The organism is Amycolatopsis sp. NPDC051128 (genome assembly GCF_040682715.1).
GTDB lineage: Bacteria > Actinomycetota > Actinomycetes > Mycobacteriales > Pseudonocardiaceae > Amycolatopsis.
The window spans coordinates 1-57228 of record NZ_JBFBBN010000056.1; the positions used below are offsets into that span (position 1 = coordinate 1).

The window sequence follows — 57228 nt, forward strand, 5'->3', positions numbered from 1 at the left end:
CCGATGCCCGGCTCGATCCACTCCCGGCCGGCCCTCTCGGGATGGCGTTCGACGAGCAGCGTCCGCACCTCGGCGAGGATTTCCTCCTGTCCCATATGGCACATTGAGGGACATAGAGTCCCTCAATGGGCCATTCACGGCCTTGGGCGAGCACCTGAAACCGGGCTAATCGGGCCAATCGGGCAGCTTGCCCCGCCGGCCCGGAATCAGCCGGCCCGGCGCACGGCGAAAGCCGCCGCGAGGCCCGTCGCCGTCATCGCGATGCCCGAGGCCAGCAGCACCCACGCGCCCGCCCCCGGGACGATCCGCGCCGCCGGCTGGATGCGCGTCACTCCCGGGAGCGTCACCACCAGGTGCCGCAGGACCACGCCCGTCACCACCAGGCCCGGGAGGCACGCCATCGCCAAGGGCTCGTCCTGATGGCGGGCGAACGTCAGGTAAGCCAGCGTGCCCGCGATCAGCACGGCCGCCGCGCACACCAGCCGGAGGCTCAGGTCCAGCTCGGGATCGGGCGTGCCCAGCGGCAGGACGCCGGGGTAGTCCGCTGTGCGCAGCGTCAGCCCGGCGATCACCCCCAGCCCGGCGGCCGCCACCGCCACGGCGCGCGGCCCCCGCCAGGCTTGCTGCTTCACGCAACGCAGCATAAGCGCGGGAAACGGCTTTCCGATCACGTTTTGTCCGCTAGGCCGTTCGGTGGATCCCGAACGGCGGAGTCAGCCGGCGAACCACCGCTGCGGCGCCGGGCGCAGGTTCTGGTAGATGTGCTTCACCTCGGTGTACTCGGCCAGCCCCGTCGGGCCCAGCTCGCGGCCGAACCCGGACTGCTTGTAGCCGCCCCACTCGGCCTGCGGCAGGTACGGGTGGAAGTCGTTGATCCACACCGTGCCGTGGCGCAGCCGCCCGGCCACGCGCTGCGCCCGCGAAGCGTCGTTCGTGAACACCGCGCCGGCCAGCCCGTAGTGCGTGTCGTTGGCGATGCGGACCGCGTCGTCCTCGTCGGTGAACGTCTCGACCGTCAGCACCGGCCCGAACGACTCGTCGGCGACCGCCGACGATCCCTGTTTCACCTGGTCGAGGATGGTCGGCAGGTAGTAGAAGCCGTCCCGCAGCGCGGGGTCGTCCGGCCGCTTGCCGCCCGTGCGCAGCACCGCGCCCTCGGCCAGCGCGGCGGCCACGTAGTCCTCGACCTTCGCCCGGTGCGCCGCCGAGATCAGCGGCCCGGTCTCGGCACGCTCGTCGAACGGCCCGCCGAGGCGGATCCGCTCGGCCCGGCGCACCAGCTCGTCGACGAACTCGCCGTGCCACTCCCGCTGCACGATCAGCCGCGCGCCCGCCGAGCACACCTGGCCGGAGTGCAGGAACACCGCGGTCAGCGCGTAGTCGACGGCGGTGTCGAAGTCGGCGTCGGCGAACACCACGTTCGGGTTCTTCCCGCCCAGCTCGAGGGCCACCTTCTTGACCGTGGCGGCCGCCGCTGCGGCGATGGTCCGGCCGGTGGCGAGCCCGCCGGTGAACGACACGAGATCGACGTCCGGGTGCGAAGCCAGCGGCGCGCCCACCTCGCCGCCCGCGCCGAGCACCAGGTTCCCCACGCCAGGGGGCAGGCCCGCCTCGGTGAGCAGCTTCAGGAACAGGATCGAGGTGTGCGGGGTCAGCTCGCTGGGCTTGAGCACGAACGTGTTGCCCGCGGCCAGCGCCGGGGCGATCTTCCACACAGTCTGCAGCAGCGGGTAGTTCCACGGCGTGATCAGCCCGCAGACGCCGACCGGCTCGTGCACGATCCGGCTGATCGCGTCCGGGGTGCCGGTGTCGACGACGCGCCCGGCGTCCTGCGCCGCGAGCTTGCCGAAGTAGCGCAGGCAGGCGGCGATGTCGGCCATGTCGTAGCGGCTCTCGACCAGGCGTTTGCCGGTGTCGAGCGACTCGGCGCGGGCGAACGCCTCCGCGTCGCGGTCCAGCAGGTCCGCGGTGCGCAGCAGCAGGTCGCCGCGCAGGTGCGCGGGCGTGCCGGGCCACGGCCCGGTGTCGAACGCCCGGCGCGCCGCCGCGATGGCCGCTTCGGTGTCCTTGGCGCTGCCCTCGGCGACCGTCGCGACCAGGGAGCCGTCCGCCGGGCAGCGGATCTCCCGGCGTCCGCCGCCGATCGCGTCCACCCATTCACCGCCGATGAAGAAGTCCGCCATGCGCCCATTCTCACGGCTACGCCGCGTGACCGCCACAGCGGCGCGGCGAGACGAGGTTCACCCCGGGCGCTGACGCGTGGTCGCGCTCCGCCTGTGATGCCGGACGCGGCGGGCGGAAGGCGGGTGGCCGGTCTCCGTAGACTGGCCGGACAGTGTCTTCCGGGGCCCAGCCCCGGACCCGGCCGGGGGCAAGCCCCCTGGGCCCCCAAAGGCCGGAAGCGAACGAGTGAGGTGGAGACGAGTGACGATGCTGGAGTCCGTCAGCGGACCGGCGGACCTGAAGCGCATGAGTGTCGAGGACCTCGGCGAACTGGCCGCCGAGATCCGGGACTTCCTCGTCGACAAGGTCCGGCGGGCGGGCGGGCACCTGGGGCCGAACCTCGGCGTCGTCGAGCTGACCCTGGCGTTGCACCGCGTGTTCGACTCGCCGCGCGACGCGATCGTCTGGGACGTCGGCCACCAGGCCTACGTGCACAAGATCGTCACCGGCCGCGCCGACGGCTTCGACCTGCTGCGCCAGACCGGCGGCGTCACCGGCTACCCGTCGCGTGCGGAGAGTGAGCACGACTGGGTGGAGAGCAGCCACGCCTCGTCCGGGCTGTCCTATGTGGACGGCCTGGCGAAGGCGTTCGCGCTGGGCGGCGGCGGGCGGCACGCGATCGCCGTCGTCGGCGACGGCGCCCTCACCGGCGGCATGTGCTGGGAGGCGCTCAACAACATCGCCGCGCACCGGGACCGCCCGGTCGTCATCGTGATCAACGACAACGGCCGGTCGTACTCGCCGACCATCGGCGGCCTGGCCGACCACCTCGCCGCGCTGCGCCTGCAGCCGGGCTACGAGCGGCTGCTCGACGGCGGCCGCGAGATCCTCAAGCACACCCCGGTCGTCGGCAGGCCGATCTACGCCGCGCTGCACGCCGCGAAGGCCGGGCTGAAGGACGCCCTGAGCCCGCAGGCGATGTTCTCCGACCTCGGCCTGAAGTACCTCGGCCCGGTCGACGGCCACGACCTCGTCGCGCTGGAGAAGGCGTTCCACAGCGCGCGCAGCTTCGGCGGCGCGGTGATCGTGCACGTGGTGACCGAGAAGGGTCACGGCTACGCGCCCGCGGTGAACAACGAGCACGACCAGATGCACCAGACCGACCCGATCGACCCGGAGACCGGCCTGCCGCCGGTGAAGGGCCCGAGCTGGACCGGCGTGTTCGGCGACGAGCTGGCGAAGATCGGCGCCGAGCGCGAGGACGTCGTCGCGATCACCGCGGCGATGCTGCGCTCGACCGGGCTGGACAAGTTCGCCGAGGCGTTCCCGGACCGCTGGTACGACGTCGGCATCGCCGAGCAGCACGCGGTCACCTCCGCCGCCGGGCTGGCGATGGGCGGGCTGCACCCGGTGGTGGCGATCTACTCGACGTTCCTCAACCGCGCGTTCGACCAGGTGCTGATGGACGTCGCGCTGCACCGCCAGCCGGTGACGCTGGTGCTCGACCGGGCCGGCATCACCGGGCCGGACGGGCCGAGCCACCACGGCATGTGGGACCTGTCGCTGCTCGGCATGGTGCCGGGGATGCGCGTCGCCGCCCCGCGCGACCCGGCCACGCTGCGCGAAGAGCTGCGCGAGGCCGTCGCGGTGTCCGAAGGGCCGACCGCGCTGCGGTTCTCGAAGGGCAAGGTCGGCACCGACGTCACCGCGGTCGAGCGGATCGGCACGGTGGACGTGCTGCGGCGCCCGAAGGAGGGGGCCGACGTCCTGCTGGTGACGGTGGGCGCGTTCGCGACCCTCGGGCTGGCGGCGGCCGACCGGCTCGCCGACCAGGGCATCGGCGTCACCGTGGTCGACCCGCGCTGGGTGCTGCCGGTGCCGGCCGAGCTGGTCGCGCTGGCGTCCCGGCACAAGCTGGTGGTGACGGTCGAGGACAGCGGCCGCCACGGCGGCTTCGGTTCGGCACTGGCGGCGACGTTCCGCGACGCCGAGTGCGACGTCCCGCTGCGGGACCTGGCGGTGCCGCAGTCGTTCCACGACCACGGCACCCGCGACGAGGTCCTGGGCCGGATCGGGCTGACGGCGCAGGACGTGGCCCGCCGCGTGACGGAGTGGGCCTCGGGCCGCCTCGGCTCGGCCTCCGAGCGGACCTCGGAAAAGGACGCGAACCGCCGCTGAGAGCACCCCGCCTCAAACGCCCCAATGTGGCGTTCGGTGCGTCCAGCGCACCCACTGTGGCGTTCGGTGCGCTGGACGCAACCAACGCCACATTGGGGCGTTTGAGGTCCTCTCAGGCGAACCTCGTCATCACGTGCTTGACGCGGGTGTACTCGGCGAAGGCGTACGCGGAGAGGTCCTTGCCGTGCCCGGAGTGGCCGAAGCCGCCGTGCGGCATCTCGGCGACCAGCGGCCCGTGTGTGTTGACCCACACGCAGCCGAAGTCCAGCTCGGCCGAGACCCGTGCGGCCACGGCCAGGTCCCGCGTCCAGACCGAGGACGCCAGTCCGTACGGGACGCCGTTGGCCAGCGCCACACCCGAAGATTCGTCCGAAAAGGACTGGACGGTGAGTACGGGCGCGAAGATCTCCTCCTGGACGATCTCGTCGTCCTGCCGCAGCCCCGAAACCACCGTGGGGGACAGGAAGAACCCCCGCGAGCCGAACCGCGTGCCGCCCGTCTCGATACGGGCATGCGACGGCAGCCGCGAGATGAGGCCCTCGACGCGCGAGAACTGGGCCGCGCTGTTCAACGGCCCGTAATCGACGCCCGGTGTCCGCGCCGCGGCGGCCTTCGCCAGCGAAGCGACGAAGTCGTCGTGGATCGACGCGTGGACCAGGACCCGGCTGCCCGCCGTGCAGTCCTGCCCGGCGTTGTAGAACGCCGCGCCCACGATGCCGTCCACCGTCGAAGCGACGTCGGCGTCGGGAAACACCAGCAGCGGCGCGTTGCCGCCCAGCTCGAGGTGGGTGCGCTTGAGGTCGGCGGCCGCCACGGTGGCGACGTCGATGCCCGCCCGCGTCGAGCCGGTGATCGAGACCAGCGCGGTGACCGGATGGCGAACCAGCGCCCGGCCGGTGTCGCGGTCGCCGCACAGGACGGTGAACGCGCCCGGAGGCAGGAACTCCGCCGCGACCCTGGCCAGCAGCACGGCCGTCGACGGGGTCGTCTCGGCGGGTTTGAGCACCACCGTGTTGCCCGCGGCGAGCGCCGGCGCGATCTTCCAGACGGCCATCATCAGCGGATAGTTCCACGGCGCGATCTGCGCGCAGACGCCGACCGGCTCGCGGCGGATCACCGACGTGTGGCCGGGCGCGTACTCCCCGGCCGCGGTGCCCTCCAGCTGCCGCGCGGTCCCGGCGAAGAACCGCAGCGCGCTCACGCACTCCGGGATCTCCTCTTCGAGCACGACGGACCGGATCTTGCCGGTCTCCCGCACTTCGAGGTCGGCGAACTCCGCTGCCCGGGCCTCCAGCGCGTCGGCGATCTTCAGCAGCGCCAGCTGCCGCTGTGCCGGCGTGCTGCGCCGCCACACCCCGAACGCCCGTGCGGCGGCCGCCATCGCGTCGTCCACATCGGACTGTCCGGCGACGACGCTGGTGCCGAACACCTCGCCGGTCGCCGGGTCGGTCAGGTCGAGCGTGCGGGCGTGCGTCATGCCTTCTCCAGGTGGGTCGGCGCGAACATCTTGAGCAGCGCGGGCAGGACGACGACGGACGGGCCGGGCGTGCGCAGCGCCTCGGCCAGGTCCGCGCCCACCGTGTCCAAAGAGGACAGGCGAGCCGGAACGCCGAACGACCGCGCCAGCGCGACGAAGTCGGGCCGGGCTAGCTCGGTGGCCGTCGCGGTGCCGAACGCGCCGGTGAGGTACTCGCGCAGGATGCCGTAACCGCCGTCGTCGACGATCAGCCACGTGACGTCGAGGCCGTGCTGCACCGCGGTGGCCAGCTCGGCGATGCCGTACATCGCGCCGCCGTCGCCGGACACGGCGAGCGCCGGGCCACCGGCGACCGCGCCGCCGAGCGCGCCCGGCAGGCCGTAGCCCAGCCCGCCCGCGCCCTGCGCCGTGTGGATCGGCGCGCCCTCGGGGTTCCACGCCGACCAGGCCCAGTACGCGGCGATCGTCATGTCCCAGAACGTCTGCGTACCCTCGGGCAGCGCCGCGCGGATGTCGTCGATCAGCTTCCGTTCGGTAGCCAGGTCCTGGCTGGCCAAACGCGACTCGACGCGTGCGAGCAGTCCCGACACCGCCTTTTCGGCCCGGCCGTCGGACGCCCGCATCGGCACCCACTCCAGCAGCGCCTGCAAGGTCAGCTTCACGTCGGCGTGGATGCCGAGGCCCGGGTAGTTCGACTCCAGCTTGCCCAGGTCGGCTTCCACCTGGATCAGCCGGCCGCGCGGGGCGAACTCGCGGTAGTTGCCGGTCAGCTCGCCGAGCCCGGACCCGAGCACGAGCAGCACGTCGGCGTCCGCGAGGAACTCCGTGGTGTGCCAGTCCTCCAGCCACGACCGCCCGGACAGCTCGTGGTCCCAGCCGAAGACGCCCTTGCCGCCGAAGGTCGAGATCACCGGCGCCCGCAACGCCTCCGCGAGCGCCGTCAGCTCGGCGTGCGCGCCGGACCGCAGCGCCCCGCCGCCCGCCAGGATCACCGGATTCGAAGCTGCGGCCAGCAGCTCGGCGGCCGCGGTGACCAGCTCCGGCAGGGGCTCCAAAACCGGGGGAGTGGCCGCCGCCGACGTGATCGGCGGGACCCCGGCCGGGCCGAGCAGCACATCCTGCGGGATCTCGACCCACACCGGGCCGTAGGGCGCGGTCGCGGCCGACGTCCACGCCTCCCGCAGCGCCGACGGAATCTGGCTCGCGCGCCGCACGACGTGCACCGACTTCACGACGCCCGAGAAGCTGGCCTGCTGGTCGGGCAGCTCGTGCAGGTAGCCGTGCCGCCCACCGCCCAGTCCGGCGACCGGGACCTGGCTGGAAATCCCGAGCACCGGCACCGAAGCCTCGCGGGACTCCTGCAGCGAAGCCAACGTGAGCAACGCGCCCGGGCCGGTGGAGACCACGAGCGGCGTCACCGGCACCGGACCGTCCGGGTTCGCCGCGAGCCGCGCGCGGGCGTGCCCGTCGGCGGCGAAGGCGAGATTGTTCTCGACGCGCCCGCTGATCACGCGGATGTCTTCGGCGCGCCGCAGGGCTTCGAAGAGGCCCAGCGCGTGCTGGCCCGGCAGGCCGAACACGGTGTCGGCGCCGAGCGCCCGGAGGGTTTCGACGACGACGTCGCCACCGATGCGCGTCATTCGCCCTTCCCCAAGGCCAGCAGGCTCACCAGGTCGTAGGCGACGTGGGAGGCCGCGATGGCGGTGATCTCGGCGTGGTCGTAGGCCGGGGCGAGCTCGACGACGTCCGCGCCGACCAGGTTGAGGTCGCGTAGGCCGCGCAGGATTTCCAGCAGCTCCCGGCTGGTCATCCCGCCCGCTTCGGGCGTGCCGGTACCGGGCGCGTGCGCCGGGTCGAGCACGTCGATGTCGACGGAGACGTACAGCGGCCGGTCGCCGATGCGCTGCCGCAGCGCGTCGACGGTCTCGGCGACGCCGCGGCGCAGGACGTCGCCGGAGGTGACGATGCCGAAGCCGAGCCGCCGGTCTTCTTCGAGGTCCCGCTTGCCGTACAACGGCCCGCGCGTGCCGACGTGCGACAGCGCGCTCGTGTCGAGGATGCCTTCCTCGGACGCCCGCCGGAACGGGGTGCCATGGGTGTACGGCTCGCCGAAGTAGGTGTCCCAGGTGTCGAGGTGCGCGTCGAAGTGCAGCAGGGCGACGGGTCCGTGCTTCTTCGCCGCGGCGCGCAGCAGCGGCAGCGCGATGGTGTGGTCGCCGCCGACCGTCACCAGCCGGGTGCCATCGGCGGTCAGCGCCTCGGCTTCCTGCTGCAGTGTCTCGATCGCTTCGCCGATGTTGAACGGGTTGACCGCGATGTCGCCGGCGTCGACGACCTGCTTCTCGGCGAACGGCGAGACGTCCAGCTCCGGGTGGTACGGCCGCAGCAGCCGGCTGGCCTCGCGGACCGCCGCCGGGCCGAACCGCGCGCCGGGCCGGTAGGACACCCCGGAGTCGAAGGGCACCCCGACGACGGCGACGTCGGCGCGCTCGACCTGGTCGATCCGCGGCAGCCGCGCGAAGGTCGCGAAGCCGGCGAACCGGGGAATGCGCGACGAGTCGAGGGGTCCAATCGTGTCACTCACTGGCGTCACTCCAGTCTCGAAAAGCGTCACTTTCCCTATGAAAGTGACGGTTGGGGGGTGCGGCGGGTGTCGGCGCCGTCGAGGCGGCGGGTCCAGACGGAGAGGATCGAGGCGTCCGTGCGTGGCGTGGCGAAGCTGACCGCCAGGTACACCACCAGGCTCGCGCCGAGGCCCCAGTAAATCGGGGTGTTGGCGTCGACGCCGTCGATGATCATGAAGGCGATGACCGAGAGCGTGCCGGCCACCATCGACGCGTACGCGCCCTGCCGCGTGCCGCGCTTCCAGAACAGCGCGCCGACGATCGCCACCAGCAGCCCGCCGACCAGGATGTCGTAGGCGATGGTGAGCGCGTCGACGACGTCGTCGACGAGCATCGCGATGCCGATCGCCAGCAGCCCCAGCACGAGCGTCGCGAGTCGGTTGCGGCTCACCTCGCCGCCCTTCTTCAGGCCCACCTTGGTCAGCAGGTCCGACGTCGTGGTGGTGGAACACGCGATCAGCGCGCCGCTCGCGGTCGACATCATCGCCGAGAGTGCGGCGGCCAGGACCAGGCCGCGGACGCCGGTCGGCAGCAGGCGCTCGACGATCGTCGCGAAGGCGTCCTGCGCGCTGGCGATGTCGGGGTACAGGGCGTGCGCCGCGGTGCCGATCAGGGCGCCGGCCAGGCCGTAGACCAGGCAGTAGACGCCGGAGGTGATGCCGCCGGACGTCGCGATCGCGGGCGTGCGGGCGGTGAACACGCGCTGCCAGATGTCCTGGCCGATCAGCAGGCCGAAGGTGTAGATCACGAAGTAGGTGATGATCGTGTCGGTGCCGATCGAAGTGAAGCTGAAGAAGCTCGCGTCGAGTTTCTCGCTCATGCCGCTGAAGCCGCCGGCGGAGCTGATCGCGACCGGCAGCAGGATCGCCAGGATGCCGATGGTCTTGATGACGAACTGGGCGATGTCGGTGAGCGTGATCGACCACATGCCGCCGAGCACCGAGTAGAGCACCACGATCGAGCCGCCGATCGCGATCCCGGCCCAGTTCGGCAGGTCGAACAGCACCTTGAAGATCGTCGCGAACGCCAGCGTCGAGGTGACCGTGAGCATGAGGGTGTAGCCCCACATGACGACGCCGGACACCGCGCTGGTGCGGCCGCCGTAGCGCAGGTCGAGCATCTCGCCGACGGTGTAGACCTTCAGCCGCACCAGCCGCCGCGCGAACAGGGCGTGCAGCACGAGGATGCCGACGCCGATGCTGACGACCAGCCACATGCCGGAGATGCCGTAGGTGTACCCGAGCTTCACACCGCCGACCGTCGACGCGCCGCCGAGGACGACGGCCGACATCGTGCCGGAGTACATGAACCAGCCCAGCCGCCGCCCGGCGACGAGGTAGTCGGACTTCGTCTTCGCGAGCCGGAGGCCGTACCAGCCGACCCCGAGCATCCCCGCGATGTACAGCGCGATCACCGCGTAGTCGCCGGTCACGGTGTCCTCCTCACGTCGTTTCGGGTCACCGTAGGGTCGCCGGCCTCTTCCTCGGCATGGGATCATTCATCCCCATGTCGACATCGGTAGGGATGAAATGACCCCGAGCACGGATTCACTGTCCACCGAGGTGAATGTCCCGTTACGGGACGTGGTCGGCAACCCGGAGCTCGCGCTCGACGTCGTCCCCGAAACGCTGCGGCCGGGTGCGCTGGACGCCCCGGTCCGCTGGGCCCACGTGAGCGAGCTGGAGGATCCCGCGCCCTACCTGCTGGGCGGCGAGCTGATCCTCACCGCGGGCGTCAACCTGCCGGAGCGGATCGACCGGTACGTGCGCGGCCTGCGCGACGCCGGCGTGACGGCGCTGGGGTTCGGCCTCACCCCGAAGGTGCACGAGACCTTGCCGGAGCCCCTGCGCCGGGCTTGCGCGCGGCGCGGGCTGCCGCTGCTGGTGGTGCCTTCGCGCACGCCGTTCCTGGCGGTCAACCAGGCGGTGTCGGTCGCGCTGACCGAGGCCGGGCAGCGTGAACAGCGGCGGGTCACGGCGGCGCGCGAGACGCTGACGCGCGCCGCGGGCGGTGGGCTCGGCGAGCTGACGTCGTCGCTGGCGGCGGTGCTGCGGTCCTGGGTCGCCGTGGTCGGTGCCGGGGACGTGCCGGCCTCGGCGCACGACGCGCCTTCGCCGCTGCCGCCGGAGGTTCGGGAGCTGATGGCGACCGTGCGGGCGGGCAGCGGGATCAGGAGCGCGACCACCGAGCTCGTCGGCGGGTTCGTCGCCGTCCAGCCGGTGTCCCCCCAGGCCACGGCGTCGCACCTGGTGGTCGTCGGCCGGCCCCGGCGGCTCGACGGCGCCGAGCGGGCGATCCTCGCCGTCGGCGCTGCCCTGCTCGGCCTGGTCGGCCGCGCGGGCTCGGACGCGGCCGAGCTGGGCGCGGCGGCCACCGGCCTGCTGCTCGGCCGGGTGTCCCCGGGGGAGGCGGCTCGGTCGTTGCTGGGGTCGGAGGTCGTCCGGCTGGTCGCCGGGGCGGCGTACCGGCGCGGTCCGGACGAGGCGAGCCGGCGCCCGGACTGGCTGCGGGCGCGGCTGGACACGCCGCTCGTCGAGGTCGGCCCCGGGCCGCGGTTCACGGCCGTCGCCGGGACCGGCCCGGCGCCGGAGGTGCTGGCGGACCTGCGCGAGCACGGCTGGCTGGCGGCCGTCGGGTCCCCGGCGCCTGCTGCCCGGTTGTCGGAGGCGGAGGTCGAGCTGCTGCTTGCGCGGGCTGCCGCGCTCGGCCGTCCGGTGGTGGCGGGGAGCGGGCCGCTCGACTTCGACGCGCTGCTGTCCCCGGCCGCTTCCCGGGGCTTCGCGGCGAAAGCCCTCGAACCGCTGGCCGAGCTGGACCGGGCGCAGGACCGGGAGCTGGTCCGGACGTTGCGCACGTGGCTGGCCCACCACGGCGGCTGGGAGCCGACGGCGGCGGAGCTCGGCGTGCACCGCAACAGCGTCCGGCACCGGATCGCCCAGGTGGAGCGGGCTCTGGACGTGGACCTGGCCGACCCGGAGACCCGGATGCGGCTGTGGTTCGCCCTCCGCTGGGCCACATCCGACGCACACAGTCCTTAAAGGGCACTCTCAGGAAATTATGCGATTGTGGTTCAGTGCGAGTTTTGGTAGTCGAGGACGAAGAACCCCTGGCCGACGCGATCGCCCGTGGGCTGCGCCGAGAAGGCATGGCGGTGGACGTCGCGCTGACCGGGGACGACGGGCACGAAAAGGCCGCCGTCACCCGGTACGACGTCGTGCTCCTGGACCGGGACCTGCCCGGGATGTCCGGGGACGAGCTGTGCCAGGAGATCGTCGCGTCCGGGGAGCTGACCCGGGTGCTGATGTTGACCGCGAGCAGCTCGGTGTCCGACCGGGTGGACGGGCTGTCGCTGGGCGCCGACGACTACCTCGCCAAGCCGTTCGCCTTCCCCGAGCTGGTCGCGCGGGTGCGGGCGCTGGGCCGCCGGGCCACGCCGGCCGCGCCGCCGCTGCTCACCGCCGGTGACGTCGAGCTGGACCCGGCGAAGCGGACCGTCCGCCGCGCGAGCGGGCCGGTCGAGCTGACCCGCAAGGAGTTCGGCGTCCTGGAGGTCCTGCTCTCGGCCGCCGGTTCGGTGGTCAGCAGCGAGGAGCTCCTCGAGCGGGTGTGGGACGAGAACGCCGACCCGTTCACCACGACCGTCCGGGTCACCGTGATGACGCTGCGCAAGAAGCTCGGCGAGCCGGGGATCATCGAGACGGTCGTCGGCTCCGGGTACCGGGTGCCGGAGCCCGGCGCGCCACGCGCGTGAACCTGCCGGGCACCCGCAGCCTCCGCGCCCGGATCACCCTGCTGGCGACCGTGCTGGTCGCCGCCGTCAGCCTGTTGCTGCTCTGGCTGGCCTGGACGCTGGTCCGGGACTCGCTCGACGCCGTCCCGCGGATGCCGCCGGGCAGCACGGTGGTCGTCGACGGCGTCGAGGTCGACGCCTCGACGCTCGCCGAGCACCTGCGCGTGCACGCCCGCGACCGGATGCTGCTGTTCGGTTCGCTGGCGTTCCTGCTGGTGGTGGCGGCCGCGGCGATCCTCGCCTGGACGTTCACCTCGCGGGTGCTGCTGCCGCTGCGCGAGATCACCGGGACCGCGCGGCGGCTGTCGGTCGAGTCGATGGGGGAGCGGATCGGCGAGATCCGCTCCCGCGACGAGCTGGCCGAGCTGGCCGGCACCTTCGACGACATGCTCGACCGGCTTCAAGCCGCCTTCGACGCGCAACGCCACTTCGTCGCGAACGCGAGCCACGAGCTGCGGACGCCGTTGTCGGTGATCCGCACGGAACTCGACGTCACCCTCGCCGACGACGACGCCGACGCGGCCGAGCTGCGCCGGATGGGCGGGGTGGTCCGGGACGCCACCGAGCGCGCCGGGCAGCTGGTCAACTCGCTGCTGCTGCTGGCCCGCACCGACGGCGCCGGGCTCGGGGTGCGCGAGCCGGTCGACCTGGCGGTGGTCGTCGACCGGGCCTGGCGCGCGGCGCGCCTGGAAGCCGAGCAGCGCGGGATCCGCGCTTCGTTCACGACGGCCCCGGCGCCCGCGTTCGGCGACCCCGCGCTGCTGGAGCGGATCGCGGGCAACCTGCTGGAGAACGCGGTCCGCCACAACGTCGAGGGCGGCTGGCTGGAGGTCCTCACCCAGCCGGGGCCGCAGTGGTCGATGCTGCGGGTCCGGTCGTCCGGTGGCCTCGTGGACCCGGCCGCGGTGCCGGAACTGTTCGAGCCGTTCCGCCGGGCCGGGGTGGCCCGCACGGCCCGCTCGGGCGCGGGCCTGGGCCTGTCGATCGTCCGGGCGGCGGTCCAGGCGCACGGCGGAACCGTGACGGCGGAGCCGATCGTCGGCGGCGGCCTCGGCGTGACGGTCCACCTCCCGGTCCGCTGACCGTGCGTCAACAGGCATCACCCGTGATCAGCGGCGGATCTCGCGTGATTGGAGACGGATCTCGCGTGATTGGAGACGGATCTCGCGAGTTCCGCCCTTAATCACGCGAGATCCGTGCTCAGTCACGGGGTGGGGTGAGGGCGAGGCCCGCTCGGAGGACGCCGGCCGCGTGGACCATGGCCCGCTGGGCGTCCGGGTCGATGCCGACCCGGTTCGCGAAGCCGTGGAGCTGGCCCTCGTGGCGCCGGTGCACCACCGGGACTCCCGCCGAAGCCAGCTTTCGCGCGTAGGCCTCGCCTTCGTCGCGGAGCAGGTCGAAGCCGCACGTCGCCACGTACGTCGGCGGGAGGCCCGCCAGGTGGTCGTCGTACAGCACCGACGCGCGCGGGTCCGTGTACTGCGCCGGGTCGCGCAGGTACTGGTCGCGGTACCAGGCCCATTCGTCGCGGTCCAGCCGGAAGCCGGAGCCGAACTGCCGGTGCGACGCCGACTCGCCGAGCGCGTCGGTCGCCGGGGTCAGCAGGAGGCTGAACGCCGGCGGGGGCAGCTCGCCGCGGGCGGCCGCGTGCGCGACCACGGCCGCGAGGTTGGCGCCGCTGCTGTCCCCGCCGACCGCGAGCCGCGCCGGATCCGCGCCGAACCCCGGAGCGTTCTCCCGAACGTGGGAGAACGCCGCGATCGCGTCCGAAGCCGCCGCCGGGAACGGGTGTTCCGGCGCGAGCCGGTAGCCGATCGACACGACCCGCACCCCGGCCTCCTCGGCGAGCAGCCGGCACGCGCCTTCGTGCGTGTCGAGGCTGCCGAGCACGAACCCGCCGCCGTGAAAGTACACCAGCGCCGGACCGGGCTCCGGGAGGCCGGCCGGCTCGTACAGCCGCAGTGGCAGCGGCCCGCCGGGCCCCGGCCAGGTGCGGTCGCTCGTCCGGACCCCCTTGCAGATCCCGGCGCCGGCGAGCGCGCCGGCGAGGTTCAGCTCTCGGCGCGCCCGCGCGAGGCTGCCGTTGCGGTGCGGTGCGTCGAACGGCGCGAAGCGCGCCACCCGGATCAGCATCCGCGCGGTGGGCACCGGTTGCCGGCCCTCCACCACCACCGGACGGCCCCCCAGCACGCGCAGCACCGGCGAGGGCAGGCGCAGCAGCCACCGCAACGCGGTCATGATCGACCGCACGAGCAGGCGGCGGGACAGTCGGTTCAGCACAGGTCCACGAAAATCGGGTTCGCGTACAACCACAAGTCCTCGAAGGGGTTCGCCTGCCCGACGACGTCCGGCGCGGGCTCGGCATCGCCGTTCGAGCCGCGGACCCGCGCGTAGAAGGGCTCCCGGACGTTCCGGAAGGCGTGCCGGAACACTACCTGCCGTCCCGGCGCCCAGCGGGGCTCGAACGACTCCACGACCCGGGTACCCGGCGCGGTCATCGCGTCGCGGTCGGCGGCCGGGCCGGTCACCGGGCCCGCGATGACGTCCAGGCGCGCCAGCCGCGGCACCGAGCCGCCGCCGTTCGGCCGCGACGCCAGCCGGGCACGCACCACGACCGTGACGTCCGACCCGCGCCGCACCCGCAGGCGCCCGCCCAGCGTCGCCGAGGAGCCGCCGCCATGCGCCTCGACCTCGAGCTCCTGGGCCAGGCCGCCGTGCGACAGCCAGATCCGGCCGGCTCGCAGGCCTTCCAAGACGCCTTCGAGGCTGCGCCGCGTCACGCCGACGTACGTCCGGCTGAACTCGCCGGGGTGGAAGTCGGCGTACGGCGCGGACAGCTGCGGCGTGCCGGAGTCGAGGGGGTCGGGGAACCTGCCGTGCGTGTCGTACCAGTCGCCCGGCACGTCCGGGCGGACCAGCGTGTCGCCGCGGTTGTAGTGCGAGTCGGAGTTCGTGGTGATCCACCACGGCTTCCCCTCGGCGAGCAGCGAGTCCCACAGCCCGCCGACCTTCGCCGTCGCCCAGTCCCAGCCGCCGTGCGTCCGGTAGGCCTCGGCCGGGAAGCCCGGCCACGAGTTCGGGCCGGGGCTGTTCGCGTAGCCCCCGCGCGCGCCGCCGTTGCCGAGCGGCTTCGGGAAGCCGTCCGCCTGCGCGCCGGGTGCGCCCTCCATGCCGATGACGACGCCCGGTGCGGCGTCGCGGTAGGCCCGCAGCTCGTGCGGGGCCACGCGGCCGTTGCGCAGCGGGTGGTTGATCAGCACGACCGGCGCGTGGATCCGCTTCGCCTGCTCCTCCGCGGCCAGCCAGCGCAACGCCCGGAGCGCGAGCGCCTCGTTCGCCGGGCTCGACGCCTCCGAGTTCGTCAGCCGCCAGTCGAAGGCCCGCTCGAACTCGCGCAGCTTGGCCGCCTGCTCCGAACCGGCCTGGAAGAAGACGGTCGCGTGCTCGGCACCCGGGACGTTCCACTCCATCCCGTGCCACAGCAGCAGGTCCGGGTACTTCCGCCGGGCGGCGAGGAAGTCGGCCTCGGTCGGCTCGACCGACACCTTCTCGTGCTCGGCGTGGCCGTGGTCGGTGAAGACGATCCAGTCCGCGCCGTGCGCGCGCCCGCCGGCGGCGATCTGGTCGATCCGGTACATCGCGTCGTACGAGTACTGGCTGTGCGTGTGGTGGTCGCCCACCAGCCACTGGTAACGGCCGCACCGGCCGCTGAAGTCGGGATCGGGGGCGGGGAGGGGCACGCTCGCGGCGGCGGCCGCGAGGCCGGCGCCCTTGAGGAACCGGCGTCGATCGGTGGTCACGGCGGGACGCTAAGCCGCCGGGGTGAACGGGCGGTGTCCCGGCGGCCAACTGTGCTGTGATCTTCGGTGTGGAGGAGAAACCCCTGACCCGGGTGTTGCCGCCGGTGATCGCGCTGGCACTGGCCGCGGGCGTCGGGCTCGCGTTCTTCATCGCCGCGCTCGTCCGGCCGCCCGAGCTGCCGGTGGACACGAACCCCGCGCCGCTGGCCGGGCACACGCTGTGTGCGGCGGTCGTCGTGACCTATTCGTCCGAAGAGGACATGCGGGCCGCGCTGCCGTCCTTCCGCGACGACCCGAAGGCCCGGCGGGTGTTCGTGGACCCGCCGTCGGTGTCCCTGCTCGCCGTCCCCGGCACCGACCTGAAGGCGTGGGCGCGGGAGCTGCACGCCCGCTACCGGGCCGCCGAGCGGGTGACGGTGATCGACTCCGACGCGACGGCGGCGCAGCTGAAACTCACCGCGCCGCCGCCGAAGTGCCCTCGCGAGGGCGAATACTAGGAAGCCGGGACCGAGGCGACGCCCGGGGCGAGGAACGGCTTGCCGTTGACCCGCTCGGAGACGCCGGAGCGGTCCAGGTACGGCGTGATGCCGCCGTTCCAGAACGGCCAGCCGGCGCCGAGGATCAGGCACAGGTCGATGTCCTGCGCCTCGGCGACCACGCCCTCGTCGAGCATGATCCGGATCTCTTCGGCGATGGCCGCGAGCGCGCGCTCCCGTACCTGCTCCGAAGTGGACGGCTTGTCACCCCGCGTCCACAGCTCGACGACCTCGGGGTCGGCGGACTGGTTCCCCTGGGAGTCCCAAACCCACACGCCCTTCTTGCCCGCCTTGACGAACTTCGCGAGGTTCTCGGACACGGTGAACCGGTCCGGGAACGCCTCGTGCAGCGTCTCGCCGACGTGCAGCGCGATGGCCGGGCCGACGAGCTGCATCAGCGTCAGCGGCGTCATCGGCAGGCCGAGGGGTTCGAGCGCCCGGTCGGCGACCTCGAACGGCGTGCCCTCGTCGACGGTGACGAGCACCTCGCCGAGGAAGCGCAGCAGCAGCCGGTTGACCACGAACGCCGAAGCGTCCTTGACCAGCACACTGGACTTCTTCAGCTGCTTGCCGACCGAGAACGCCGTCGCGAGCGAAGCGTCGTCGGTCTTCTCGCCGCGGACGATCTCCAGCAGCGGCAGCACGGCGACCGGGTTGAAGAAGTGGAATCCGACGACCCGCTCGGGGTGCTGCAGCTTCGACGCCATCGCGGTGATGGACAGCGACGAGGTGTTCGTCGCGAGGATCGCCTCGGGCTTGACGTGCTGCTCCAGCTCGGCGAACACCTGCTGTTTGACGCCCAGCTCCTCGAAGACGGCTTCGATGACGAAGTCGGCGTCGGAGAACGCGGCCTTGTCGAGCGAGCCCGAAACCAGCGCCTTGAGCCGGTTCGCGCCGTCCGGGGAGACGCGCTTCTTGCTCAGCAGCTTGTCGATCTCGGCGTGGACGTAGCCGACGCCCTTGTCGACGCGCTCCTGGTCGACGTCGGTCAGCACGACCGGCACCTTGAGGCGGCGCACGAACAGCAGCGCGAGCTGGCTGGCCATCAGGCCGGCGCCGACGATGCCGACCTTGTTCACCTTGCGGGCCAAGGACTTGTCCGGCGCGCCGGCCGGGCGCTTGGCGCGCTTGTTGACCAGGTTGAACGAGTACAGCCCGGCGCGCAGGACGTCGGACATGAGCAGCTCGGCGAGGCCGTCGGTCTCGGCCGCGTAGCCGCGATCGAGGTCGTTCTCGCGAGCCAGCTCCAGCAGCTCGACGGCCTTGGTCGCGCCCGGCGACGCGCCGTGCGTCCGCCCGTCCACAATGGACTTGGCGCGCGCGATCGCGGCGTCCCACTCGGAACCGCGGTTGATTTCGCGGCGCTCCGGGGTGATCTCGCCGTTGACGACCTTCGCCAGCCACAGCAGCGACTGCTCGAGGTAGTCCGCCGAGCCGAAGACGGCGTCGACGATGCCCAGCTCCGCCGTCTTCTTGACGTTGAGCATCTTGTTCTGCGCCAGGGCGTTCTCGATGATCACCGTGACGGCGGCGTCCGGGCCGATGAGGTTCGGCAGCAGCTGCGTGCCGCCCCAGCCCGGGAACAGGCCGAGGAAGACCTCGGGGAACGCGATGGCGGCGGTGTTCTCCGACAGCGTCCGGTAGTGGCAGGACAGGGCGAGTTCGAGCCCGCCGCCCATGACCGCGCCGTTGATGAACCCGAACGTCGGAATCTTCGTCTCGGTGAGGCGGCGGAAGACGTCGTGCCCGGTCTGGGCGATCTCGCGCGCCAGCTTCGGGTCGCTCACGGATTCGACGCCCGAGAGGTCCGCGCCGACGGCGAAGATGAACGGCTTGCCGGTGACGGCGATCGCGGCCGGCTCGGCGGCGAAGGCCTCGTCCAGCGCGGCGTTCAGGGAAACGAGCCCCTGCGGGCCGAAGGTGTTCGGCCGGGTGTGGTCGTGGCCGTTGTCGAGCGTGACCAGCGCGACGGGCTTGTCGAGCCCGGGCACCTTGACCAGGCGCGTGACAGCGACCGTGACGACCTCGTCCGGGAACGCGGCCTTCGCTTCTTCAGCGGTGAAAGTCATTACTTCGCCCCCTGGAGACCGTTGTAGGCCGGGTTCTCCCAGATCACGGTGCCGCCCATGCCGATGCCGATGCACATCGTGGTCATGCCGTACTGCACGTCGGGCCGCTCGGCGAACTGGCGCGCGAGCTGCGTCATGAGCCGGACGCCGGACGAGGCCAGCGGGTGGCCGCAGGCGATCGCGCCACCCCACTGGTTCACGCGCGGGTCGTCGTCGGCGATGCCGAAGTGGTCGAGGAAGGCCAGCACCTGCACGGCGAAGGCCTCGTTGATCTCGAACAGGCCGATGTCGTCGATCGACAGGCCGGTGCGCTTGAACAGCTTCTCGGTGGCCGGCACCGGGCCGATGCCCATGACCTCGGGCTCGACGCCGGCGAAGGAGTAGCCGACCAGCCGCATGGCGACCGGCAGGCCCAGTTCGCGGGCGGTCTCTTCGTCGGCCAGGATCGACGCGGTCGCGCCGTCGTTGAGGCCGGCCGCGTTGCCCGCGGTGATCCGGCCGAACGGGCGGAACGGCGTCTTCAGCCCGGCGAGCTGCTCGACCGTCGTGCCCGGCCGCGGCGGCTCGTCCTCGGTGGCCAGGCCCCAGCCCAGTTCGGCGCTGCGGGTGGCGACGGGAACCAGTTCGGGGCCGATCTTGCCGGTCTTGACGGCCTCGGCGTACTTCTCCTGGCTGCGCGCGGCGAAGGTGTCGGTGCGCAGCTTGGTGATCGCCGGGAACCGGTCGTGCAGGTTCTCCGCGGTCTGGCCCATCACCAGGGCGGTGGGGTCGACGAGCTTGTCGGCGATGATCCGCGGGTTCGGGTCGACGCCCTCGCCCATCGGGTGGCGGCCCATGTGCTCGACGCCGCCGGCGATGGCGATGTCGTAAGCGCCGAAGCCGATGCCGGACGCGGCGGTCGTGACGGCCGTCATGGCGCCGGCGCACATCCGGTCGATGGCGAAGCCGGGCACCGACTTCGGCAGCCCGGCCAGCAGCGCGGCCGTGCGGCCGATGGTCAGGCCCTGGTCGCCGGTCTGCGTGGTGGCGGCGATGGCCACCTCGTCGACGCGCTCGGGCGGCAGTTCGGGGTGCCGCCGCAGCAGCTCGCGGATGGCGTTGACGACCAGGTCGTCGGCCCGGGTCCCGGCGTACATGCCCTTGTCGCCGGCCTTGCCGAAGGGGGTGCGGACCCCCTCGACGAAGGCGACATTGCGCACGCCCCGCGCGGTCGGCGCGAGCGGCGTTGCTGGTGCGGCCACGAATGCTCCATCAAGTAGACGTTGTTGACCGCACGATAGCCCTTGTTACCCGTGGGTAACTAGTGGTGTGGCCCGGTGGAGTGGGCTACGGCACATTCTTGGGCTCCATCGTCCGTCCCTTCACGAGCCAGGCGGCGCCGAACGCCTCCACGGCGATGGCCTCCAGCCACAGCGCCGGGTGCAGCTCGGGCACGAGCCGGAGGTAGCTCGTCAGCGCGATGAGCACCAGGCAGGCGAGGATCGCGCCGCCGCAGACGCGGTAGACGACGCTCGTGCCCGGGGGCTGCTCGCCGTCGTGCGGGAACAGCCGCAGGCAGAAGTAGGCGAGGGAGAGGAAGAACACGGCCGCGAAGGCGAGGTGCAGGACCCCGGACGTCCGGTCCCAGGCCGATACGTCGTGATCGGGAGTGGTGGGGAAGAGCGCGAGCCCGATCGCGCCCACCCCGGCGACGGTGCTCGCGATGTTGTCGACGTAGTCGTGGCCGTAGTAGGCGAGCAGGAAGACCCCGGCGGCGCACATCGCGCCGACCAGGACGTCGCGCAGGTCGGTGTAGTAATAGCCGCTGAGCGAGCCGATCAGGTCGCCGCCCTGGACGAGTTGCTTGCCGAGGATCAGGACGAACGGCAGCGCGAGCCCGATCAGCCCGATGGCGCGCCGCAGGAACAGGTAGGAGTGGACGAGCGTGGTCTGCGGGGATGTGGTGGCCGTCGTCATGGCTGCCTCCGGAGGGGATCGCTACCGGGAACATCGGCCGGTGCGGGACGCGGTTTGAGGTTCGTTACCGGCCGGACGTCCAGATCCTCAGCCGATCGTTACGCAACTCGGCGAACGCGCCGGAGTCGTGCGCCATCGGGGTGAATCCGGGGACCCGGCGTGCTCCCGGCTCACCGCGCGCCGAGGTGCGCCAGCCAGCCACCCTTCGCCGAAATGTCCTCCGCGCCCTCCGTCGCCGCCGGCTCGCAGAGGAAGCCGGACACCCGGGTGCCGTCGGCCAGTTCCACCTTCCCGATCGCCAGCGGGGCCGGGATCCGGGACACGAACTCGCCGAAGCCCTTCGACGGCAGCTCCCACACCTCCGCGGCGATCGACACGCCACCGGCGGCGACCCGCACCAGCCCCGGCTTCGGCGGCACCGTGTCCAACGCGTACAACCGGTACGAGGCCGCGGTCGAGACCGAAGACACGAACCGGCCGCCCCGGGACGTCAGTTCGTGGTTGAGCGGCTGGCCCCGCAGGTGGGCGCCGACCGCGACGATCGGGATCCGCTCGGTCCGCAGGGCGGCGAGCGCGGCCAGTTTGAGGTCGTCGTGCGGGGCGCCGACCAGCATCACGCCGAACGGGCGCCCGGCCACCGTGCCCGCCGGGACGGAGAGGGCCGACAGCCCGAACAGGTTGGTCGAGTTGGTGAACCGGCCCAGCCGCGCGTTGACCGCGACCGGGTCGGCGGCCACCTCGGCCAGGGTCGGGTGCTCGGTCGTCGTCGGGAACAGCAGCGCGTCGACGCCGGCCAGCGCGGCCAGCGCCTCGGCCCGCAGCCCCGCCAGGGTCGCCTGGTCGGCGAACAGCCGGTGGGCCCGGATGTCCCTGGCCGCGGTGATGATGCCGTGCACCACCGGGTCGCAGTCGTCCGCGTGTGTCTCCAGGAACTCGCCGACCGCGGTGTACCGCTCGGCGACGAACGCGCCGCCGTACAACAGCTGGGCCGCCTCCAGGTACGCGGAAACGTCCACAGTGGTCACTTCGGCCCCCGCCGCGGCGTAGTCCGCGACCGCCGCGGCGAACGCTTCGGCCCAGCCGGGAGCCAGCGGGCCCAGCTGGTCAGGGGACGGCACGCCGAGCCGGAACCGTCCCGTGTGGACCTGCGCGGACTCGGCCAGGCAGGTCAGGGCGAACGACGCTTCCTCGACCGTCCGCGCGAACAGCGAGACGCAGTCGATGCTCGCGCACGCGGGCACGACGCCGTCGGTGGACAGCAGGCCCGGGGTCGGCTTGAGCCCGACGATCCCGTTGAACGCCGCCGGCACCCGGCCCGACCCCGCGGTGTCGGTGCCCAGCGCCAGATCCACGATCCCCAAGGCGACGGCCACCGCCGAACCGGAACTGGATCCGCCCGACACGTACGCCGGGTCGACCGCGTTGCGCACCGCGCCGTACGGGCTGCGCGTCCCGACCAGCCCGGTCGCGAACTGGTCCAGGTTGGTCGTGCCGAGCACCAGCGCCCCGGCCGCCCGCAGCCGCGCCACGACCGGCGCGTCGGCCTCCGGCTTGTACGCGTACGCCGGGCAACCCGCCGTCGTCGGCAACCCCGCGACGTCGATGTTGCCCTTCACCGCCACGAGCTTGCCGAAGAGCGGCAGCCCGCGTTCTTCCAACGCGGCGGCCTCGGCCAGGACGTCGGCTTCGGGCCGGAGGTCGATCCAGATCTCGGGCCGGTCCACCTGCTCGATGCGCCGATAGGCGGCCCGCACGCGCTCGAGGACGGTGTTTGATGCCGCCTCCGCGGGAGGGAATGCGTCGGCGGTCATCGCAGCACCACCAGCGGAGTTCCGGCCGCCACCTGGTCACCGGGGGACACGAGCACTTCGACCACCTCACCGCCGGCCGGCGCGGGGATCCGCGCCTCCGTCTTCATCGCTTCCAGGGTCACCAGCGACTGCGTGCTCTCGACGCGCTCGCCCGCCGTGACGTCCACCCGCCACACCGTCGCCGCGAACGGCGCCTCCACGACGTGCCCGCCCGGGGGCGCCTCGACCCGCGCCGGGGGCCGGGTGACCGGCTCCGGCTTCGGGTCGAACTCGCCGGCCGCTTCCCACGCCTGCCGTTCCGCCTCGAACGCCGACGACTGCGTCGCCCGGAACGCGGCGATGCTCTCGGCGTTGTCCGCCAGGAACTTCTGGTAGTCGGCCAGCGCGAAGGAGCCATCGGTGATGTCGAGCGCCAGCTTCCCGGACGTGCTCTGCGCCCGCAGCTCCAGCAGTTCGTCCGCGGACACCGGGTACCAGGAGATCCGGTCGAAGAACCGCAGCAGCCACGGCTGGTCCACCGCGTGCGGCCGCCAGCTGTTCCACACCTGCACGGTCCGCCCGACGAACTGGTACCCGCCCGGTCCTTCCATGCCGTAGATGCAGAGGTAGGCGCCGCCGATCCCGACGGAGTTCTCGGCCGTCCAGGTCCGCGCCGGGTTGTACTTCGTCGTGACCAGGCGGTGCCGCGGGTCCAGCGGCGTCGCCACCGGCGCGCCGAGGTAGACGTCACCGAGCCCGAGGACGAGGTACTCCGCGTCGAACACCGTCCGGTAGACGTCGTCCACACTGGACAGACCGTTGACGCGCCGGATGAACTCGATGTTCCACGGGCACCACGGCGCGTCGTCGCGCACGCCGGTCATGTACCGTTCGATCGCCTCGCGCGTGGCCGGGTCGTCCCACGACAGCGGCAGCCGGACGCTGCGGCTCGGCACCACGAGGTCGTGCGTCGGCGGCAGGTCCCGCTCCAGCTCGCGCACCAGCCCGAGCGCCTTGCCGACCGGCAGCGCGTCCGGGTCGACGTGCACCTGCAGCGACCGGATGCCCGGCGTCAGGTCGACGATCCCCGGCACGCCCTCGGCCGCCAGTCTTTCCCCGAGCGCGTGCACCCGCATCCGCAGCGCCAGGTCGAGCTTCATCTCGCCGTACTCGACGAGCAGGTTGTCGTCCCCGCTGCGGCGGTAGGTGACGGACGGCTCTTCGTCCGAAGAGGACAGCCGGGCCAGGACGCCGCCATCGTGCCGGGCGCTTCTCGTGGCCGTCACCGCCGAGGCGGGACTCCGCCGCAGCGCCGCCGCGTGGTCGGTGCCGATCGGCACGAAGCGCACGGTGTCGCCCGGCCGCAGCTGGCCGAGCTTCCACCGCTCGCCGGTGGCGACCGTCGCCGGGCAGACGAACCCGCCCAGGCTTGGCCCGTCCGGGCCGAGCAGGATCGGCAGGTCGCCGGTGTAGTCGACGGCGCCGATCGCGTAGGGCGTGTCGTGGATGTTCGACGGGTGCAGCCCCGCCTCGCCGCCGTCCGCGCGGGCCCATCCGGGCCGCGGCCCGACCAGCCGGACCCCGGTGCGCGCCGAGTTGAAGTGCACCTGCCAGCCGGTGGCGTAGAACGTGTCGACGTCTTCGGGCGTGAAGAACTCCGGCGCCGCGTGCGGCCCTTCGAGGGCGCCGACGGTCCAGTGGGCGGCGAAGGCCGGCCGGTCGGCTTCCGGGACCGGCCCGACGACCGGGTCCGCGGGCGCCGGCCCGGGGTGCAGGACGTCGCCCGCGGCCAGCGCGCGGCCGCCGTGGCCGCCGAACCGGCCCAGCGTGAACGTCGCCGCGCTGCCGAGGAACCCGGGAACGTCGACGCCGCCGCGCACCAGGACGTAGTCGCGGAGCCCGGCCGTGCACGCGCCGACGTGCAGCGTCGCGCCCGCCGGTACGGCGAACGGCGTCCACAACGGAACCTCGGTGCCGTCGACCGATACGGTGGTGGGCGCACCGGTGACGCACACCTCGGTGGCGTGCGAGAACCGCAGCGTGACGCCGTCCACAGTGCACTCGAGACCGGGCGCGCCTTCGGGGTTGCCGAGGGCGAGGTTGCCCAGCCGCAGCGAGAGGTCGTCCATCGGCCCGCTCGGCGGCACCCCGACGTGCCAGAAGCCGGTGCGGCCCGGCCAGTCCTGCACGGTCGTCATCGTCCCGCCGCGCACCACGTCGATCCGCGGTTCCGCGTCCTCGACGTCGTCCAGGGTCGACGTGTCGTGCGCCGCGGCGCCGAACGCGGGGTCGGCGGCCGCCGCCCGCAGCTGCCCGAGGTTGGTCCGCACACCGTCGACCCGGGTGGCCGCGAGCGCCGCCCGCAGGTTGTCCAGCGCGTCGGCGCGGTCGGTGCCGGTGCAGATCACCTTGGCCAGCAACGGGTCGTAATGGGTGGTGACGATGGTGCCCGGCTCGACCCAGGTGTCGACGCGGGCGTCGCCGGGCAGCGTGACCCGCGTGACGAGGCCCGCGCTCGGCCGGTGCCCGGCGCTCGGGTCTTCGGCGTACACCCGCGCTTCGACGGCGTGGCCGCGCGCGACCGGCACCGCGCGGAACATCGCGCGGTCGCCCTGCGCGAGCCGCAGCATCCAGGCGACCAGGTCGACGCCGTAGACCGCTTCGGTGACCGGGTGCTCGACCTGCAACCGGGTGTTGACCTCGAGGAAGGCCGCTTCGCCGCGTTCGGGGTCGTAGACGTATTCGACGGTGCCCGCCGAGCGGTAGCGCACCGACGAGCACAGCGCGACGGCCGAGTCGACCAGCTGCCGCCGGACGGCTTCGGGCAGCTCCGGCGCCGGGCACTCCTCGACGACCTTCTGGTTGCGCCGCTGCAGCGAACAGTCGCGCGTGCCCAGGGCGAGCACCTCGCCGAAGCCGTCGCCGAAGACCTGGACCTCGACGTGCCGCGCGCGGCTCACGAGGCGTTCCAGGAAGACGCCGGAGCTGGCGAAGCTCTTGGCCGCGACGCTGCGCACGGTCTCCCAGGCGGCGCGCAGCTCGGCGGGCGACGCGCACGCGCGCATCCCGATCCCGCCCCCGCCGCCGGTCGCCTTCAGCATCACCGGGTAGCCGATGTTCTCCGCGCGCGCCAGTGCTTCGTCCACATCGGACAGCAGGCCGGTGCCGGCCAGCAGCGGCACGCCCGCCGCGATCGCCGCCTCGCGGGCGGTGTGCTTGCTGCCGAACACCTCCAGGTGCTCCGGGGACGGCCCGGCGAACGCGATCTTGGCGTCTTCGCACGCCCGCGCGAACGCCGCGTCCTCCGAAAGGAAGCCGTAGCCGGGGTGGATCGCGTCGCAGCTGGTGTCGAGCGCGGCGCGGACGATCGCGTCGGCCCGCAGGTAGCTCTCCGCCGCGGGCGCCGGGCCGAGCCGCACGGCCCGGTCGGCGAGCCGCACGTGCGGGGCGAGGCGATCGGCGTCGGAGTACACCGCGACGGTCTCGAGCCCCAGTTCCTTCGCGCTGCGCAGGATCCGGACCGCGATCTCCCCGCGGTTGGCGACGAGCAGCCTCACTCGCCGCCTCCGGGGGAGGTGACGACCAGCCGCACCGGCGTCGGGTCGAAGCCGTTGCAGGGGTTGTTGATCTGCGGGCAGTTCGACACGAGCACCAGCACGTCGGTCTCGGCGCGCAGCCGGACCTCGAGGCCCGGCGCGGAAATCCCGTCGACGATGCCGAGGGTGCCGTCCGCCTCGACCGGCACGTTCATGTACCAGTTGACGTTGCTGACCAGGTCGCGCTTGCCCAGCCCCCACTTCGCGCCTTCGATGAGGAAGTTTTCGACGCAGGCGTGCTGGAACCGCGTGTGCTGGCCGTAGCGGAGGCTGTTGGACTCCTTGCTGCACGCGCCGCCGAGCGTGTCGTGGCGCCCGCAGGTGTCGGCGACGACCGTCAGCAGCGGCGCGCCTTCCTGGGTGCGCAGCACGCTGCCCGTGGTCAGGAAGATGTTCCGCTGCGCCGTGATCGTCGCCGCCGCGCTGTAGCGCTTCGAGGTGTCGTTCGCGTCGTAGCAGAGGAAGTCGACGGCCTGGTTGCCGCCCAGGTCGATGATCGTCAGCTCCTGGCCCTTGCGCAGCACCGTGGAGAACGGGGCCCGGGCGGGGACGTCGTAGCTGATCTCCAGCTGGGACTGGTACGCCGTGCTCATGCGATCCCCCTGGCGGTCAGGTAGTCGGCGGTGTTCTCGAACGCGCGCTGTGCTTCGGGTGTGTGTGTCCACTCCGGACTGTCCGGGGTGGACGGGCGGTCGCGCCAGGCGAGGACCTCCAGCTTGCCCGCGGTGTAGCCCGGGCGCGGGTCGACCGGGTGGGGGACGTTGGCGAGCAGCACGATCGACGGGATCTCGATGCGCAGGTCGACGCTCTTCCCGGCGCCCGCGGACCCGGTGAACTCCAGGCCGCCGTCGGTGCCGACCCGGACGCCCTGGAAGAACGACAGGCTCGGCGGCAGGTCACGCGGCCCCAGCCCGTTCTTGGCCGCCGCCAGGGTGAACAGCGGCAGCCCGGCGGGGGACGGGCCCTCGGGGGCGCCGCTGCCGTAGCGCTCGGTGTTGCCGTCCACAGTGGACGTCCCGCACAGGGCGTCGTGGCGCTTGCTCGTGTCCGCGACGATCGTCGCGAGCACCCGCGCCTGGTCCGACAGCAGCGCCACCGACTCGCCGAGGTAGGCGTTCCACTGCACCTTCACCGTGTCCGCGACGTTCAGCCGCTCCCACGGCCCATCGGCGTTGAACAGCAGCAGGTGCGCGCAGGCCTCGCCGTCGACGTCGGTCAGCCGCAGCCGCGTGCCGCGGGCCAGCACCTTGTGCGTGTACCCGCCACCGGCGACGGTCTCGGCCCAGGTCAGCGCCTCGGCGGCCACTCCGGGCACTTCGGACGGCCAGGTGCTCGCCGGGATCGACGGCATCATTTCGACGACGGTGCCCGCCTGGGCGCGGGCGTGGTCCCGGGCGCCGTAGGTCGTCGCGGTGGTGCTCATGGTCGTCCTCTCTAGGTAGCGGGTTCGAGGGCGGGAGCGGGGCGCAGCCGCCGCCGGCAGAGCCAGCCGACCACCAGTGCGCCGCCGACGAACTCTATCGGGAACAGGAGCATCCAGGGGGAGCCCGAACCGGACAGGTCGTAGATTTCCGCGCGCGGCCAGGCGATGTTGACGATCATGGCGATGCCGTAGAGGACGGCGGCTATGTTCAGCGGCACTCCCCACCGCCCCAGCGAGAACCGGCCGGGCTCCGCGGGGAACTCCCCGCGCAGCCGCTTGATCAGCAGCGGTCCCGTGACCAGCAGGTACGCCAGGTAGACGACCACCACCGACGTCCCGGTGACGGTGCTGAACAGCGTCGGGTTGCCGACGTTGAGCAGCAGCAGCCCGATCGCCAGCGCCCCGGACACCAGGGCGGGCGCGACCGGCGCCCCGGTGCGCGGGCTGACCCCGGCCAGGCGGGCGGACGCGGGCAGCGCGCCGTCGCGGGCCATCGCGAAGATCAGCCGGATCGTGCCGGTCTGGATGGTGAGGGTGCAGACGACGACGGCGACCGCGACGTCGGCGAGGAAGATCCGGCCGAGGGTGTCGCCGAAGACGGCGGTGATCACGTACGGCAGGCCGTGGCCGGCGAGCTGCCCGTCGGTCAGGCTCGGCGCGGCCATCAGCGCGGTGACCACCACGGCCAGCCCGCCGATCCCGGACACCAGCACGGCGCGCAGCACCGCCCGCGGCGCCGCCTTTCGCGCGTCCTTCGTCTCCTCCGCCACCGACGCGGCGGTGTCGAAGCCGTAGAGGACGTACGCCGCCATGAGCGCCGAAGCGAACACGCCGCCCAGCCCGGCGCTCGTGCCGGGGGTGTCGTGCAGCACCACCTGGGGACCCCGCACCGCGAAGAGCCCGAGCCCGATCACGAGCACCACGACGCCGAGCAGTTCGGCCGCGACGCCGACGTCGTTGATCCGCGCCATCAACCGGACGCCGCCGGCGTTCACCGCGGTGGTGAAGACGAGCAGCAGCGTGCCGAGCAGCACGGCGTTGGCCGCGCCGGACGGCGACGTCACCGACGGGTCGCCGCCGACGAGCTGGAAGCCGTCCCACACCGACGGCAGCACGATCTGCAGCGCGATCGCGGCGGCCGCGAGGGCGACGACGCAGCCGAGCAGCATCATCCAGCCGGCGAGCCAGCCGAGGAAGCCTTTGCTGAGCTGCTTCGCCCACTGGTACACGGATCCGGCGAGGGGATAGCGCGCGGCGAGTTCGGCGAAGGTGAGGGCCACGAGCAGCTGGCCGGCGAGGACGACCGGCCACGTCCAGAAGAAGAGCGGGCCGCCGAAGGTGTAGCCGAAGCCGAAGAGCTGGAAGACGGTGGTGAGGATGGAGACGAAGGAGAAGCCGGCGGCGAAGGCGGAGAACCCGCCCAGCGAACGGCGAAGCTCCTGGCGGTAGCCGAAGACGGCGAGATCGTCGGACGAGGGGGGCATGCGGGCTCCTGACCTGGTTTCGATCGCTTGACAGAAATTAGGCCGGGAGCGCGACGCGGTGATCTCCGCCGCGTTAGCGATCCGTTAACGGCCGCGTCGACAGCCCGTCAACGGCGACATCCGGGTGTAACGGCACCTCCGTGCGGATGTCCCGGCCCCCGGCCTGGCAAGATCACGGCCGTGGTCAAAGGTTCGGGGGTCGGCAGGCCGAGGGCGAGCGGGGCGGCGGCGAACCGGCCGGACGCGCGCCAGGCGGTGCTCGACGCGGCGGGGGAATTGTTCACCGGAGCCGGTTACGCGGCGACGACGACGCGGTCGATCGCCGAACGCGCGGGGCTGCGCCAGGCGTCGCTCTACTACCATTTCCCGGCCAAGGAAGACATCCTCGCGGCGCTGCTGGCCGAGACGGTCCGCCCGTCGCTGGCACTGGCCGCCCGGCTCGTCGCGGACTCGTCCGCGACGTCGGTCCGGCTGTGGGCCCTGGCGTACGCGGACATCCGCCTCCTCGGCGGCGCCCGCCACAACCTGGGCGCGCTGTACCTGCTGCCCGAAGTCGGCTCCCCCAACCTGGCCCGGTTCCGCGCCGAGCGCGCGGAACTGAAGGCGGCGTACGGCAGCTTGGTGGCGGCGGCGGGCATCGCGCCGGAGGCGGTGGCGATCCGGACGGACCTGGTGTTCGGGCTCGTGGAGAGCATCGCGGTGATCCGCCGCGACGACCCGGCGCTGGACGTCGAGGCCCACGTGCGGGAGGGCGCCGATGGCGTGGTCCGGCTGGCCGGGCTCCCGGAGCCGTCGGACGAACTGCGAGCCGAGGCGCACGCCCTGCTGGCGGCGCTCACCGACTAGCCGGTTCCCATACGCCCCAATGTGGCGTTCGGTGCGTCCAGCGCACCCAATGTGGCGTTCGGTGCGTTGGACGCAACCAACGCCACATTGGGGCGCATGGGGTCAGGAAGCCGTGGTCTGCAGGGCTTTGCTCAGCGCCGTGACCGTCAGCTCTACCTGCCAGGGCCGAGCCCCGCCCGCTTGCAGCACCTCCGCGACCGAGTCCTCGTCGGTCTCGGCCGGCGGCCGCCAGCACGTGCGGCGGACCAGGTCCGGCAGCAGCAGGTTCTCCACCGGCAGCCGGCGGTCCTCCGCGATCGCCGCCAGGGCCGCCCGCGCCGCCGACAGCCGGGCTGCCGCGTCCGGGTCCTTGTCGGCCCAGCGGTTCACCGGTGGCGGGCCGTCCGTGGACTGCGACGGTGTCGGCAGTTCGCTCGCCGGCAGCGCTTTCGCCGCCTGCAGGTGCCGCAGCCAGTTTCCCGTGTACTTCCGCTGGACCCGCCCGCTGAACACGGGCAGCGCCTGCAGCTCCTCGACCGTCTTCGGGTCGGCCGTGACGGCGTTGATGATCGCGCTGTCCGGGAGGATCCGGCTCGGCGCGCGGTCGCGTTTGCGGGCCAGCTCGTCGCGCGCCTGCCACAGCTCGCGGACCGCCGCGAGGCCGCGCGGGCTGCGGATCTTGTGCACGCCGGACGTCCGGCGCCACGGCTCGGCCCGCGGCGCGGGCGGCGGCGCCGTGCGGACGGCTTCGAATTCCTGCCGCGCCCACTCGAGCTTGCCCTGGGCGCCCAGCTCCGCTTCCAGCTTTTCGCGCAGCTGGATGAGCAGCTCGACGTCGAGGGCGGCGTAGTTCAGCCAGTCGACCGGCAGCGGCCGCTTCGACCAGTCGGCCGCGCTGTGCCCCTTTTCGAGGGTGTAGCCGAGCAGCAGCTCGACGAGCGTCCCCAGCGCGACGCGTTCGTAGCCCGCCAGCCGGCCGGCCAGCTCGGTGTCGAACAGCGTCGCCGGGCGCAGGTCGAGCTCGGCGAGGCAGGGGAGGTCCTGGGAGGCGGCGTGCAGCACCCATTCCAGGGAGTTGAGGACTTCGCGCAGCGGGGCGAGGTCGTCGGCCAGCGCGATCGGGTCGATCAGCACCGTGCCGGAACCCTCGCGGCGCAGCTGCACGAGGTAGGCCTTGGGCCAGTACCGGTAGCCGGACGCGCGTTCGGTGTCGACGGCGACCGCGCCGGTGCCCGCGGCGAGTCTGGCGCAGGCCTCGGCCAGTGCGGCCGGGTCCGTGATCACCGGGGGCGTGCCCTCGGCGGGTTCGCGTAGCAGCACAGGGCCACCCGTGGACTCGATCTCCATCCCGGTGTCCTCGGCCTCTGTGCTTCCCATGGTGTGCGACCCTACGGGACGGGCGTACCGCGCCTGGTTCGCCCGCCCCGCAGGGTTGTTCGCTTGTGTCAGCGGATCACGCCGGCACGCATGGCCAGCGCCACCATCTGAGCCCGGTCGCCCGTGCCGAGCTTGCGCCCGATCCGGGACAGGTGGGACTTGACAGTGAGAGCGGAGAGCGAAAGCTCCTCGCCGATCTCCTTGTTGGACTGCCCGTCGGCGACCAGCTGGAGCACCTCCACCTCGCGAGCGGACAGCTCGCGCGGAGTGTTGTCGGTGCCCGCGACGCGGGTTCCGGTGGCCAGCACCGGAGCCACGCTCGGGTCGGCGTACACGCCGCCTTCGAGCACACGCCGCACGCCATCGGTCACGACGACCGGCGACGCGGACTTCAGCAGGTACGCCTGGGCCCCGGCCTGGAAGGCCGAGCGGACCGCGTACGGGTCGTCCGAGGATGCGAGGACCACCACGCGCGGCCACCCGTGGCTACGGAGTTCCGTAACCAGTTCGATGCCGCTGCCGTCCGGCAGTCCGAGATCGAGGATCGCCAGGTCGCACGGGCCAGTGGCCTGTGCTCGCGCCCTCGCTTCGGCCACCGTGGCGGCTTCGTGAACGGTACCCGCGCCCATCTGTGCGAGTCTTGCTGCGATTGCCTCCCTCAACAGCGGGTGGTCATCGACCACCAACACGGAAAAGAGCTCTTCCCGCGGGTGCGGAACCATGCTCGCCGGCAACGCGCCGGCTGGCGTGGATCGGACGGCCTGAGAAATGCCGACGGTAGCCACGTCACTACCTCCCTGGAGTCGGTCGTGCCCCCCGACCGGCACCGGGACCTTCGGCCGTTCAGCCGCGCCAGCTTTAGACCGAAAGTGGTGTCGTCGAAGGCACTGTAGCCGCCCTGAGGCCGTTGCGGGGGGATCGAATGGGTATCTATCTCAAACGAACAGTCACTCAGTGGGTTCGTAGTAACACGATCGGGCTACTACACGGCCGGTTGCTAACGGATAGCCCAGCGAACACGATGCTAAGAAGTTATCGGCGTCCAAATGGCCGTGCAGATGGGGTGTGCAGCTTCCGGTGCGCCTAGTGCCGAGGGGCCGGATGGCCGCCTGGGGCTCGCGGAACGCGGCCCCGTCCGGGACATGGTCAACTTCGTGGAGCGGCTTTCGCGGGCGCTTCGCGGCCGCCACGGTGACTGTCCGTGTCCTGCGCGGAGGCCGGCCGCCCCGCGACGACCAGTTGATCTTGTTGCGGTGCGTGACGGCTTCACGTCACTAACGGGGGCGCTCCGGGGAGACGTGAAACGTCCTCGGGAACCTCGCGGGCGCCGGGGTGGGTGCGGGTGCCCGGGAGCGCCCTGCCGCCGTCCTGGGCCGTTTCAGGGCTTGGACGGCGTTCAGTGGACGTGAATTTTGCTCACATTCGTACAAGTGGCCGGCCCGGCGACGGGCGACGGCGGTGCGCCGTTGCCGTTTCGTTGCCGACGGTCGCCCGGCCGGCGGCGGCTCAGGAGCCCTGGCGCTGCCCGAAGAGCGTCACGCCGACCGGCGGGAGGCCGACGACGCTGGCCATGACCTGGCAGAAGGCCTGCCCGTGCGGCAGCAGGGCGGCGTCGGTGGGCGTCCACGACGCGCGCACTTCGAGGTCGTCGGTGCGGGCCGGGCCGGAGATGTCGCCGAACCGGGCCGACGACGTCTCGGTCACGGTGCCGCCCAGTGCCTTCCAGTTCGCCCCGGACGTCTCCAGGGCGTCGGTGAGCCACGACCAGCCGACCGCCGGCAGGAACGGGTCGGTCGCCAGTTCCCGGTCCAGCTCCGCGCGCACGTACATGACGAGGCGCAGCACGCCGTCCCAGCCGTCCTGGCCGTCCGGGTCGTGCAGCAGGACGAGCCGGCCCGAGGCCAGGACGTCGGCGGGCCCGGACACCTCACAGCTGACCGCGTACGACCACGGCGCGAGCCGCTGCGGCGGGCGCATGGGCTCCAGCAGCACCTCACGGCGGGGCCGGACGGACTGCAGCGCCGCGACTGCTTCGCGGAAGAGTTCGGGCACTGGCGTCATCGCGGTCACGCATCGACCTTAGGGCGGGCACGCCCTGTTGCGGGCGCAGGCGCGCCGAGAGAACGGCCCAGGCGGGCTCGTGGCACGATTGACCACGATGTCTCCGACCACGCCCCAGCCACCGCAGGCCCCCTCGCCGGGCCGCCGCGCGCTGCCCGAAGCCCCCTTCCTGGTCGCCGCGCGCGGCGGCCGCCCGGCGCGCACGCCGGTCTGGTTCATGCGCCAGGCCGGCCGCTCGCTGCCCGAGTACCGCGCGCTGCGCGAGGGCGTGCCGATGCTCGACTCCTGCTTCGACCCCGAGATGCTCGCCGAGATCACGCTGCAGCCGGTCCGGCGGCACGGGGTCGACGCGGCGATCCTGTACAGCGACATCGTGGTGCCGCTCAAGGCCGCCGGGGTCGACATCGACATCGTCCCGGGCACCGGCCCGGTGGTCGAGAAGCCGGTGCGCGACCTCGCCGCCGTGAAAGCGCTGCCGGAGCTGGCCGCCGAGCAGGTCTCGCCGGTCGCCGACGGCGTCCGGCTGCTGGTCGAACGGCTCGGGCAAACCCCGCTGATCGGCTTCGCCGGCGCGCCGTTCACGCTGGCCAGCTACCTGATCGAAGGCGGCCCGAGCCGCAACCACGAGCACACCAAGGCGCTGATGCACTCGGAGCCGGCGCTGTGGCACGAGCTGGCCGGCCGGCTGGCCGACATCGCCCTGACGTTCCTGCGGGCGCAGCTGGACGCCGGCGTCGACGCCGTCCAGCTGTTCGACTCCTGGGCCGGCGCGCTGTCCGAGCGGGACTACCGCGAGTTCGTCCTGCCGCACTCGGCGAAGGTCTTCGACGGCGTCGCCGCCTACGGCGTGCCGCGGATCCACTTCGGCGTCGGCACCGGCGAGCTGCTCGTCGCGATGCGCGACGCGGGCGCCGACGTCGTCGGCGTCGACTGGCGGATCCCCCTCGACGAAGCTGTGCGCCGCCTCGGCGGCCGCGCGGTCGTGCAGGGCAACCTCGACCCGGCGCTGCTGCACGCGTCGTGGCCGGTGCTCGAAGCCGAAGTCCGCCGCATCGTCGAAGAGGGCCGCGCGGCCGACGGCCACATCTTCAACCTCGGCCACGGCGTGCTGCCGGGCGTCGACCCGGACGTGCTGACCCGCGTGGCCGGGCTGGTGCACGAGCTGTGAAGCGCGTCGCGGTCGTCGGCGGCGGCGTTTCCGGACTGACCACGGCGTACCGGCTGCGACGGCTGCTCGGCGCCGCGTGCGAGATCGTCGTGTTCGAGAAGACCCGGACGCCCGGCGGGAAGCTGCGCACGGTCGAGCTGGCCGGCGTGCCCTACGACGTCGGCGCGGAGGCGTTCCTCGTCCGCCGCCCCGAGATGCTCGCCTTGGCCGGGGAGCTGGGGCTCGACGTCGTGAACCCGACGAAGGCCCGCGCGAAGATCCACGCCGGCGGCGCCGTCACCGGCCTGCCGCCGGGCACGGTGATGGGCGTCCCGGCGTCGGCGGAATCGGTCGCCGGAGTGCTGTCGGAAGCGGGCCGCCGGGCCGTCGAGGCCGAGCCTTCGCTGCCGGAGCTGCGGCTGCCGGGCGGTGACCTGCCGCTCGGGCCGCTGCTGCGCGAGCGCTTCGGGGACGAGCTGGTGGACCGCCTGGTCGACCCGCTGCTCGGCGGCGTCTACGCCGGGGGAGCGGACGGGCTCGGCCTGCGCGCGACCATGCCCGGCCTCACGGCGGCGCTGGCCGCGGGCGCGGGTTCGCTGACCGCGGCGGCCGCCGCCCAGCTGCCCGCTTCGCCGGGGACGGCGCCGGTGTTCGGCACGGTGCGCGGTGGCCTGGGCACGGTGGCCGACCGGCTGGCCGAGCTGTCCGGCGCCGAGCTGCGGACCGGGTTGCCGGTCTGCGACATCGAACGGAACGGCGCGGGCTGGCGGCTGCGGATCGGCGCGGCGCCGACCGCGCACGCCCCGGCGGACAACATGGTGGACGCCGACGCGGTGGTGCTCGCGGTGCCCGCGCCCTCGGCCCGCCGGCTGCTCGCCGGCCTCGTCCCCGCGGCTTCGGTGGCGTTCGGCGAGGTGGAGCTGGCGTCGATGGCCGTCGTCGCGCTCGCGCTGCCGCCCGGCACGTGGCTGCCCGACGCCTCGGGAATCCTGATCGGCCAGGGTGAACGGGACTCCGCGGGGAAGCCGTACGCGGCGAAGGCGTTCACGTTCTCTTCGCGCAAGTGGGCGCACTACGGCACGGGCCCGGTACTGGTCCGCGGCTCGGTCGGGCGGTTCGGCGAGCTGGGCGCGCTGCAGGCCGACGACGTCGAACTGGTCCGCGTGGTCCGCGACGACCTCGCCCGGCTGACGGGCGTGACGGCGGCACCGGTGGAGACGCTCGTGACGCGGTGGGGTGGCGGGCTGCCGCAGTACGGCGCCGGGCACCTCGAGCGGGTGGAGCGGATCGAGAAGGCGGTGGCCGAGGTGCCGGGCTTGGCGATCGCGGGGGCGGCCCTGCGCGGCGTCGGCCTGCCCGCCTGTGTGGCGACCGCGGAGGCCGCCGCGCAACGGATCGCGGCGCACCTGACGGAGTGAGTGCCGCCTGCTTCTCTTCGTGAGTGCTGTCACCCGACCCGTGGCGGCGGCCGCGGCGAGGCGGTGACAGGATGGGGCCATGGCGCGGGTCAACTACAACGAGCTCAACGACACCATCCGCTACACCACCTGGTCGGTCTTCCGGATCGAACCCGGCAGGCTGGGCGAGGACCGCGGGACCGCCGGCCGCGAGACCACGGAGTACCTCGACGGGCTCGAGGCCAAGGGCGTCGTCGTCCGCGGTGTCTACGACCTGGCCGCGCTACGCGCCGACGCCGACTACATGATCTGGTGGCACGCCGAGGAGATCGAGCAGGTCCAGGCCGCCTACGCCGGGTTCCGCCGGACGCCGCTCGGCCGCGCGTCCACGCCGGTCTGGAGCCAGACCGCGCTGCACCGGCCCGCCGAGTTCAACAAGAGCCACATCCCCGCCTTCCTGGCCGGCGAAGAGGCCCGCAAGTACATCTGCGTCTACCCGTTCGTGCGGTCCTACGAGTGGTACCTGCTGCCGGACGCCGAGCGCCGCAAGATGCTCGCCGACCACGGCAAGGAGGCCCGCGACTACCCGGACGTGCGCGCCAACACCGTCGCGTCGTTCGCGCTGGGCGACTACGAGTGGATCCTCGCCTTCGAGGCCGACGAGCTGCACCGGATCGTCGACCTGATGCGTCACCTGCGCGGCACCGAAGCGCGCCTGCACGTGCGCGAAGAGATCCCGTTCTACACCGGCACCCGCGTGCCGCCCGCCGAGCTCGTCGCGGCGCTGCCGTAGTGCCCGAGATCCTGGACGGCGTCTGGCACACCCTCACCGGGGAGACGCCGGGACCGGTCGAGCTGACCGGCGCCGAAGACGTGCTGCCCGGCCCGTACCGGGTGGCGGCCGCCGCGACGGCTTCGGTCGCGGCGGCGACGCTGGCGGCCGGGGAGATGCTGAAGCTGCGCGGGATCGAGCCCGGCGTGGTCACGGCGGACACCCGGCACGCGGCGGCGGCGTTCCACAGCGAACAGCTGCTGCGGGTCGACGGCGCCGGCGCCGAGCCGGTTTGGGCGCCGCTGTCGGGCGACTACCGCGCGGCCGACGGCTGGGTGCGCCTGCACTGCAACTACCCGCGGCACGAATCGGCGGTGTGCTGGGGCCTCGGCGTGCCCGGGAGTCGCGCCGCGGTCGCGAAGGCGGTCGCCGGGCGAACCGCGCGCGAGATCGAGCACGCCGTCGTCAGCGCCGGGGGAGCGGCCGCCCAGCTGCGCTCGCCGGAGGACTGGGCGGCGCACCCGCAGGGCCAGGCGGTGGCTTCGCTGCCTTTGGTGGACCTGGCGCCGGTCGCGCCGGCGCCGAAGCGCACGTTGTTCTACTCGGACCGTCCGCTGGGCGGGGTCCGGATCCTGGAGCTGACGCACGTGCTCGCCGGGCCGGTGGCCGGGCGGGTGCTCGCCGCGCACGGCGCCGACGTCCTGCACGTCGGGGCCGCGCACCTGCCGCGCGTCGAAGCGCTGGTGCGGGACACTGGGCAGGGCAAGCGATCCGCGTTCGTCGCGCTGGACACCGAGGGCGGCCGCGCGCGGCTCAAGAAGCTGATCAGCCGGGCCGACGTGCTGGTGCAGTCGTTCCGGCCGGGCGCGCTGGAGCGGATCGGCTTCGGCCCTTCGGAGCTGGCCGAGCTGCGGCCGGGGTTGGTGATCGCCGACCTGAGCGCGTACGGCTGGGCGGGGCCGTGGGCGCGGCGGCGCGGGTTCGACAGCCTGGTCCAGATGGCGAACGGCATCGCCTGGGGCGCCGATGGTGACCCCGCGCCGCTGCCGGTCCAGGCCCTCGACCACGGCACGGGCTGGCTCACCGCGGCGGCGGTCATGACGGCGTTGCGCCGCCAGGTCACCGACGGCGGCACCTGGCGGGTCCGGCTGTCACTGGCGGGGACGGGCCGCTGGCTGGATTCGTTGGGGCGCAAGGAGCCTGCTTCGGCTGCTGTCGACTACAGCGACCTGATGGAGGAAGCGGACAGTGGGTACGGCCGGCTGACGCGGGTCCGGATGGCCGGTGGGCTGCCGGGCGCGCAGCCGCACTGGGACTTCGGGACCCGGCTGCCCGGAGTCGACAAACCGACCTGGACGCCCTGACGCACCCCCGCCCTCCCAGGGGGGCGTCCCCGTGTCCAGTGTATCGGGGACGCCCGACGAAAGGCCGGAAAAGCCGCAGGTCAGGCTCGGTTGTCCACATCTCGGCCGGGCTGTGGGCAGAGTGTCGTCAGCGGAGCCGGAGGCGAGTCAGCAGCCCTCGCCTTGGCTTCGGCAGGTGGCCGGCCTCGATCAGCCATGTCACGAACGCGTCCGCGTAGGCCCCCGATCGCTCGGTGTCCTTCTTCGGCCGCTCCGCGTTGAACTCCGTGAACAGCGGCCCGAACCGCTCGCCGAGCGTCTCCGCCAGCTCCGGCCGCTGGTAGGCCAGCACCCGGCCGTGCTTGCGGCGCAGGACATTCGCCTCCACCCGGAGCCGGGAAGGGTCGAAGCCGTCCGGAGCCGGGCCGTCCGCCAGGAGCGCGTGCAGCAGCTCTGCCTGCCGCCGGGCCAGCCGTTCCCGGCTCAAGCCGTCACCGCCGCGCGCAGGGCCGCCAGCTCGGCCGCGAGCTCGTCGTCGGCCGGGTAGTCGTCGTCGCGTTCGAGGAGCACGCCCGGCGGGTCGGTCCGGCGGCGCAGCTCGGCCAGCAGGTCCAGGACCTCCGGCAGCACCGGGTGCGCGTGCGTGTCGTGGTAGACGCCGTCGCGCTCGACGCCGCCCGCCATGTGCACGTACGCCAGCCGTTCCCACGGGATGCCGTCGAGGAACGCCACCGGGTCGGTGCCGATGTTGCGGGCGTTGGCGTAGAGGTTGGCGACGTCGATGATCAGCAGGCAGTCCGTGCGTTCGGTCAGCTCGGTGAGGAACTGCTCCTCGGTGAGCTCGGCGTCCGGCCAGTCCAGCACCGCGGCGATGTTCTCCAGCGCGAACGGGACGTCCACAATGGACTGCGCTAGCCGGACGTTGGTCACGAGCACGTCGAGGGCCTCCCGGGTGCGGGGCAGCGGCATCAGGTGCCCCGAGTCGAGCCCGCCCGCGCGCACGAAGCACACGTGGTCGCTGACCAGCGGCGCGTCCAGGGCCCGCGCGACCTCCGCGAGGTGCTGGACGCGCCCGGTGTCGAGCGGCTCGGCCCCGCCGAGGGACAGCGAGACGGCGTGGGGCAGCACCGGCAGACCGCGCCGGCGCAGCGCGTCCAGCGTCTCCGGGAGGGATATAGAAGACCACGAAATCCGGTCCGGAGATGCCCCACGGGTCGCCCATCGCCCGCCTCCCCTCATGAGTCGCGTTACCGTAGCTGTGAGACGTGACTGGTCGCGTCGGCGTTTCAACCGCCGCAGCCCCCGCCACCCCCGCCACCCCCACCGCCGCACGAGCTGCCGCCCCCGCCGCCGCACGAGCTGCCGCCGCCGCTGCTGCAGGAGCTGCCGCCGTAGTAGCCGACCGCGGCGCCGCCCCCGGCGCCCGTCCAGCGCGAGCGGGCGGAGCGGTGGTGGCGGACCGTCGGCTGCTGCGTGGCGCGGCTGACGGCCAGCCGGACGTCCTGGTCGGGGTGGCCGCCCAGGCCGTCCGACGCGACGGCGCCGGCCGGACCGGCCACCAGAGTCCCGGCGCGGCGCGCTTCTTCGGCGGCCGCCCGGCCGGTGACGGTGGCCTTCACCTGCGGCGCCTTCGCGGCCCGGACCGTGGTGAAGACGGCCGCCACCGCGTTCAGCACCAGCAGTCCCACCAGGAAGCCGACCGGGTGCCCGGTGGCCGAGCCGGCGATCAGCCGGACCACGCCGATGACGGCCAGCGCCCAGTACGTCACCGCGGTGAGTACCGAGGTCAGACGCAGTTTCCGCACGTCGGTGAGCAGGCCGCGAGCCACCAGCCCGGTCTCCAGGTCCGTCACCGACGGGTGGTGCCACACCTCGGCGGCGACCCGGTCGACCGAGGTGTCGGTTTGGCCGATCCGGGACAGCGCGGCCTGGCCCAGGTCGTCCGGCGCCGTGACCCGGACGCGGTGCAGGCGGCCGGCGCCGTCCATCCGGACGATCTGCCGTTCCAGCAGCCGGGCGACGACGACCTCGCCGACGCGCGTGCGCCCGCCGGTCAGCAGCGCGAGTTCTTCGGCCCGTTCGGGCGCGCCGCCGGCGTCGCCCCGCGCCAGCAGCGCGGCGCGCACGACGGCGAACAGCGCCGTGAGAAGCAGGAGCCCCAGGTAGAGGCCCGCGAAAACCGGTCCGGGAATGCCCCAGGTGTCGGTCATTAGTCCGCCCTCCCTCGTCCGTGTGCGGAGATTACGTCCGAGGAAGGGCGGCGGTTGCTCCCCTTAAGGAGGATTTAGGCTGAGGGTTTTACGACTCGGGCACCAGTTTGAGCGAGATCGAGTTGATGCAGTAACGCTGGTCGGTCGGGGTCGGGTAGCCCTCGCCCTCGAAGACGTGGCCGAGGTGGCTGTGGCAGGAGCCGCACAGCACCTCGATCCGCTTCATGCCCATAGTCCGGTCCTCGCGCAGCAGCACGGCGTCGGAGTCGGCCGGGTCGTAGAAGGACGGCCAGCCGCAGTGGCTCTCGAACTTCGTGTCGCTCCGGAACAGCTCGGCACCGCACGCGCGGCACGCGTAGACACCGGTGGACTTGGTGTCGGTGTACTCACCGGTGAACGGCCGTTCGGTGCCGGCCTGGCGGAGCACGGCGTACTCCTCCGGGCTCAGCTCCGCCCGCCATTCCTGCTCGGACTTCACGACACGCGGGGTGGCGCCGACAACGGGTTTCATACCTTTCACCCGTTCCACGTTACGCCGCGAGCCACGCCAGGGCGTGCACCACGATGTCCCATGCGGCGACGATCACCCCGAGCACGATGAGCACCACGATCAGGGCCGCCACCCAGTACCGCAGCCCGCCGAGGCGGTTGCTGGAATCGGCGAAGTCGGCCACGCCGTCCAGGGCGGCCTCGATGGTGTAGTTGGGTCCGCAGCGTTCGATCCGGTCCAGGTGCTCGGCGAACGCGCGGGCCTCCGGGTCGTACGGGTCGAGGCCGACCAGGTCCTCGTGGAAGCGAGGATTCTGGCCCGGCAGCGAAGCTCCGTTGTCGGCCATGCCTCCACGGTAGGCCATTCGCGCCCGTCAGCCCACCAGCGGCGCGTTACGTCTCAGTTGCCCGAGCCGGAGGACAGGGAGTCGATCTTGGTGTTCGCGTCGATGAGCGTCTGCCCGCCGACGATCACCATCCGGAACTTGTGACGGCCGTTCATGATGTTGAGATACATCTGCACCGAGCCGTCGTCGGCCACGCCCTCGTCCGCGCGCGCGGTGTTGAACGAGCCGACGTTCTTCTTGTTGTCCGCCCAGTACTGCTGGAACTGCTGTTCGTCGCCGTAGACCGCTTGGGCGGCCGGTGTCAGCATGTTCCAGTTCGCGGCCGGGGCGTTGAAGAAGTCGACCAGCTGCTGGCCGGCGGCCCCGATCGCGGTGATCCTGCCTTCGGCCTTGGTCTTGCCCAGATCGGCGGCCACGGCCGAGTTGCTCGAGCGTGTCGTCTGGGGCGTGCTGCTCTGGCCCGCGGTCGGCTGGTTGCCCGCCGACTGCGCGTTCGTGGTGCCGCCCGGGCTGCCACCACCACCGGAGTTCAGCACCAGGAACACGATCACCGCGACCACGACGAGCGCGGCGCCGCCCCCGGCGAACAGCGCGAACTTGCGCTTGTTGTCCGGCTTCGGGGCGTTCGAAGAGTACTGGGGCGCCCTGGCCGACGGCGCGGCCGCGGGCATCGGTCTGGGCGGTGTGTTCGGCGGGGCGGCCGGGGACCGCATCGGCGTGAACGCCGCGGTCGGGCGCGGCGGGTTCGACGCCGCCTTGCCCGCGGCCACCGGCGTGCCCGCCGGCGGTGACGACGGCGGGGACTGGTCGGTCCGCTGCCACGGCGGGCGTTCGCCACCGTCGGCGGGTGCGGCGGGACGGCGGCCCGCGCCGCCGGAGAGCAGCGGCGGCGACGCCGTCATGCCGCCCGGCTCGGTCCGGGCCAGCGCGGCCAGCCGCTCGCGGGCCTCGGCCATGCTCGGCCGCTCGGCCGGCTCGCTGCGCAGCAGGCTCATCAGCAGCGCGGTCGCCGCCCCGGCCTGGACCGGCGGGTTGATCTGGCCGTTCGCGGCCGCGTAGAGCAGCGCGAGCTGGTTCGTGGTGTTGCCGTACGGCGTGGTGCCCTCGATCGCCTGGTAGAGGGTCGCGCCGAGGGCGAAGACGTCGGAGCTGGGCACCGGGTCGGCGCCGCGCGCCAGCTCGGGCGCCAGGTAGGCGGGCGTGCCGCCGATCAGGCCCGTCGCCGTCAGCGTCATGTCGCCGGCCGCGCGGGAGATACCGAAGTCGGTGATCTTCGCGGTGCCGGTCTCGTCGATGAGGATGTTGCCCGGCTTGACGTCGCGGTGCACGATCCCCGCGCGATGCGCGGCCACCAGCGCGGAGGCCACCTGCTCGCCGAGCCGGGCGACCCGGCCGAGCGGGAGCGTGCCCTCCTCGGCGAGGATCGTGGAGAGGCTGGGCCCGTTCAGGTACTCCATCACCAGGCACGGGTCGCCGTTGTGCTCGGCGATGTCGAACACCACGATCGCGTTCGGGTGCTGGAACCGGGCCGCGTTCTTCGCCTCGCGCATCGCGCGCTGGCGCATGTTGTCGCGTTCGGTCTCGGAGACGCCCGGCTGGGGGAGGATCTGCTTGATCGCGACGGTGCGCTCGAGGCGCACGTCGGTCGCGCGCCACACCACTCCCATGGCACCGCTACCAATGTGCTCGACGAGGCGGTAGTGCCCCGCGATCAGCTGACCGGTGTCGATGGCGACTGCTCCTGACGAAATTCCCGGTGATGGTGGCCCTGCTCAGCGCGTTTCCGCTTCGCGCACCCGATCGAGTGTAGCGGTCGGCCCTGTCCTGTTCGCGTCAGCCAGCCGGTCCGGCGGGCTCCGGTTCGGGTACCGGTGCCGCCGGTACCCGTTTCCGGAACACCCTGACCAGCCCGATCGTCCCGGCCAGCGCGAACAGGCCATAGCAGACGAGCAGCGCGGGCGGCGTGTCGCCGGTCAAGGCGTCACCCAGGACGACCACGGCGACGGTGCCGGGCACGCTTCCGAGCAGCGTACCGGCCAGGTACGGGGCCGGCCGGACGGACGACACGCCGCAGAGGTAGCTGAACGGCGCGAACGGCACCACCGGGATCAGGCGCAGCGAGGTGATCGCGAGGACGCCGCCGCCGGCGAGCCGGTCGTCGGCCGCCTTGACGGCCGAGCGGTGCAGGTGCCGGGTGACCAGATCGCGGCCGAGCAGGCGGGCCAGCCCGAAGGACAGGCCGGCCGCGATGGTCGTGGCGGCCAGGCCGATCGCGATCCCGGCTGTGGTGCCGACGAGCAGGCCGGCGGCCAGGTTGAACACCGTCCGCGGGATCGGCGCCACGGTGAGCAGCGAGTACGCGACGAACAGCACGAGCGGGGTGGCGGGGCCGGTGGCCGCCGCCCAGGCCCGCAGCTCGGCCGGACCGGGGATCGGCAGCAGCACCGCGGCCACCGCGAAGGCGGCGAGCATGGCGAGCGCGACGATCAGCTTGGTGCGGCCGGACACCCACGCCAGCCTACAGCGCCGGTGTTCTCGCGGAGGCCGGGTGGCGCGATCACCGCTAGCGTGGCCGCATGCCCAAGCACGGTGACCCGGTCGAATACGAGGTGGGCGGGCGCACGGTCCGCGTCTCGAGCCCGGACAAGGTGTACTTCCCCGAGCGCGGCATCACCAAGCGGCAGGTCGTCGAGCACTACATCGCCGTCGGCGGGCCGCTGCTGCGCGCGATCGGCGAGCGGCCGACCACGCTGAAGCGTTACGTCGACGGCGTCGAGGGCGAGTGGTTCTACGCCAAGCGCGTGCCGAAGGGCGCGCCGGAGTGGGTCGAAACCGCCGAGATCACCTTCCCGTCGGGTCGCAAGGCCGCCGAGGTGTGCCCGACCGAGCCCGCCGTGTTCGCCTGGGCGGCCAACCTGGGCACGTTCGACTTCCATCCGTGGCCGGTGCGCCGTCCCGACGTCGACCACCCGGACGAGCTGCGCATCGACGTCGACCCGCCGGACCGGGCCGGGTTCGCCGACGCGGTCGAGGTCGCGCTGGTGGTCCGCGAGGTGCTGGCGGACGCGGGGCTGACCGGCTACCCGAAGACCTCCGGCGGGCGCGGGGTGCACGTGCTGGTGCGGATCCGGCCGGAGTGGGACTTCGTCGCGGTCCGGCACGCGGTGATCGCCCTCGGCCGCGAGGTCGGGCGGCGGATCCCGGACAAGGCGACGATCTCGTGGTGGAAGGAGGAACGCGGTGGCCGGGTGTTCCTCGACTACAACCAGGCGGCCCGCGACCGGACGGTCGCCTCCAGCTGGTCGGTCCGCGGCACCCCGCGCGCGACGGTGTCGACGCCGTTGACGTGGGAGCTGCTGGGCCAGGTGGACGCGGACGACTTCGACGTGCTGACGGTCCCGGCGTTCCTCGCCGAGCACGGCGACCTCCACGCGCGGATGGACGAAGAGCCGTTCGGCCTGGAGACGGCACTGGAATGGTACGAACGCGACGCGCGTGACCACGGTCTCGGTGAGCTCCCTTACCCGCCGGACTATCCGAAAATGCCTGGTGAACCGAAGCGCGTCCAGCCGAGCAAAGCCCGCCCCGAGAACGCGGAGTGATCATGCGGACGCGCGCTGTCGCCTTCCTGGTCACAAATGTTGCACAGCCGACTTCGTTGTCACGATCAAGGTCGATGACGGCGTAACGTGCGTTCCCGGATCGACGAATCCCCGGAGACGGCCGGGGGCCGGTTCGAGGAGGAGGCTTTCGTGGACGACCTGATCGCTTTCCTCGCCGCGCGCGTCGGCGCGCGGCAGGCGTTGATCATGCAGGCCGTCAACAAGGCGAAGGCCGGCGAGACGATGAACCGCGGCGAGACGAAGGTCGCCGTGGAGCAGCGGATCCGCGGGCTGACCGATCTCGAACTCGACGTGGTCAACCAGATGATCAACGAGATCGAGGCCACCCGGCGGCTTCTGCTCGCCCACCGCACCACGGTGTCGGAGAAGGTCCCGGGTTTTCCGCTCTACGGCAGCGAATACTGGTGTGAGACCTGCCACGTGCCCGCCGACGAGGCCGGCTCCAACTGGTGTCTGACGCTGCGCCTGCTGGGGCTGCCCTACGCCGACCATCCGGACTACAGCGAACGCTGGCGCCCCTGACGGGAATCCCGTCGCCCGCCGCGCGTTCCATCCCGTGTGAGGCTTTCCGTACTCGATCGTTCACCGGTGCGGCGCGACGGCGGAACCGCGCGGGCGCTGCGGGACACCGTCGCGTTCGCCGCCGCCGTCGAAGCGCTGGGCTACCACCGGTTCTGGGTGTCCGCGCACCACAGCGTCCCCGGGGTCGCCGGGTCCGCGCCGGCCGTGCTCGCCGCCGCCGTCGCGGGCGCGACGAGCCGCGTCCGCGTCCGCGTCGGCACCGGCGGGGTGATGCTGCCGAACCACCGGCCGCTGGTCGTCGCGGAACAGTTCGGCGTCCTGGAAGCGCTTCACCCCGGCCGGATCGACATGGGACTCGGCCGTTCGGTCGGCTTCACCGGTGGGGTGCGCGCGGCGCTCGGGCACGGCAAGGACGCCGCCGACGACTTCGGCGCGCAGGTGCGCGAACTGCTCGGGTTCTTCACCGGTGAGCACGGCTACCCGGGCGTCCACGCCTACCCCGCCGAGGGTCTGCGCGTGCCGCCGTTCCTGCTGGCCACCGGCTCCGGCGCGGACCTCGCCGCGGAACTCGGGCTGCCGCTGGTGATCGCGCCGGTGCGCGGGGAACGCGCGCTGTCCGAAGCCGTGACGCGCTACCGGAACGGGTTCCGGCCGTCCGGGTGGGCGCGGGAGCCATACGTCGTGGTGTCGACGGCGATCGCCGTGGCGGACTCGGCGGCGGACGCGCGACGGCTGCTCGTCTCGGAGGCCTGGGCGACGGTGTATTCGCGGTCCCACGGCGTCTTCCCGCCGCTGGCGCCGCCCGGGGAGGTCCTGGCGTCGCCGATGACCGACCGCGAGCGACGGCGGCTCGAAGAGACCTTGGACGGCCAGATCTCCGGCACGCCCGCCGAAGTGGAAGACCGGCTGGGAAAGCTCGTCTCGGCCGCGGCGGCCGACGAAGTCCTCGTGACGACGGCCGCCTACGACCAGTCCGCGCGCCTCGATTCGTTCGCGGCGCTCGCGGAACTGGGGCGGCTTCCCGTGCCCGCGTAGCTCATCCGAGCACGAACGGCAGCCGCGCGGCCAACGCGCCCAGCTCCGCCGTCTCGGCCTCCGTCGGCGGCCGACGGCCCGTCGCGACCAGGAGGACGTCGGTGTCGGAGAACGACTCCGGGAACGCCGCCCCGGCGATCTTCTCCAGCATCGCGCGCGTCCGAGCCAGCCCCTCCGCCGGCGGCGAAGCAGCGCCAGGCAAGGAAACCACCAGGTCAAGGTGGTGCAACGTCCACTCCAGCACGTACGCGGAGAGGTAGTCGCCCGCGGTGAGGACCATGTCCTGCGTGCTGACGCGCGTTCCCGGGTCGGCCAGGTCGGCGGCGCGCCCGGCCGCGGCCCCGACGTCGTCGAGGTGGAACTTCAGCAGTGCCGGGTCTTCGTACGCCGCGGCCAGCCGGACGATCAGCGCGTCGAGGGGGTCATCCCCGGCCGGCGGCGTCGAAGCGACCGCCCAGTACGTGATCGCGTCGTGCGTCGGCTCGGCCGAAGCCGGGGTCACCAGCGTGATCAGGACGTCCTGGGCGTCGATGACCAGGTGGCAGACCAGGTCCCGGACCAGCCACCCCCGGCAGCCGGACGGCTTCGCGAAGTCTTCGTCGGAAAGGGAAGCGACCGCGGCGCGCAACGCCGCCCACGTGCGGGAAAAGAGATCCACCCGGCGAAGCTAGCAGGATCAGAGCTTCAGCTGCAGCTGAGTAAGAAGGCGCTGCGCCGGGTCGCCGAAGTCCACTCCGGACACTTCGCCGGCGCGCCGGACGCGGTAGCGCACGGTGTTGGGGTGGATGTTCAGCGCCCGCGCCGCCGCCCGGACGTCGCCGAACGCGTCCAGCCAGGCCAGCACCGCCGGGACGAGGATGCGGCCGTGCTCGGCGTCGTGCTCCACGAGCGACGTCAGCCGAGGGTCGCGGATGCGCGGCTGCCCGCCCAGGAAAGCCAAGACCTCCGACAGCAGCACGTCGGCGCGGACGTCGGCCAGCGAGGCGACGTCGGCGGGCCAGTGCCCGCGCGCCATCGCCGCGAGGACGCGGTCGGCGTCGCCGCGGGAGGCGGCCGCGTCCGACAGGCGCGGCACGACGCCGCCGAGCGCCGCCCGGACCGGGACGTCCAGGTGCCGCCGCGCGGCGCCCACGATCTCGCGAGCCAGCGCCAGCACGGCCGCGTCGGAATGCTCGGGCAGGTCGGGCAGCAGCGCGTAGACGCGGCCGCCGATCACGCTCACCAGCGCGCTGCGCCGGTAGGCCGCCGTGTGCACGGCGATGAGGTGCACCAGCTCGGCGCGTCGCAGCTGCCGGTTGTCCGGGCGCTCCAGCGAAAACGCCAGCACCTGCGCCGGCCGCGCCGGATCGGCGCCGATGTCGTCCGCGACGGACTCCGCGTCCAGCCGGCCTTCGAGGAGGCTGGCGAGGAGGTCCTCCCGCAGCCGCAGCTCGGGGCTGGGCAGCGTGCGGGCGCGGATCAACCGCGGGGCCAGGGTGCGGCTCGCGCCGAGCAGGGCCAGTTCGGCCCGTTCGGTGAGCGGCTGCGCGCCTTCCTGGACCCAGATCGTGCCGAGCGGCTGCTTGCCGGCGTGGATGCCCGCGGCGATCCGCCGCCGGATGCCGAGCTCGGGCCGCTCGTCGATCCGCACGATCCCTTCGCCCGCGCGAAGCCGTTGGTAGACGCCCCATTCGCGGAGCATCGCGAGGTAGCGTTCCGGGCCTTCGCGGCCGAGGATCGACAGCCGCCGCAGCTCGTCGACCTCGTCGCCCGCCCGCGAATACGCGAGCACGCGGTTGGCCGTGTCCTCGATGCTGACCAGCCCGCCGGTGAGCGTCGCGATCGTCTGGGCCATGGCGAACAGGTCGCCGAGCACTTCGCCGCCGGCCGCCTCGCCGCCCGCGCGGGCCGCCTCGACGACCCCGCGGGCCAGCGACTCCACCTGCTCCCAGCGCGCTTCGGCGCCGACGGTGAGCAGCGCGACGCCCGCGTCGGCGGCGACGTCGGCGCCCGTCGCGCCCTTGACCGCCACCGCGGCCGCGCCGCCGCGCCCGGCCGCGCGGATGGCGGGCGCCGCCGCCCGGCCGCGCGCGCCGATCACCAGCACCAGGTCGCCGGGGGAGGCCTCGAGGGGGTCTTCGGGGTCGAGGATGACGACGTCGGTGACCGGGACGCCCAGGCCGTGCGGCGCCACCACGACCTCGACCAGCGGTTCGCCGAGCGTCGCCAGCACGTGCCGCAACGACGTCTCGGTGGTCACCTTCGCGTTAGCCGATCGGACAAGCTCATAGGGGCGATTTTAGCTGTTCGGACAAGCCGCCGGAGTGTGTCCGGAGTTACCGTTCGGGGCATCCGGACATTGCAGGAGAGGCAGAGGAGCCGCCGTGGACGCCGTGACCCAGACCCCCGCCCCGAAGAACGAGCCGGTGCTGACGTACGCGCCGGGCAGCGCCGAGCGCGCCGAGCTCGAGGGTGCGCTGAAGCGGCTGGGCCAGGCGGAACCCGTCGACCTCACGGTCACCATCGGGGGCGAGCAGCGCCCGGGCGGTGGCGAGAAGATCGACGTCGTCCAGCCGCACAACCACCGGCACGTCATCGGCACCATCCGCAGCGCGACCCAGCAGGACGCCACCGACGCCATCGCGGCCGCCGCGAAGGCCGCGCCGGAGTGGCGCGCGCTGTCCTACGACGACCGCGCGGCGATCCTGCTGCGCGCCGCCGACCTGCTGACCGGCAAGTGGCGCGCCATCCTGAACGCCGCCACCATGCTCGGCCAGTCCAAGACCGCCACCCAGGCCGAGATCGACGCCGCCTGCGAGCTCGCCGACTTCTGGCGCTTCAACGTCGAGTTCGGCCGCCGCGTGCTGGCCGAGCAGCCGGTCAGCTCGCCGGGCGTGTGGAACCGGATGGAGCACCGGCCCCTCGAGGGCTTCGTGTACGCGATCACGCCGTTCAACTTCACCGCGATCGCCGGCAACCTGCCGACCGCGCCCGCGCTGATGGGCAACACGGTGCTGTGGAAGCCGTCGCCGACGCAGTCGTTCGCCGCGCACCTGACCATGCGGCTGCTCGAAGAGGCCGGGCTGCCGCCGGGCGTGATCAACCTGCTGCCGGGCGACGGCAAGGCCGTCTCCGAGGTCGCCCTCACCCACCGCGATCTGGCCGGCATCCACTTCACCGGCTCGACCGCGACGTTCCAGCACCTGTGGGGCACCGTCGGCGCGAACATCGCGGGCTACCGCGGCTACCCGCGACTGGTCGGCGAGACCGGTGGCAAGGACTTCGTGCTCGCGCACGCGTCGGCCGACGTCGACGTCCTGCGCACGGCGCTGGTCCGCGGCGCTTTCGAGTACCAGGGCCAGAAGTGCTCCGCCGCTTCGCGCGCGTACGTCCCGCGCAGCGTCTGGAACGAGCTGAAGGACGGCCTCGTCGCCGAGACCGAGGCGCTGTCCTACGGCGACGTCACCGACCTGTCGCACTTCGGCGGCGCCGTGATCGACCGGCGCGCGTTCACCAAGCACACGGAGCTGTTCGCCCGCGTCGCTTCCGATGCGTCGGTGGAAGTCCTGACCGGCGGCACCACCGACGACACCGACGGCTTCTTCGTCCAGCCGACGATCCTCGTCTCGGACAACCCGAAGCACGAGATCTTCTCCACCGAGTACTTCGGCCCGATCCTGTCGGTGCACGTCTACGAAGACGGCGACTTCGACGCCGTGCTCAAGCTCGTCGACGAGACGGCCGCGTACGCGCTGACCGGCGCGATCATCGCGAACGACCGCACCGCCGTCGCGAAGGCGGCCGAGGGGCTGAAGTTCGCCGCGGGCAACTTCTACGTCAACGACAAGCCGACCGGCGCCGTCGTCGGCCAGCAGCCGTTCGGCGGGGCGCGGGCCTCGGGCACCAACGACAAGGCGGGGTCGATCTTCAACCTGCAGCGCTGGACGAGCCCCCGCTCCATCAAGGAGACCTTCGTCCCGCCGACCAGCGTCCGTTATCCGCACCAGGGCTGAGGGAGTTCGTCATGCTGCGTACCCCGTTGCTCGCCGCCGCCCGGTCCCGGAAGATCCGGGCGCTCGTCGAAGCCGTGCCCGCCACGCGGTCCGTGGTGCGCCGGTTCGTGGCCGGGTCCGGTACCGCCGACGCCGTCCGCGTGGCCGGGGAACTGGCCGCGGACGGGCGCCGGATCACCCTCGACCACCTGGGTGAGCACACCACCGACGCCGCACAGGCGTCGGCGACCGTCCGGGCCTACGAGGCGGTGCTGACCGCGCTGGCGGCGGAAGGGCTCGCTTCCGGTGCCGATGTGTCGGTGAAGCTGTCGGCCGTCGGGCAGTTCCTGCCGTCGGACGGCGAGGACGTCGCGCTGGAGAACGCGCGGAAGATCTGCGCGGCGGCCGAGGCGGTCGGCGCCACCGTGACGCTGGACATGGAGGACCACACCACCACGGACTCGACGCTCGGCATCCTGCGCGAGCTGCGCGGCGAGTACCCGTGGGTGGGCGCGGTGCTGCAGGCCTACCTGCGGCGCACCGAGCAGGACTGCCGCGAGCTGGCCGGGCCCGGGTCGCGGGTGCGGCTGTGCAAGGGCGCGTACGCCGAGCCGGACTCGGTGGCCTTCACCGAGAAGTCCGAAGTGGACCGGTCGTACGTCCGCTGCCTGCGCGTCCTGATGGCGGGCCGGGGGTATCCGATGGTGGCGTCGCACGACCCGCGGATGATCGAGATCGCCGGCGCGCTGGCGATCGAGAACGAGCGCTCGGCCGATGACCACGAGTTCCAGATGCTCTACGGCATCCGGCCGGAGGAGCAGGCGCGGATCGCGGCGTCGGGCTCGCGGATGCGCGTCTACGTGCCCTACGGCGACGAGTGGTACGGCTACTTCATGCGCCGGCTGGCCGAGCGCCCGGCGAACCTCGCGTTCTTCCTGCGCGGGCTCGCCACCCGCTCCTGAAAGCCGTGAATGTCGCATTGAGGGACTTGAAGTCCCTCAATGCGACAGTCACGGCTTTGGGGTCAGGCCTGTTCGGCCTCTGCCTCGGCGGCCTTGCGCTTGACCTCGGCCATGTCGACCTCACGAGCCTGCTTGATGAGGTCTTCGAGGGCGGGCTCGGGGAGCGCGCCGGGCTGGGCGTAGATCAGCGTCTTGTCGCGGATGATGGCCAGCGTCGGGATGGAGCGGACGTCGAAGGCGGCCGCGAGCTGCTGCTGCGCTTCGGTGTCGACGCTCGCGAACACGATGTCGTCGTGCTTCTCGGACGCCTTTTCGTAGACCGGCGCGAACTGGCGACACGGCCCGCACCAGCTCGCCCAGAAGTCGATCAGGACGAACTCGTGGTCGTTTAGCGTCTGGTCGAAGTTCTCGGCGGTCAGCTCAACGGTGCTCATGCCCAGGTCAACGAAGCGAGGGCGGCGGGAATTCCCGGGGCCGGGGTAGCGTCTCCCCGAGCGCAACCCGGCGACGAGGAGGAGACACGATGGCCGACGGCGAGATCCTGGGCCGGATCGACGAGCTGATCGCGGAGGAGCACGAGCTCCGGTCGCGGTCGGTCGGCGTGGGGCTGAACGGCGGCGACCGCGACCGGCTCACCGCGGTCGAGCAGCAGCTCGACCAGTGCTGGGACCTGCTCCGGCAGCGCCGCGCGAAAACGGAGTTCCACGAGAACCCGGACGAGGCGGAAGCCCGCCCGATCTCCGAAGTCGAGTCCTACCGCCAGTAACCCGGATCTCGCGTGATTGAGCACGTAACTCGCGTGATTGGGGCCGGATCTCGTGAGTTACGGCTTCAATCACGCGAGTTCCGGCTCTGATCACGCGAGTTCCGGGCCGGATCACGCGGGTTACGCGGGGCAGAGGGTGCCGTCGGCGGGGATCTTGCCGTCCAGCAGGAACGCGCGGGCCGCGTCGGTGACGCACGGCGAGGCCCCGACCGCGCCGTGGCCCGCGCCCTGCCAGGTGATGGTCACCGCGGACGGCATCTGGTCGGCCGCGCGAGTGCTGCCCAGCTGGGGCGTGACCGGGTCGGCCGCGGTGGCCGCGACCAGGATCGGCGGTGCGCCCGGCGCGCCCGGCGCCGGCAGCGGCTCGGTGCGCACCGGCCAGGGGCCGCACCAAGCCAGCTGCTGGGCGATGACCGCGCCGAACTGCGGGTATTTGGCGCGCATTCCGGCCACGACCTGGTCGAGCTGGTCGGCCGAGAGCCGGGTCTGGCTGTCGTTGCAGCGGGTGGCGATCGTGACGTCGATCCGGGACGGCTGGGCGCGCGTGTCGTGCAGCACCGGCGCGGCGAACCCGGCCAGCGGCCCGATGTTCCCCGCGCGGGCCGCGGCGATCGCGTCCGCCAGCTCCGGCCACCGGGAGCGCTGCGCCAGTCCCGAGTAGACGGCGAACGTCGCGATCCCCGGCCCGAACACGACGCCGTCGCCGGTCGACGGCGGGGTGCGGCGCAGCTGGTCCGTCAGCGCCGTCAGCGCCGCTTTCGGGTCGCCGAGCGAACAGCCGCGGGCCGCGCAGTCCGTGGCGAAGGCGTCCAGGGTGGACTGGGCGCCGGCGGCGACCGCGTCGAGCACCGCGGCGGTGTCCGCGCCCGGGTCGGGGACGCCGTCGAGCACCATGCGTCCGACCTGGCCGGGGAAGCGCACGGCGTACTCGGCCAGCACCTTCGAGCCGTCGCCGCGGCCGAGCGCGTTCAGCCGATCCATCCCCAGCGCCTTCCGCAGCTCGTCGAGATCGCCCGCGCCGCGCCAGCTGTCCAGCGCGGTCTGGGAGTCGTCCAGCTCGATGGCGCACTGCTGGCCGGCCTTGCGGGCGGCGTCCAGCACGTCCTGGAGGTCGCCCTGCGCCGGGTCGGCGTCGATGAGGCCGGGCCGGATGCCGGACGGCACGCACTGGACGGCGCCCGAAAGCCCGGTGCCGCGCCGGTCCACGCCGATCAGCGAGAACTTCTCCAGGAACACCGGCGGCAGTGTCGCGGCCAGCCGCGCGGCGTGGACCGTGCCCGGTTCGCCGTCGACGTCGTTGACCACGACCAGCGGCACCGGCCCGGTGCCGACCTTCAGCGCCAGCAGGCGGACCACCGAACGCCGCGCCTCGCCGGGGGCGTCGAGCGGCGCGGTGACGCGGGCGCAGGTGAAGTGGAGGCTGTCCGGGACGCCGGGGGTGCCGATCCGCTGCCGGGTGTCGTCGTCGCAGTCGGCCCACTTCAGCGACGGCGACTGCGGTTCGGCCAGCGGCGGCAGCGGCACCGACGGCGTGCCGGCCGGGGCGCCGCCGGTCGTCTTGCCGTCGTTCTCGACCAGCGCCGGGCGGACCGACGGCCCCGCGGCGCAGCCCGCGGCGGCGGCGACGGCGAGCAGCGCGACCAGGAGACGGGAACGGCGGCGGCGCACGGGCGGGGTCCTCACGTCGATCAAGGGAAGGGCACCGCCGAGCTTTCCACGGCCGGTGTGGGACGAGGGTTAGCGGGTCCGCACCACCTGGCCGCGGAACACGGCGTCGAGGTCGTAGCGGACCGGCTCCTCGAGCTGGCCGTAGCCGCACGACGCGGGTTCGCGGTCCGGCCGCCACCGCACGAACCGCGCGTTGTGCCGGAACCGCGACGGCATGCCGCCTTCGGTGTTCTCGTAAGCGACCTCGACGACGCGCTCGGGCCGCAGCGGCACCCATTCGTGCTCGGTGGCGCGCCAGCGGGTGATGCCGCCGGGGATCCGCTGGGCCTCGCCGGTGGCAAGGCCGCCCCACGGGTGGTCCTCGCCGCCGGTGATCAGCGGCGCCAGCTCTTCGGCCAGCTCGCGACGGCGTTCCTTGGGGAACGACCCGACGGTGCCGACGTGGTGGAGCACGCCCTTTTCGTCGTGCAGGCCGAGCAGGAACGAGCCGACGAGCTCGCCGGGGGCGCCGTCGACGTGCCAGCGCAGCCCGGCCAGCACGCAGTCCGCGGTGCGCAGGTGCTTGTACTTGAGCATCACGCGCTTGCCGGGGGTGTACGGCTCGTCCAGCGGTTTGCCGATGACGCCGTCGAGGCCGGCGCCCTCGAACGTCACGGAAGACGATGCAGCGGAAGCCGTCCCACTTCGGTTCGAACAGCAGGCCGCCGGAGTCCGGGATGGCCTTCGCGGGCTTGGCGAGCATCGGCTTCAGCGGCGGCTGCAGCGGTAGGGGCATGCCCGCATTCTGCGCATGTTCCCGCTTCGGTGCACGCGTTCAGACGTGTCGCCGGTAGCGCAGGAACGTGTAGCCGTCCTCGACGAGGATCGACGCGAGGTCCATCCGGCGCGGCACCGATGGCGTCCCGGCGGCGATCCGCCCGGCGCCGCCGCCCGCGAGCAGCGGCGCGACGGTCAGGCACAGCTGGTCGACCAGGTCTTCGGCGATCAGGCCGGCGAACAGCGCGGGCCCGCCTTCGCAGTCGACCCGCCGCAGTCCCCTCTCCGCGAGCAGGTTCAGGGCCTTCCGGAGATCGACGTCGTCGTCCCCGGCCCGGATGACCTCGGCGTCGAGCCCGCCGGCGTCCGCGGTGGTCGTGGTGACGACGATCGGCGGCACGTGCGTGTCCGTGAACAGCGGCGACGCCGGGTCGAGGTCTCCGGTGCGGGTCACGACGGCGATCGGCGGGACGCCGGCGAGGCCGAGACGGCGGCGGCGGTCCAGGCGTTTCGCGCTCGCGACGACCCCGCGGTAGTTCTCGGCGCGGGCGGTCCCGGCGCCGACCAGGACGACGTCGGCGAGGTCGCGGCCGAGGAGGAAGACCTCCCGGTCGGCGGCGTGCGACAGGCCCGCCGACGTCGCGTCGATCTCGACGGCGCCGTCTGCGGAGGCGACGAAGTTGACCTGCACCCAGGGCCGGGTGAGTCTCTCCGGATAGGCGTAGATCGCTTCGAGGTCCGCTTCACCCGGTGGCCACACGCTTCGCACGAAACCATCCCAGCACGAGCGTGAAGCACGTCTCTACCGGGGCATCTGCCCGCTCACCGGTGCCCGTGGCGCGGATAGGCTCTGCGACCATGCCCGCGCACCTGACCGACCGCCGACCCGAACTCGGCGCCGACGAACTCGTCACCGCGCTGGTGCCGCCGCCGCGCTTCGGCGCCGTGCGGTTCGAGACCTACCTGCCGAACCCGGACGAGCCCAGCCAGGCCGCCGCGGTCGAGGCGTGCTCGGCGTTCGCCGCGAAGGTCGGCGCCCGCCGGGAAAAGAAGCGCTTCCGGCTCTTCGGCGGCCCGGCGGCGCCGTCCGGGCCGATGGGGCTCTACCTCGACGGCGGGTTCGGCGTCGGCAAGACCCACCTGCTCGCCTCGACGTGGCACGCGGCGCCGTCGCCCAAGGCCTACGGCACGTTCGTCGAGCTGACCCACCTCGTCGGCGCGCTGGGCTTCCCCGAAGCGGTGCGGCGGCTGTCGGAGCACCGGATCCTGGCGATCGACGAGTTCGAGCTCGACGACCCGGGCGACACCACCCTGGTCACCCGCCTGCTCCAGGAGCTCATGGACGCCGGCGTGCACATCGCCGCGACGTCGAACACCCTGCCGGAGAAGCTGGGGGAGGGCCGGTTCGCCGCCGAGGACTTCCTGCGCGAGATCCAGACGCTGTCGGCCCGGTTCGGCGTCGTCCGCGTCGACGGCCCGGACTACCGCCACCGCGGCCTGCCGGACGCGCCGCCGCCCGTCCCCGAAGCCGTCCTCGAAGAGTCCGCCGCGGCACACGGAGGGTCCACTGTGGACGACTTCGACGCGTTGTGCGCCCACCTGGCGGAGCTGCACCCGTCGCGCTACGGGCGGCTGCTCGACGGTGTCACCCGGGTGCACCTGCGCGGCGTCCGCCCGGCGCCGGACCAGAACGTGGCGCTGCGGCTGGTCGCCTTCGCCGACCGGCTCTACGACCGGGCCGTCCCGGTGGTCGTCTCCGGCGAGCCGCTGCCGTCGCTGTTCACCGAGGAGATGGTGAACGGCGGCTACCGCAAGAAGTACCTGCGCGCGGTCAGCCGGTTGACGGCGCTGGCTCGCGACGCGGCACCGACCACGTGAACAGCACGACGGCGACCGCGAAGAGCGTTCCGCCCGCGACGTCGGTGAGGTAGTGGTAGCCGAGGCCGACCAGCCCGGCCGCGGCCGCCACCAGTGCCAGGACACCGAGCACGACCATGATGATGCGCCGCGTGACGAGCACGAGCACCGTGAGCACCGCGACCAGGCTGACCGTGTGCCCGCTCGGGTAGACGAGGGTGCCGTTCTTCCACCGGTCGTACAGCGGCTTCAGCAGCCAGCCCGTCAGCAGGATCGCCAGCAGCGGCGCGGCGAGCGCGAGCCCGGCGTCGACCCGGCGTCCGGCGCGCAGGCACAGGACGACGGCGAGGACGCTCAGCGCGAGCACGACGTACGGCTCGGTCGGCAGCACCAGTGCCCGGAGCGCGCCCGGGCTCAGGTGCGCGACGGCCCCCGCGGCGGCGCTGTCGACGGAGCCGGGGGCGGTCCCGCCGGCGAACGGCAGCCCCAGCAGCAGCGCGAGCAGCCCGCAGACCGCGGCCGGCACCCGGATCGTCCTCACTCGCGAGAGGGTAGCCGTGATCTCGTGGCGCACCCGTCTGCCACGATGCGGGGAAGCGGGTTTCGTACGGAGGAACGCATGCGGATCACAGTGGCGGGGGCCGGGATCATCGGCCTGAGCTGCGCGTACCGGCTGGCCGGCGCGGGACACGACGTCACGGTCGTCGCGGCGGCCGGCCCGGGGGAGTCGACCTCGGCGGTGGCCGGCGGGCTGCTGTACCCGCCGGTGCGCCGCCCGGACAAGCGGATCGTGCGGTGGACCGCGGCGACCCTCGGCGTGCTGCGGGAGCAGGAGGCGCCCGGCGTCCGGTTCCGGCGCGGCCGGATCCTGCTGGCCCAGGGGGAACCGGAGCCACAGTGGCTGCCGGCGATGGCCGACGCGGTCCGCGCCGACGACCAACTGGTCTTCACGACGGCCCTGGTCGACACGCCGGTGTACCTGACGTGGCTCCTCTCGCAGGTCGAAGCGCGCGGCGTGCGGGTCGAGTACCGGTCGCTGGCGTCGTTGACGGGCCTGGACGCGGACCTGGTGGTGAACGCGGCGGGCCTCGGCGCGGGCCGCCTGGCGGGCGACGGCTCGATGGTCCCGGTCGGCGGCCAGGTCGCGCACCTGACGGACCCGGGCCTGACGGAGTTCGTGGTCGACGAGCGGGGCCCCGGCCTGACGTACGTCA

Annotated in this window: 49 protein-coding genes and 2 pseudogenes (1 of these 51 only partly in view); 18 read left to right on the forward strand and 33 right to left on the reverse strand. The window is 72.9% G+C overall.

Annotation, left to right across the window (positions count from 1 at the left end; genetic code table 11):
• Positions 1 to 206: 206 nt before the first annotated feature.
• On the reverse strand, positions 207 to 632 hold the full coding sequence (locus AB0M82_RS38010) for a hypothetical protein (RefSeq protein ID WP_364732864.1): 426 nt from the start codon (positions 630 to 632) through the stop codon (positions 207 to 209).
• An 81-nt stretch (positions 633 to 713) separates the two neighbouring features.
• Complete coding sequence (locus AB0M82_RS38015; RefSeq protein ID WP_364732867.1) at positions 714 to 2183, reverse strand: aldehyde dehydrogenase family protein; 1470 nt, start codon at positions 2181 to 2183, stop codon at positions 714 to 716.
• Positions 2184 to 2424: 241 nt separating this feature from the next.
• Between AB0M82_RS38015 and dxs the strand changes: the two genes are divergently transcribed.
• Positions 2425 to 4341, forward strand: a complete 1917-nt coding sequence (dxs, locus tag AB0M82_RS38020; RefSeq protein WP_364732870.1) for a 1-deoxy-D-xylulose-5-phosphate synthase — start codon at positions 2425 to 2427, stop codon at positions 4339 to 4341.
• A gap of 112 nt (positions 4342 to 4453) precedes the next feature.
• On the opposite strand, the gene AB0M82_RS38025 is transcribed toward dxs, so the two are convergent.
• The 4 genes from AB0M82_RS38025 to AB0M82_RS38040 are packed head-to-tail and all read right to left on the reverse strand — an operon-like array spanning position 4454 to position 9874.
• Positions 4454 to 5818: an aminobutyraldehyde dehydrogenase gene (locus AB0M82_RS38025; RefSeq protein WP_364732873.1), complete on the reverse strand. Its 1365-nt coding sequence runs from the start codon at positions 5816 to 5818 to the stop codon at positions 4454 to 4456.
• Positions 5815 to 7458, reverse strand: coding sequence for a thiamine pyrophosphate-binding protein (locus AB0M82_RS38030; RefSeq protein WP_364732876.1), 1644 nt, complete (start codon positions 7456 to 7458; stop codon positions 5815 to 5817). The genes AB0M82_RS38025 and AB0M82_RS38030 overlap by 4 nt, the downstream gene beginning before the upstream one ends.
• Positions 7455 to 8402 (reverse strand): agmatinase, encoded by a 948-nt coding sequence (speB, locus tag AB0M82_RS38035; protein ID WP_364732879.1) that lies wholly within the window; start codon positions 8400 to 8402, stop codon positions 7455 to 7457. The genes AB0M82_RS38030 and speB overlap by 4 nt, the downstream gene beginning before the upstream one ends.
• A gap of 35 nt (positions 8403 to 8437) precedes the next feature.
• Complete coding sequence (locus tag AB0M82_RS38040) at positions 8438 to 9874, reverse strand: sodium:solute symporter (RefSeq protein WP_364732882.1); 1437 nt, start codon at positions 9872 to 9874, stop codon at positions 8438 to 8440.
• Between the two features lie 97 nt (positions 9875 to 9971).
• Here AB0M82_RS38040 and AB0M82_RS38045 point away from each other — a divergent pair, with 97 nt between their 5' ends.
• From AB0M82_RS38045 to AB0M82_RS38055, 3 genes are read left to right on the forward strand one after another with little or no spacing between them, the layout of a single operon-like run.
• On the forward strand, positions 9972 to 11480 hold the full coding sequence (locus AB0M82_RS38045; protein ID WP_364732884.1) for a PucR family transcriptional regulator: 1509 nt from the start codon (positions 9972 to 9974) through the stop codon (positions 11478 to 11480).
• Between the two features lie 35 nt (positions 11481 to 11515).
• Positions 11516 to 12193, forward strand: coding sequence for a response regulator transcription factor (locus tag AB0M82_RS38050; RefSeq protein WP_364732887.1), 678 nt, complete (start codon positions 11516 to 11518; stop codon positions 12191 to 12193).
• Positions 12190 to 13314 carry a HAMP domain-containing sensor histidine kinase gene (locus tag AB0M82_RS38055; RefSeq protein ID WP_364732890.1) on the forward strand — a complete coding sequence of 375 codons (1125 nt, stop codon included), beginning with the start codon at positions 12190 to 12192 and terminating at the stop codon, positions 13312 to 13314. The genes AB0M82_RS38050 and AB0M82_RS38055 overlap by 4 nt, the downstream gene beginning before the upstream one ends.
• Positions 13315 to 13432: 118 nt before the next feature.
• Here the strand turns inward: AB0M82_RS38055 and AB0M82_RS38060 are convergent, their stop codons facing one another.
• Positions 13433 to 14512, reverse strand: coding sequence for an alpha/beta hydrolase fold domain-containing protein (locus AB0M82_RS38060; protein WP_364732893.1), 1080 nt, complete (start codon positions 14510 to 14512; stop codon positions 13433 to 13435).
• On the reverse strand, positions 14506 to 16032 hold the full coding sequence (locus tag AB0M82_RS38065; protein ID WP_364732896.1) for a twin-arginine translocation signal domain-containing protein: 1527 nt from the start codon (positions 16030 to 16032) through the stop codon (positions 14506 to 14508). Before AB0M82_RS38065 ends, AB0M82_RS38060 begins: the two co-directional genes overlap by 7 nt.
• Before the next feature lie 68 nt (positions 16033 to 16100).
• Here AB0M82_RS38065 and AB0M82_RS38070 point away from each other — a divergent pair, with 68 nt between their 5' ends.
• Positions 16101 to 16529 (forward strand): hypothetical protein, encoded by a 429-nt coding sequence (locus AB0M82_RS38070; protein ID WP_364732899.1) that lies wholly within the window; start codon positions 16101 to 16103, stop codon positions 16527 to 16529.
• Here the strand turns inward: AB0M82_RS38070 and AB0M82_RS38075 are convergent.
• The 8 genes from AB0M82_RS38075 to AB0M82_RS38110 form a co-directional block, all read right to left on the reverse strand.
• Positions 16526 to 18637 (reverse strand): 3-hydroxyacyl-CoA dehydrogenase NAD-binding domain-containing protein, encoded by a 2112-nt coding sequence (locus AB0M82_RS38075; protein ID WP_364732902.1) that lies wholly within the window; start codon positions 18635 to 18637, stop codon positions 16526 to 16528. The genes AB0M82_RS38070 and AB0M82_RS38075 overlap by 4 nt on opposite strands.
• Positions 18637 to 19836: a thiolase family protein gene (locus tag AB0M82_RS38080; RefSeq protein ID WP_364732997.1), complete on the reverse strand. Its 1200-nt coding sequence runs from the start codon at positions 19834 to 19836 to the stop codon at positions 18637 to 18639. Before AB0M82_RS38080 ends, AB0M82_RS38075 begins: the two co-directional genes overlap by 1 nt.
• A gap of 127 nt (positions 19837 to 19963) precedes the next feature.
• Positions 19964 to 20593 carry a DUF998 domain-containing protein gene (locus tag AB0M82_RS38085; protein ID WP_364732905.1) on the reverse strand — a complete coding sequence of 210 codons (630 nt, stop codon included), beginning with the start codon at positions 20591 to 20593 and terminating at the stop codon, positions 19964 to 19966.
• A gap of 170 nt (positions 20594 to 20763) precedes the next feature.
• Positions 20764 to 22404 carry an allophanate hydrolase gene (locus AB0M82_RS38090; RefSeq protein ID WP_364732908.1) on the reverse strand — a complete coding sequence of 547 codons (1641 nt, stop codon included), beginning with the start codon at positions 22402 to 22404 and terminating at the stop codon, positions 20764 to 20766.
• On the reverse strand, positions 22401 to 25940 hold the full coding sequence (uca, locus tag AB0M82_RS38095) for an urea carboxylase (RefSeq protein ID WP_364732911.1): 3540 nt from the start codon (positions 25938 to 25940) through the stop codon (positions 22401 to 22403). Before uca ends, AB0M82_RS38090 begins: the two co-directional genes overlap by 4 nt.
• Entirely contained in the window at positions 25937 to 26572 is a 636-nt protein-coding gene (locus tag AB0M82_RS38100; RefSeq protein ID WP_364732914.1) for an urea amidolyase associated protein UAAP2, read from the reverse strand. Before AB0M82_RS38100 ends, uca begins: the two co-directional genes overlap by 4 nt.
• A complete protein-coding gene (locus AB0M82_RS38105; protein WP_364732916.1) occupies positions 26569 to 27402 on the reverse strand; it encodes an urea amidolyase associated protein UAAP1 in 834 nt (277 codons plus the stop codon). The genes AB0M82_RS38100 and AB0M82_RS38105 overlap by 4 nt, the downstream gene beginning before the upstream one ends.
• Positions 27403 to 27413: 11 nt before the next feature.
• Positions 27414 to 28886 carry an amino acid permease gene (locus AB0M82_RS38110; protein WP_364732919.1) on the reverse strand — a complete coding sequence of 491 codons (1473 nt, stop codon included), beginning with the start codon at positions 28884 to 28886 and terminating at the stop codon, positions 27414 to 27416.
• A gap of 180 nt (positions 28887 to 29066) precedes the next feature.
• On the opposite strand from AB0M82_RS38110, the gene AB0M82_RS38115 reads away from it, so the two are divergent.
• On the forward strand, positions 29067 to 29732 hold the full coding sequence (locus AB0M82_RS38115) for a helix-turn-helix domain-containing protein (protein ID WP_364732922.1): 666 nt from the start codon (positions 29067 to 29069) through the stop codon (positions 29730 to 29732).
• Positions 29733 to 29834: 102 nt separating this feature from the next.
• Here AB0M82_RS38115 and AB0M82_RS38120 read toward each other — a convergent pair whose 3' ends face one another.
• From AB0M82_RS38120 to AB0M82_RS38130, 3 genes are all read right to left on the reverse strand, one after another.
• Positions 29835 to 31058 carry a ribonuclease D gene (locus AB0M82_RS38120; protein WP_364733000.1) on the reverse strand — a complete coding sequence of 408 codons (1224 nt, stop codon included), beginning with the start codon at positions 31056 to 31058 and terminating at the stop codon, positions 29835 to 29837.
• 98 nt (positions 31059 to 31156) lie between these two features.
• Positions 31157 to 31873 (reverse strand): response regulator transcription factor, encoded by a 717-nt coding sequence (locus AB0M82_RS38125; protein ID WP_033261886.1) that lies wholly within the window; start codon positions 31871 to 31873, stop codon positions 31157 to 31159.
• Positions 31874 to 32594: 721 nt separating this feature from the next.
• Positions 32595 to 33158, reverse strand: a complete 564-nt coding sequence (locus AB0M82_RS38130; RefSeq protein ID WP_364732925.1) for a DUF3000 domain-containing protein — start codon at positions 33156 to 33158, stop codon at positions 32595 to 32597.
• An 88-nt stretch (positions 33159 to 33246) separates the two neighbouring features.
• Between AB0M82_RS38130 and hemE the strand changes: the two genes are divergently transcribed.
• The 4 genes from hemE (at position 33247) to AB0M82_RS38150 (ending at position 37829) form a co-directional block, all read left to right on the forward strand.
• Positions 33247 to 34317: a uroporphyrinogen decarboxylase gene (gene hemE, locus AB0M82_RS38135; RefSeq protein WP_364732928.1), complete on the forward strand. Its 1071-nt coding sequence runs from the start codon at positions 33247 to 33249 to the stop codon at positions 34315 to 34317.
• The gene (gene hemG, locus AB0M82_RS38140) at positions 34314 to 35714 is read left to right on the forward strand and encodes a protoporphyrinogen oxidase (protein WP_364732930.1); all 1401 of its coding nucleotides are present in this window, start codon (positions 34314 to 34316) and stop codon (positions 35712 to 35714) included. The genes hemE and hemG overlap by 4 nt, the downstream gene beginning before the upstream one ends.
• A 79-nt stretch (positions 35715 to 35793) precedes the next feature.
• Positions 35794 to 36486, forward strand: coding sequence for a hydrogen peroxide-dependent heme synthase (hemQ, locus tag AB0M82_RS38145; RefSeq protein WP_364732933.1), 693 nt, complete (start codon positions 35794 to 35796; stop codon positions 36484 to 36486).
• On the forward strand, positions 36486 to 37829 hold the full coding sequence (locus tag AB0M82_RS38150; RefSeq protein WP_364732936.1) for a CoA transferase: 1344 nt from the start codon (positions 36486 to 36488) through the stop codon (positions 37827 to 37829). The genes hemQ and AB0M82_RS38150 overlap by 1 nt, the downstream gene beginning before the upstream one ends.
• A gap of 127 nt (positions 37830 to 37956) precedes the next feature.
• On the opposite strand, the gene AB0M82_RS38155 is transcribed toward AB0M82_RS38150, so the two are convergent.
• From AB0M82_RS38155 to AB0M82_RS38185, 7 genes and pseudogenes are all read right to left on the reverse strand, one after another.
• A complete protein-coding gene (locus tag AB0M82_RS38155; RefSeq protein WP_364732939.1) occupies positions 37957 to 38295 on the reverse strand; it encodes a hypothetical protein in 339 nt (112 codons plus the stop codon).
• Positions 38292 to 38978, reverse strand: a pseudogene (locus tag AB0M82_RS38160) (DUF692 domain-containing protein); the annotation flags it as partial. The gene AB0M82_RS38155 and the pseudogene AB0M82_RS38160, both read right to left, overlap by 4 nt.
• 116 nt (positions 38979 to 39094) lie before the next feature.
• Positions 39095 to 40018, reverse strand: coding sequence for a TIGR04222 domain-containing membrane protein (locus AB0M82_RS38165; RefSeq protein ID WP_364732942.1), 924 nt, complete (start codon positions 40016 to 40018; stop codon positions 39095 to 39097).
• An 88-nt stretch (positions 40019 to 40106) separates the two neighbouring features.
• The gene (gene msrB, locus AB0M82_RS38170; protein ID WP_364732944.1) at positions 40107 to 40529 is read right to left on the reverse strand and encodes a peptide-methionine (R)-S-oxide reductase MsrB; all 423 of its coding nucleotides are present in this window, start codon (positions 40527 to 40529) and stop codon (positions 40107 to 40109) included.
• Positions 40530 to 40548: 19 nt separating this feature from the next.
• On the reverse strand, positions 40549 to 40854 hold the full coding sequence (locus AB0M82_RS38175) for a hypothetical protein (RefSeq protein ID WP_364732946.1): 306 nt from the start codon (positions 40852 to 40854) through the stop codon (positions 40549 to 40551).
• A gap of 53 nt (positions 40855 to 40907) precedes the next feature.
• A complete protein-coding gene (locus tag AB0M82_RS38180; protein ID WP_364733002.1) occupies positions 40908 to 42569 on the reverse strand; it encodes a protein kinase in 1662 nt (553 codons plus the stop codon).
• A gap of 118 nt (positions 42570 to 42687) precedes the next feature.
• Complete coding sequence (locus AB0M82_RS38185; protein WP_364732948.1) at positions 42688 to 43362, reverse strand: TVP38/TMEM64 family protein; 675 nt, start codon at positions 43360 to 43362, stop codon at positions 42688 to 42690.
• A gap of 68 nt (positions 43363 to 43430) precedes the next feature.
• Between AB0M82_RS38185 and AB0M82_RS38190 the strand changes: the two genes are divergently transcribed.
• From AB0M82_RS38190 to AB0M82_RS38200, 3 genes are all read left to right on the forward strand, one after another.
• Positions 43431 to 44456, forward strand: coding sequence for a DNA polymerase domain-containing protein (locus AB0M82_RS38190; RefSeq protein ID WP_364732951.1), 1026 nt, complete (start codon positions 43431 to 43433; stop codon positions 44454 to 44456).
• Positions 44457 to 44606: 150 nt separating this feature from the next.
• Positions 44607 to 44999, forward strand: coding sequence for a DUF6221 family protein (locus tag AB0M82_RS38195; RefSeq protein ID WP_364732953.1), 393 nt, complete (start codon positions 44607 to 44609; stop codon positions 44997 to 44999).
• 36 nt (positions 45000 to 45035) lie between these two features.
• Entirely contained in the window at positions 45036 to 46034 is a 999-nt protein-coding gene (locus AB0M82_RS38200) for an MsnO8 family LLM class oxidoreductase (RefSeq protein WP_364732956.1), read from the forward strand.
• Between the two features lies 1 nt (position 46035).
• On the opposite strand, the gene AB0M82_RS38205 is transcribed toward AB0M82_RS38200, so the two are convergent.
• Complete coding sequence (locus tag AB0M82_RS38205) at positions 46036 to 46692, reverse strand: maleylpyruvate isomerase N-terminal domain-containing protein (protein WP_364732959.1); 657 nt, start codon at positions 46690 to 46692, stop codon at positions 46036 to 46038.
• Positions 46693 to 46710: 18 nt separating this feature from the next.
• Positions 46711 to 48273 carry a helix-turn-helix domain-containing protein gene (locus tag AB0M82_RS38210; RefSeq protein ID WP_364732961.1) on the reverse strand — a complete coding sequence of 521 codons (1563 nt, stop codon included), beginning with the start codon at positions 48271 to 48273 and terminating at the stop codon, positions 46711 to 46713.
• A 124-nt stretch (positions 48274 to 48397) separates the two neighbouring features.
• Between AB0M82_RS38210 and pruA the strand changes: the two genes are divergently transcribed.
• Complete coding sequence (gene pruA, locus AB0M82_RS38215) at positions 48398 to 50026, forward strand: L-glutamate gamma-semialdehyde dehydrogenase (RefSeq protein ID WP_364732964.1); 1629 nt, start codon at positions 48398 to 48400, stop codon at positions 50024 to 50026.
• 11 nt (positions 50027 to 50037) lie between these two features.
• Positions 50038 to 50967 (forward strand): proline dehydrogenase family protein, encoded by a 930-nt coding sequence (locus AB0M82_RS38220; protein ID WP_364732967.1) that lies wholly within the window; start codon positions 50038 to 50040, stop codon positions 50965 to 50967.
• A 62-nt stretch (positions 50968 to 51029) separates the two neighbouring features.
• Here the strand turns inward: AB0M82_RS38220 and AB0M82_RS38225 are convergent, their stop codons facing one another.
• Complete coding sequence (locus AB0M82_RS38225) at positions 51030 to 51401, reverse strand: thioredoxin family protein (protein WP_364732970.1); 372 nt, start codon at positions 51399 to 51401, stop codon at positions 51030 to 51032.
• A gap of 89 nt (positions 51402 to 51490) precedes the next feature.
• On the opposite strand from AB0M82_RS38225, the gene AB0M82_RS38230 reads away from it, so the two are divergent.
• A complete protein-coding gene (locus AB0M82_RS38230) occupies positions 51491 to 51733 on the forward strand; it encodes a DUF2630 family protein (RefSeq protein ID WP_364732972.1) in 243 nt (80 codons plus the stop codon).
• A gap of 120 nt (positions 51734 to 51853) precedes the next feature.
• Here the strand turns inward: AB0M82_RS38230 and AB0M82_RS38235 are convergent, their stop codons facing one another.
• The 3 genes and pseudogenes from AB0M82_RS38235 to AB0M82_RS38245 form a co-directional block, all read right to left on the reverse strand.
• Positions 51854 to 53401: an alpha/beta hydrolase gene (locus AB0M82_RS38235; protein WP_364733004.1), complete on the reverse strand. Its 1548-nt coding sequence runs from the start codon at positions 53399 to 53401 to the stop codon at positions 51854 to 51856.
• Between the two features lie 69 nt (positions 53402 to 53470).
• Positions 53471 to 54176: pseudogene (locus AB0M82_RS38240) on the reverse strand (hypothetical protein).
• 39 nt (positions 54177 to 54215) lie between these two features.
• Positions 54216 to 54926 (reverse strand): pyrimidine reductase family protein, encoded by a 711-nt coding sequence (locus AB0M82_RS38245; protein WP_364732974.1) that lies wholly within the window; start codon positions 54924 to 54926, stop codon positions 54216 to 54218.
• An 89-nt stretch (positions 54927 to 55015) separates the two neighbouring features.
• Between AB0M82_RS38245 and zapE the strand changes: the two genes are divergently transcribed.
• A complete protein-coding gene (gene zapE, locus AB0M82_RS38250) occupies positions 55016 to 56035 on the forward strand; it encodes a cell division protein ZapE (RefSeq protein WP_364732975.1) in 1020 nt (339 codons plus the stop codon).
• On the opposite strand, the gene AB0M82_RS38255 is transcribed toward zapE, so the two are convergent.
• A complete protein-coding gene (locus AB0M82_RS38255) occupies positions 55989 to 56555 on the reverse strand; it encodes a phosphatase PAP2 family protein (protein ID WP_364732978.1) in 567 nt (188 codons plus the stop codon). The genes zapE and AB0M82_RS38255 overlap by 47 nt on opposite strands.
• A 78-nt stretch (positions 56556 to 56633) precedes the next feature.
• Here AB0M82_RS38255 and AB0M82_RS38260 point away from each other — a divergent pair, with 78 nt between their 5' ends.
• Positions 56634 to 57228 carry the 5' portion of an FAD-dependent oxidoreductase gene (locus AB0M82_RS38260; RefSeq protein WP_364732980.1) on the forward strand. 293 nt of this gene lie beyond the right edge of the window, so 595 of the gene's 888 nt are visible here — the first part of the coding sequence; its start codon is at positions 56634 to 56636; the stop codon falls past the right edge of the window.

Bases quoted from the DNA above. Each gene is read 5' to 3' on its own strand.
- AB0M82_RS38015 (WP_364732867.1), bottom strand. From the start codon at position 2,183: ATGGCGGACTTCTTCATCGGCGGTGAATGGGTGGACGCGATCGGCGGC.
- AB0M82_RS38025 (WP_364732873.1), bottom strand. From the start codon at position 5,818: ATGACGCACGCCCGCACGCTCGACCTGACCGACCCGGCGACCGGCGAG.
- AB0M82_RS38030 (WP_364732876.1), bottom strand. From the start codon at position 7,458: ATGACGCGCATCGGTGGCGACGTCGTCGTCGAAACCCTCCGGGCGCTC.
- AB0M82_RS38045 (WP_364732884.1), top strand. From the start codon at position 9,972: ATGACCCCGAGCACGGATTCACTGTCCACCGAGGTGAATGTCCCGTTA.
- AB0M82_RS38075 (WP_364732902.1), bottom strand. From the start codon at position 18,637: ATGACTTTCACCGCTGAAGAAGCGAAGGCCGCGTTCCCGGACGAGGTC.
- AB0M82_RS38085 (WP_364732905.1), bottom strand. From the start codon at position 20,593: ATGACGACGGCCACCACATCCCCGCAGACCACGCTCGTCCACTCCTAC.
- AB0M82_RS38090 (WP_364732908.1), bottom strand. From the start codon at position 22,404: ATGACCGCCGACGCATTCCCTCCCGCGGAGGCGGCATCAAACACCGTC.
- AB0M82_RS38100 (WP_364732914.1), bottom strand. From the start codon at position 26,572: ATGAGCACGGCGTACCAGTCCCAGCTGGAGATCAGCTACGACGTCCCC.
- AB0M82_RS38105 (WP_364732916.1), bottom strand. From the start codon at position 27,402: ATGAGCACCACCGCGACGACCTACGGCGCCCGGGACCACGCCCGCGCC.
- AB0M82_RS38110 (WP_364732919.1), bottom strand. From the start codon at position 28,886: ATGCCCCCCTCGTCCGACGATCTCGCCGTCTTCGGCTACCGCCAGGAG.
- AB0M82_RS38120 (WP_364733000.1), bottom strand. From the start codon at position 31,058: ATGGAGATCGAGTCCACGGGTGGCCCTGTGCTGCTACGCGAACCCGCC.
- hemE (WP_364732928.1), top strand. From the start codon at position 33,247: ATGTCTCCGACCACGCCCCAGCCACCGCAGGCCCCCTCGCCGGGCCGC.
- hemQ (WP_364732933.1), top strand. From the start codon at position 35,794: ATGGCGCGGGTCAACTACAACGAGCTCAACGACACCATCCGCTACACC.
- AB0M82_RS38165 (WP_364732942.1), bottom strand. From the start codon at position 40,018: ATGACCGACACCTGGGGCATTCCCGGACCGGTTTTCGCGGGCCTCTAC.
- msrB (WP_364732944.1), bottom strand. From the start codon at position 40,529: ATGAAACCCGTTGTCGGCGCCACCCCGCGTGTCGTGAAGTCCGAGCAG.
- AB0M82_RS38175 (WP_364732946.1), bottom strand. From the start codon at position 40,854: ATGGCCGACAACGGAGCTTCGCTGCCGGGCCAGAATCCTCGCTTCCAC.
- AB0M82_RS38190 (WP_364732951.1), top strand. From the start codon at position 43,431: ATGCCCAAGCACGGTGACCCGGTCGAATACGAGGTGGGCGGGCGCACG.
- AB0M82_RS38220 (WP_364732967.1), top strand. From the start codon at position 50,038: ATGCTGCGTACCCCGTTGCTCGCCGCCGCCCGGTCCCGGAAGATCCGG.
- AB0M82_RS38225 (WP_364732970.1), bottom strand. From the start codon at position 51,401: ATGAGCACCGTTGAGCTGACCGCCGAGAACTTCGACCAGACGCTAAAC.
- AB0M82_RS38230 (WP_364732972.1), top strand. From the start codon at position 51,491: ATGGCCGACGGCGAGATCCTGGGCCGGATCGACGAGCTGATCGCGGAG.
- zapE (WP_364732975.1), top strand. From the start codon at position 55,016: ATGCCCGCGCACCTGACCGACCGCCGACCCGAACTCGGCGCCGACGAA.